We start from the raw sequence: 57,671 nt of genomic DNA, 5'->3' as shown, positions 1-57,671 counted from the left end.
CAACGTGTCTCATATGGGCACGTATGCACCATGGGTTTACGATAAATCGTTCGTGGACGTGGCTTCAACGCATTGGGCAAGTGAAGCAATCAAGTCTCTTTCGGCGAAACATGTGCTGACGGGTAAAACAGAGACTGCGTTTGATCCACAAGGTCAAACGACTCGTGCCGAATTCTCAGCATTAATCGTAAGAACCCTGGGCTTAGAGGCGAAAGATAACGAATTGCCATTCGGTGATGTGAGTAAGGATGCCTGGTACGCAGATAGCGTGGCTGCTGCATATCAAGCAGGTTTGGTACAGGGAATAGCGAATGATAAGTTTGCTCCGACCCAAACCATTTCTCGTGAAGAGATGGCAGTGCTCATGATGAGAGCATACGAATACCAAACCCAATCAAACCATACCAAGTTGGCTAAAGCCGGTTATACGGATGAAGCAAACATTGCATCTTGGGCAAAAGAAGCTGTCGTTAAAGCTTCCGAGCTCGGTGTAATGAAAGGTTCAACTGGAGGGGGATTTAAACCCAAAAATAGTGCTACTCGTGCCGAAACGGCCCAAACGGTTCACAATTTATTGTCGTTGCTCAAATAAGATATACAAGTATAAGGGGTTCCTCCAGCTTTGGGGGAGCCTCTTATTTTGTTATCATTGGACCTTGTCTTTCTATCCTGAAATTCTCTTCCCAAGTACGCCAGACTCCAATATATAACTGGTAGTGTCCACATTCGATCCCTATAATTATGAATAAAACGATGGATAAAAAGAGGTGTAGTGATGATTGAAGGGAAGATTATTAAATTTTACCGGGAGAAAAATAGACGAACTCAAGGGGAACTGGTGAAAGGGATCTGTTCGGTCACACATCTGAGCAAAATTGAGCGGGGAATGACAGAGTATTCACAGGAAATTATGGATATGCTCTGTGAGCGATTATACATTGATATGGCAAGGGAAGTAACAAGATATCATCAAATGAACAATGTCCTTGATTCATGGCAAGAGGCCATTATTATGCAGAGAACAGCGGAAGCTATTCGTCTCAAAGACAAGTTGGAAGAAGAACCGTTAAAAGGTATACCTGACTTGCGTTTATCTTATGACTTGCTGCAGATCCGATTTTACTTGTTTATGAATGATATGGATGAAGCAGAAAGGCTTATTGCCGAGATGGAAATTCCGGATGAATCGGAGCATTCATATGAGCATTATTTTTATCACCATGTGATGGGGATTTACTATTTCCTCACAGGGCATTATACGAAATCGATCCAGACCCTGACTTCAATAAATCAATCCAAATATACGAATCATGAGTACTTTTATCATTTGTCTCTGGCCTATCACTCGATATATTCGAATATTACGTCTTACTATTACGCTGAGAAAGCTATCCAGCATTTTCGGAAAACACTCAATATGGTGCGGATCATTGATACCGAAACCATTATGCTGGTTCAGCTCAATTCTCGTGAGTATCATGATTTTTCTGAGACGAAACGCAGATATGAGAATCTCATTCGGATTTGTGAGGATTGTGGTTTTATCGACCGAAAGGCCAAGCTGCTGAACAATCTGGGTTATGAATATAACCGGCGAAATCAATATGAGGATGCTGCCTACTGGTACAGACAAGCGCTTGATATTATACCGGAAAAACAACCGTTATACCTGATGGTGCTCAATAATTACATAGAAACGTGTAGACTGGGTAAGCTCATTCCTGCAAACACGCTATTGGATATGTCTCTGAAAGCCTTGCACAACTCTAAACTTGTTGCAGACGCAAGTTATATGGAATTGGAACTCCAGTCTGTCATTTTACAAGGGCAGGAGCAAGCGTATTATGAAATGATAGAAGAGCGAATTCTTCCTTATTATCGTGAACTTGGTTCCCAATATCTTGCTGAACGTTATGAAGAGATATTGTTTGAGTACTATTTGAATCATGGTGAACAGGATAAGGCACTCAGGCTCGCAAAAAATCGTTTCAAATCACAAGCGACGTTACTGATATAAGGGTAATAGAAGAGTAAGAGAAGTGTCGACGACATATGGGTGATTTGAAACGAACACCCTATCTCCGATACAATGTTCTCATAGAGTCTGAGAGAGTGGAGCAATATGGCTCAGAAATGGAGAAATACAATATGACTGAATTTATCAACGCTGACGATATTAATGACGTAATTTTGGCTGCGGCGGCTTCAGAGTTGGAGCAGATGGTGGGCAAAATATGTAAACTGATCGGTACGCCTTTGGAACAGACAACGGAACTGGAGCGTCAGGTGATTGCTGCTTTTGGATTTGGCGCTGTATATGGCATAACCCATCGGGATCAACTTGCGGAGCCACAGGCTCATGCATTGAGCATCCGTATGCTGATTAAACCGTTTAACTATAGTGAGCAGCAGGCGGTAGATTTTGCCGATGATCTGATCCGGGTGGCTTCCGATCGTGAGGTTCATCCGGTGATGAATACGATTATCCAACGTGGGATTGATGGACACCGCCAATTCAATCAGGAAGACGATGAAGGGTTGGCCCGCAACATTCAGGAGATTTTAGCCGCGGTACAACCAGAAAGAAACTAAGGAGCAGAGCATAATGGATCTGATGAAATTAAGCAAGGAACTTTCCTACGCCTTGCGTCACGCCCCTTGGGAGTATGAGCTGGAGCTGGACGAAGGGGGTTGGGTGGAGATTCCGCAATTGCTGGTGGCTTTACATGAGAGTCCACAGTGGAAGGACGTCACGGAAGCGGATCTGGAGCAGATGATTCAAGCTTCTGAGAAAAAGAGACATGAGATCAATTCTGGCCGCATCCGGGCATTATATGGTCATTCGACTCCGCAAAAGATATCCAAAACACCTGCCGATCCACCGGAGATACTCTATCATGGCACGCCACTGCGGTCGGTTGCTTCCATTATGGAGCAAGGTTTACAGCCTCGTCAGAGGCAGTATGTTCATCTATCTGCAGATATGGATACCGCCAATCAGGTGGGACGAAGACGTGATGACCAGCCAATAATACTGAAAATTAACGCGGCTCAAGCGGCCAAAGAAGGTATTTTCTTCTATCATGGAAACGAAAATATTTGGCTGGCCGATCACATTCCGGCACGATATATCGAGCAATGATCGATGTAACGTTGATGGAGACTACCGATATCTAAATCGAATGTAAGTCGCAATCGGACTGATTCAATGTACAGTTATCCGATCAACTGCTATATCTTTTTATAGATCGCTGTTACACCAAAAGGGACACATCCAACATTCGCTGGTGTGTCCCTTTATGATTCGCACTCTATTATCTTCTATTTAAACTTACTTGCCCAAAATGGCTTTTACACCCTCACTCAATGGTTGAGCCGGACGGCCAAGCAATTTCTCCAATGTATCGCTCTCTACAGCCAGTGCCCCTTCACGGATAGCACTTTGCATATCAACAAGCATGGAGACTACAAAGTCAGGCAGACCTGCACCTTTCATAATGTCTGCATACGCGGCATCATCCACGTTTTGCACGTTGATATCCTGTCCAAGCACTTCCCCAACGATGGCTGCAAGCTCAGCTTGAGTACGAAGTTTACCAGACAACTCATATACTGAATTTTCATGTCCCTCACCTGTCAGTACTGCAGCGGCAGCATGTGCATAATCACTGCGAGTAGCCCAGCCCACTTGGCTGGCGTTAGTTGCATGCACCCAAGGTGCGCCCTGGGAAGCTGCTTGAACGCTGCCTGCTTCATTTTCCAGGTACCAGTTGTTGCGAAGGAAGGAATAAGGAATGCCGGAATCACGGATAGCCTGTTCTGTGGCACGATGTACTTCAGCCAGTGAAAGGGTGTTTTTCTCCGCATTCACAACGCTGGTATAAGCGATGAATCCAACACCTGCTTTCTTGGCAGCGTGCACGGCAGCTTGATGTTGGCGAATACGCGTTTCATTGTCACCGTCTGTGGAGATCAGCAGAAGCCGATCCACGCCTGCAAATGCTTTTTCCAGCGTTTCCGGTTGATCGAAATCACCTTGACGAACGTCCACACCTTGAGTGCGCAATGCTTCCGCTTTCTCCGGGTTGCGTACACTTACAGCGAGCTCCCCAGCAGATACCGTTTGTAACAGTGCCTCTACGACCAGTGAACCCAAATGACCTGTTGCGCCAGTAACTAAAATTTTCATTGTATTTTCCTCCTATAAAGTATGTTTTGTGTCGACACAAAAGTGAAATGTCAACGACATGAAAAGATGTAATCGTATGTGTTATAACAGGTGTGATTACAACGAAAGGTTTAAAAAAAGCTCGTAATGAGCTTTTTTTATTCAGAGACGTGAACCTGATCCATCATCTGTTGTATCGTTACACGTTTCAAACGCTGTTCCATAGCTAGCTGAGCCTCAATAAGTTCGGCGCGCAAGGTTTGTTCGATCATGCTGCCAACCGGACAATTTGGGTTTGGATGTTTGTGGAAGTTAAACAACTCGCCATCCTCCACAACCTCAAGCGCACGATATATATCCAAAAGGGTAATGTCCGCGGGGTCCTTTAACAAAGAAGCACCTCCGACACCGGGTCTGACCTCAATCAAGCCGGCCTGTTTCAGCTTGGACATAATGCGCCGAATAATGACGGGATTGGTATTCACGCTTTTGGCGATAAAATCCCCCGTGCACTCATTGGGCACAACAGCGATCAAGGACAGCGTATGAACCGCAATGGAAAAGCGACTGCTGATTTGTTTCATGGATGATCACCACCGTTGTAACTATAATAGTTACAAATAAACACGATGTCAATGATAAATTTCGAAGTAGCCAGGTGTATTGAATTCTCATTTTGGATACATCTCAACCCTTAACCGCTCCGGAAGTCAGACCACCCACAATATATTTTTGCCCAATCAGGAACACAATCAATACAGGCAGGGACGTAAGCACGATATCGGCACTGACCAGATTCCACTGAGCACTGAACTGTCCGAAGAAGTTATAGACAGCGAGCGTCATCGGCCACATCTCGACGGTATTGAGCATGTAGAGTGGGGCGGTAAATTCATTCCAGACACTCAGGAAATTAAGAACAAATACCGTAACCAGTACAGAGGTTAACAAAGGCACAATAATTCTGAGAAATAGCTTGATCCCGTTGCATCCGTCCATGATCGCTGCTTCATCCAGTTCTTTTGGAATATTGGATACAAACGCATATGTGATGAATAGCGAGATCGGAATGCCCATCGCGGTATAGAGCAGAATCATGCCCACATGCGAATTAATCATGCCCAGCGACTTCATGACCTCCATTAATGGAATGTAGTTTAATGGCAGTGTAATGCCCAGAATGAGAAAGAAATATAGGAACTTGCTTAACTTAGAATAATTTCGTGATAACGTGAAGGCCGAGAACGCGACAACAAACACCAGCAGCAGGGAAGAAGCCGTTGAATGGAGCAGACTGTTGAAAAAGGAACCGCCCAAGTGTCCCTGCTCATAGACGATTTTATAATTTTCAAAGATGAACTTCTCGGGTAGAGTCAGTTTCAACACTTTGGCTTCGCCATCGGACTTGAATGAATTCAGCACAATGACGACAAAAGGAATCAGGACCACCAGGCTAAGCAGCCAGGCAAGTACATTTAATCCGATGGAAACCAGCCGTTTTTTCACTCGCATCTAGTATTCCACCTTTCGGTTCATCAAGCGGATGATGAAGAAGGAGATGATCGCCATAATGACAAACAGAATCGTGGATAATGCACTGCCGAGTCCCCAATAGCCTTTAGCAAAAGAGGAATACACCGCTGTGTTGATCACATCTGTTGCGTTGCCCGGTCCACCATTGGTCAGTACATATACCGCATCAAATACCCGCAGCCCATACGTAATATTGAGCACCGTAGCAATGGTGATCGTCGGCATCAGCATCGGAATGGTGATCCGAAACAGCTTCTGCCAGAAGCCGGCACCGTCAATCGATGCCGCTTCATAATAGTCACGAGGAATGGCGAGCAGTCCGGCAATGAACAATACCATAATGTACCCCATGCCTTTCCACGTATCCACTGCCATAATGGATGGCATCGCCCAGGTCAAGGAGCCCAGCCAGTTCTGGGCCAGAACGTCCAGCCCCAGCGAACGCAGCGTCACGTTAACGAAGCCGTTGTTGGGGTCGAGCAGGCTTTTGAAGACCAGGCCAACAATCAGGAACGAAAGGACTTGGGGTGAAAATATGATCATCCGGTGCAGATTGGCGGCCTTCACACCGCTAACAAGCAACAGAGCTAGGAATAGGCCCAGAACCGTCTTGGCGATCGAAGTAATCAGGGTGAAAAGGACTGTATTTTTAATAAAAAGTAAATACGTTGGATCACCCGCCAGAATGGTTCGGAAATGCTCCAGACCAATAAAGTTTTTCTCCGAACTGTAGCTGTTCCAATCGGTGAAGGAATAATAGATGCCCAGCAGGGCGGGAGCGACGATGAACAGCAGATACAACACAATCGCTCCGGATGAAAAATACCAGGGATAGATCTTGTTCACATTCATAATCTGTAACACCTGTCCTTCCTGCCAATATGCATGAGTGCATGGCGCCTCACCTCGCTGTATGTAATGGTGGTCAGCTACATGCCTCATGTGTTTACCGCGCTCTTATTGCCACGCATCATCTTTCAGCACTTTGGCTTGTTCAGCCCTGCGTTTATCAATATTTTGCAGAATTTGATCCGGGGTCATCGCTCCAGCGAACATGCCAGAAAGATCCTTGCCGATATCCATCCACTGCGGATCAATATACTTTACAGCGGCCTGCATGACCGTACCTTTCTCATGATTTTTCTCGTAGTCGATATAGTCCTGTGTCAGCTTCGGTTCGATTTCCGGCCAGCATATGGTCAGGTTGCCTTCACCCCCATCGAATACACGCTGCAGATGATCATGCTCCGTAATCCACCGGAAAAACTTTAGTACCTCTTCCGGGTGTTTGCTGTTTTTGTTGCCAAACATCGCAGCCGAACCGCCCGGATTCACACCAATCGTCTGATTATCGCCCCATGGCATCACGAAAAATCCCATATTGTCCTTCATGTCCGGATACGCCTCAGACACTTCCTTTTCGGTGCCCGGAACTCGAAGCAGCATCGCTGCCTTCTCCTGACCAAAGGCTTCAATGCCAGCCTCGACCGTGTTGGACAGAAAATCCTTGCCGAAGTAACCCAGATCCGCGAATTCCTTTAACTGTTCAATGACCGTTTTGAGCTGCGTCAAATCCGCGACTTTCATCTCATTGTTGTTCAACTTCTCGTACGTTCCCGGCGTAGATTGCTCATAGTTTGGACCGGTTTCAAATAAAGGCAGTACCTGATACCATCCGCTGGCAGGCGCCTGATAGAACGGAATGATGTCCTTGTCCTTGATTTTCTGGCTGATGGCCTTGAACTCGGCGTAGGACGTTGGTGGCTGGATGCCGAGCTCTTCAAAGATGCGTTTGTTATAGTACACATACCATATTTTCGATGGTGCAAAAGAAACCCCGTACACCTTATCTTTATAGCTAACCGTTGGTAAAATCTCTTCAGACATGCGTCCTGTAAATTCCTCATTGGTCAGATCAATTGCATTTTCCTCAGGTCTTACGTTAGCAGGCATGCTCAGCGGGTCCACATCCACATTGAAAATATCAGGAGCTTCACCGGAGGCAAGCTTCACCTTAATCAGGTCACGCCACTGGGCATCAGGGACCACCTGAAAGTCAATTTTCACACCCGTTTCCTGCTCATATTCTTTAGCCATCGTTTGCATAATACCCGTACGTGGAATGCCGCTCTGGCTTGTTCCGAACGTTAGCGTTACCTTCCCTGAACCTTCGGAACTGTCACCGGAGTTGCACCCGGCAAGAAGCAGGCTGGACAGCAGTAGCACGCCTGCGATGGATAATAGAAATCGTTTTCTCATTAATAAACCTCCCATGGAATAAAGAATAATGGCTCTTGCCGAAACGCTTCATGTAAGCGTATTCTTATGTGGATAACTTTACGCGGAACAAAGAATGTGCTCAATAGACAAAAGCGTTCTCTTGGGTGGACATTTTCGAGTAAGTTGCAATACATCATCCGATAACGAGGTGTGAGATGGTTAAGTACCGATTCAGAACGCTTCAGCAAAGCCTGTTTGCCTACTATTCTGCAGTATTTATTGTTTTTTCATTGATTGTGGCCAGCCTCTTGTATGTTTTTCTTGCCAATGACATTCGTAGTCGAAGTGCCGAACAGCAGAAACAGCTGGGGAACTCGATGGTGGGCAACCTGGATCAGGAAATCGTCAAAATGAATAATTTCTCCATGAACATCGTATATTCCAATCTGGTCAAGGAGCACTTCAGTCACTATTTATCTCCAGCGGAGGACAATGAACAGACGCTGACAAGTGACCCGGCGTTTTACAAGGATACAACAACGCTGATTGATGTCATTCTGGCGATCATTAGCAGCTCCAACACAGCCAAACAAGCCAATATTTATGATGTAAACGGTAAAATGCTGGGTGCCGGTGCGTTCAATGGCCAGCTGTCCGTAGATCTGACCCAAAGACCGTGGTACGAGGAAACGTGGGCGCGCAATGGCTGGCGTGTCATAAGTTTACTGGATGGTGGGGCTTTACCGATGCCAACAGGGCAGGGGGAATCAGACAAACCATATCTTTCTCTTACCCGGGTGTACAAGGATGGAAATTATGTCTCGCAAGGTGTAGTCGAAATCTTGCAGGATGCTGGAACCGTGTTCCAGCATTTGAATGATGTGCAAGCGGGGAACGAAGATCTGAGCTTCTATGTATTGAATGAACGTAATGAGCTTTTATATCCTTTATTGTCCAATGAAAACCCGTTAAACGCACTCCATTCTGACGTTGTTAACTTGATTCGTAACGACCGCTATCCACCAGGAACGATGCAAGAAGTGGTAGATCCCAAAGGGAATTCAAAGCAAATGATGACCTACACGACCTCGCAGGAGACCGGATGGACGGTTATCGTGATGCAGTCCAAACAATCCCTGTTTGCGAATCTGAATCGCATGGCTTTTCTGTTTATGGGGGCAACTTTAGCTACCTTGATTCTTATTCTGCTCCTCTCATACCTGATCTCCAAACGAGTGACTTTGCCGCTTCATCGTTTGCAGCGCATAATTCAGAAAACTGGCGTCCACGATCTGAGCACGGGTCAGGACTCTGGCCAGTTATTCAAGTTGGAATATCCGGGTTCCATCCGTGAGATGGATGAGTTGAATGATACGTTTATCCAATTGAATCAACAGCTTGTGCAGTCCTTTCAAGACATGCTGGCGATTAAATCTCAGGAAACGGATGCGAGGTTGCTGGCGTTGCAGTCCCAGATGAACCCTCACTTTCTGTATAACAACATTACGAACATCAGCATCATGGCGGAGGAGGGCATGAATGAACAGATCGTTGCGTTCTGTGGTCACATCGCATCCATGCTGCGTTACATCTCGGCTCCGAACAAAAGCGGTGTTCCATTGGAAAAAGAAATCGACTACTGTGAGCGATATTTGGAGTGTATGAAAATTCGGTTCGAAGATGATCTGCTTTATGAATTCCATGTCCCGGACTCGATGAAAAATCTTCAGGTGCCCATGCTGTTGATTCAGCCTTTGCTGGAAAATGTCATGAAATATGGACTGCGTGATACACCACCCTGGAAGCTGCGTATCATTGGAGAGCTGGATACCTTGCAGGAAACCTGGCTAATGACCGTCGAAGATAACGGACCTGGCATGGAACCCGAGGCGCTCAAGCTCATCCAGCAGTACATACAACAATCACAGGAATGGGAGCGTATGCCTGAACTTGAGATCAACGGGATGGGATTGAAAAACATCTGGATCAGGCTCAAATTATGGTATGGTTCCGCGGCACATATGCATATTTCAAATAAACCTTCTGGCGGCGTCAGCATTACGATTGGCGGTTCCATTCGAAAGGAGCACAGTTAAAACTCATGGTGATGACATATAGAACCATTATTGTGGAAGATGAGGCGTTAATTCGTCGCAACGTATCCCGGAAATTCAGCGAGTTGGGCACACGGTTCGAGGTTATCGGTGAGGCTAGGAATGGGCAGGAAGCATTGGAACTGATTGAACATACGGTGCCGGATCTGGTCGTTACCGATATTCAGATGCCCGTCATGAATGGGCTGGAACTGGCGAAACATCTGTATTTTGCTTATCCGCATGTCAAGATCGTGATCCTGAGCGGCCATCATGAGTTTGAGTTTGCACGTCAGGCGATCAGTTACAAAGTGGAGGATTATCTGCTTAAACCCCTCACGGAAGAACAGCTTCGGTCACTGTTGGATGCGATGGAATTAAAGCTGGGCAGTGCAGAGGACTCGCTGGCACATGTCAGTGCAATGCTGGATGAACAGGTGAAGCCGGAGGATATTGCAGAGGCCGTCAAGTTGTATTTGAAACAGAACTATATGCATGAAATTACGTTACAGGACATGGCAGGACAGATGCATTTTAGTGTGGATTACCTGGGGAAGTGTTTCAAAAAGGTGACAGGTGAAACCCCGCTCAAATACATGACAGGGCTTCGAATCAACGAAGCAAAACGCATGCTCGCGGCCTTTGAAGATATGGATATCAAGACGGTGGGTAAAGCGGTGGGGTATAGTGATTCTCATTATTTTAGCCGTATTTTCAAAAACAAGACAGGACTGTATCCCAGCGAGTATCGCCAAAGGTTACAATAACGCAAAAAAGCCCTGTCCATGGCTCTTGAAGAACCACGATGACCGGAGCTGATTATTGTGACAAAGCATCTTCCGTGATTTGGCGGATATCAAATGGGGAACGGTTGCCTTCCTCAATGATGTCGGGGAGAATCTGCTCGAGGAAATAGTGTACACAGTGGAGGTCAATATTTTTGATTTTGATCAGGGCATATCGGTACATCACGATAAATTCCTTTTCTGTATTGCCACGCTGCAGTTCAGCAAACGCTTCGTACACCTGATCCATTTTGTCGGCCACTTCAAGAATAAGTCCTTCGACAGAGTTATCTTTGCCTTCACGCAGCTGTCTGCGGAAAATCGGCTGCAATTCTTCAGGTATATTTTCGTTAATAAAATGCTCAACCATGCCTTCTTCTACCTGCTGCAGCATCGAACGAAGCTCCAGTGAATAATGTTTAACCGGCGTTTTGATGTCACCGATGAAGATTTCGCCATAATCATGACTGCTGGTGATCTCATAAAGCTTCTTCCAATCGATGGCGACCCCATGCTGTTCCTCAATATCGGCGAGTGTTTTGGCATACTGCACGACTTTCCAGGAGTGGGCAGATACGCTGTGCTCCTCGAACTTGAATTTTCCCGGGGTACGAATAATGCGTTCGAGATCGTTGAGTGATCTAAAGTACGTATGAATTCCCATATAAGTAATCATCCTTTGTTGGTTGGGTATGAACCGACTATATACCAGTGATGTTAACACAGGATTAACGTCGTATGAGGTTAAGGTAAAATCAGTTCGCATATTAGTCTGCCCATAGATCCGATCGTAATTACACGGCATGGAGTAAGTAAATTAAGAAATGCGAACTATTGTTCTTATATTGTTTTCGTTGTAAAATCTGGAGTGGGCAGTTTATGTTCCCTATTTCTTCGAAAGGAAGTTTTGGCACCATGATGGGAAGATCCCACCTGATTATCGGGACCACTGTATCCCTCTCTGTTCTGCAATTGGCCGGCATTCCCGTGACTGCACCGGCGGTTACCGTGGCCCTGATCGGTTCGCTGCTGCCAGACATTGACGAGCCCAATTCGCTATTGGTATCCAAGGCGTTGCCGAACAGCCTCATTCGGCTGTTACAGACAATCCTGCTGCCAGTCGCCGTATTTGTGTACTTCTATGTACAGGCAAAACCATGGAATCTGCTGCTCGCCATTTTGATTGCGATGGTATCTTTCCTGCCGTCACGTTCCCTACGCAAAGTGCTGATGTTTGCGATCGGATTGGGACTTGTATTTTATGGGCATGCCTTCGCACCATGGAATCTGATCGCGGGCAGTCTGTTAATGCTGTGTACCACGTTAACCCACAGGGGATTGACACACACATTATATGGAACCGCCGTATGGACTGGGTTGCTCTACAGTACAACTCATTTGCAGGGGCCAGAGATTTGGGTAGCCGGAGGTACAGCCTATGTCATGCATCTATTGGCAGATTCGTTGACGAATCGCGGCATTCGTCCACTGCCACCACTCAAGTGGCGTATAAGGATCAATCTTATGAGTACGGGCACGAAACATGGAGCCGTTGTGGAAAATGTGTGCATTGTGCTGGCTCTCATTTTGGCCTGGATTGCGTTCTCCCCTTTATTTCTGTGATATCTCAAAAATACCAGTCCTGCAATAGGACTGGTATTTCTTTGGTTCATATGCATGGCTGTAATCAAAATGGAGAGGTTCATGTGGTTGTGGGTGTACTCGACAAACCTTCAATATCTGTTGAACCAAATACAAACAGCATTACAAGGATAACTACAATGATCAGTTCGGCAAAGCCGGTTCCGTCAAAGTCAGACATCATATCAACCTCATTTCATAATATCTAGGAATTCATTCTTTTCTGGAAAGCTTGCATCACGTCATCCAAAGTCATATCTCCATTCTGGTTCATGAAATCGACCAGCTTATCCGTGTTAGTTGATGTTATATTTTGCAGCGTTTTATATTTTCCGGTCAACTCGACCACCAATGTTGCTTCTCTAAACAACGTAACGGCATCCACTCTTAATTTCCCGCTCACCAGCAAGGCTGCGACGATAATTTCCAGGTTCTTTCCTTTAAGGTTGCCATTGAGAAGGGTGTTGGCAGCATTTGTTTTGGTGGAACCTTTATTCGATTTTCCATTCCTTCTCATTGCCATAATAGGTCCCCCGTTGTTTTATGTTTAGTTCTTCTACCGTTGTTATATCTTATGATTCTTTTCTATATATGTTCTAGCTATTAAACTAGTTGAACAAAAAAAGAGATACCCTGATGTATCAGGATATCTCTTAAATTCATATATTCATTTCAATGAAGGTTAAGCAATGAAGTGCATGTAGCAAGCTTTACCCCTAGAATCCACAATTACGTGTTTTCGATAATCGTATTAAGTGTTGTCTGATCCAGACCCTTCACCAGCTTCACGAGCAACTCTTTAGCCGCATCATAGTCATCCGTGTGAATAATGGAAGAAGAGGTATGAATGTAGCGTGCGCAGATGCCAATTACCGTTGAAGGCACACCGATACCGCTCAAATGAACCGCTCCGGCGTCCGTACCACCAGGAGAGATGAAATATTGCATTTTGATCTGATTCGTTGAAGCTGTGTCCTGAACATATTCAACAATACCGCGATGGGTGAACATGCCCGGGTCGAAGATACGCAGCAAAGCGCCTTGTCCAATATGTCCGAAGGACTGTTTGTCTCCTGTCATATCATTCGCAGCACTGCAGTCCAGTGCAAAGAAAATATCCGGTTCAATCAGATTGGCAGCCGTGCGTGCACCGCGAAGTCCCAATTCCTCTTGAACAGTTGCACCGCAGTAGAGGGTATTTGGCAATTTTTCCTTATGCAATGCTTCGACCAGCTCTAGTGCAAGTCCTACGCCGTAACGGTTATCCCATGCCTTTGCCATAATTTTCTTCGGATTGGCCATCGGTGTGAATTCACAGATCGGAACGATCTGCATGCCCGGATGAATGCCCCAAGACTCTGCTTCTGCACGGTTATCTGCACCAATATCCAGGTACATATGGTTAAGATCAACCGGTTTATTACGCTGGGATTCATCGAGTAGATGAGTAGGTGTTGAACCGACAACTCCTGTAATCCGGCGATCCGGAGTGATGAGCTCCAGACGTTGAGACAGCACAGCCTGACTCCACCATCCACCGAGTGGGCGGAATTTGATCATGCCTGTTTCCGTAATGCCTGTGGTCATGAAGCCAACTTCGTCGAAGTGACCTGCAACCATAACTTTGGGTCCGGACGCCTCTCCTCGTAATACGCCAAAAAGGCTACCCAGGCGATCCTGGACAAATTCTTTCGTATAAGGAGACATTTGTTCCTTCATCCATCCGCGAAGCTCGCGTTCAAACCCGGAAACGGAAGGGAATTCCGTTAACGTGCGAAACATTTCCAACGTTTTTTGATTCATGTGTCGACAACTCCTCTGCTTGTATGTAGATCAGGTCTCAGCAGAACGGCTGCCGGACTGTTGTCCTTCGGAAGAGAAGAACCTTTTATTTAACCACTGGTCACACTACAGTATGAACCTTGCGCAAGTAATTGTCCATGGTTATGTCACGTATCTCAGGCATGAATGGTTGCTCCTTTGACGATGCATCGGGACATTAAATCCGCACCAAACACAGTCGCAAAGCAGCTGCATTGAATATGCATATAGTGAGGAACCGTTTTGCTTAACCAGTGTTCCATAAGGTATTCAAATAAGCCACTAATTTCATTTGCCTGACAACAGGAAGGAGCTGGGACAATAGATGACGCCACCCGATGAAGGCAATGAAACCATCCTTTGTATCGTCCTTTTTATTTTGCTCGTGATCATTCTGCTTTATTTATAAATTTCATCAGACCCTCTGATCCGGCGCTGAGCGACTCATCTGATTCGGCTGCTTCATCGTGCTGGAAACAAATGCTGTCTTTCGCCGGGTACATAACTTTCCCAACCTTAACAAACACTGAATACAGGATTACGCACAGTATATGCAGTCATGCAGTTACATCTGTTGACTCATTTTCATTTCAAGGGAGGTTCTGTATCTTGCCAGCTCAAACGAAGGATAATGGAAGAAAATCATCGTCATCCCTGTCCATCAGTGAACAGGAATATAAAAAAGTCGCCAAAAAACATGAGCCTGCCCGTCCAATTTGGGCGAACTGCATAAAGGCATTTTTCGTCGGCGGATTCATCTGCGTCATTGGACAGGCTATCCAGGAAGCGTTTATGGCCGGGTTTGACATGACTTCGAAGGAAGCAGCGAGTCCAACCGTTGCGGTCATGATCCTCATTTCAGTCATCCTGACTTGCCTTGGTGTCTACGATAAAATGGCGCAATGGGCTGGTGCCGGGACGGCTGTTCCTGTTACCGGGTTTGCCAACTCCATGTGTTCGGCAGCACTGGAGCATCGTGCAGAGGGACTGGTGCTGGGTGTAGGTGCGAACATGTTCAAACTGGCTGGTTCGGTCATCGTGTTTGGTGTAGTTGCCGCCTTTGTCGTGGGGATTGTATACGCCTTTCTTGGCTTCGGAGGTGGACATCTATGAAGCGCCTGGGACAACAAACCTGGCTATTTGAGAACCGTCCACGCATTATCGGCAGGTCAGCAGTCGTAGGGCCCGATGAAGGCCAAGGGCCTCTGGCATCTGATTTCGATTATATATATGACAATTTGGAGATTGGGGAGAAGACCTGGGAAAAGGCAGAGCGCAAGCTTCTTGAACAGGCCTCTCAAATGGCGTTGATCAATGCCAATATTACGAAGGAAGAGCTTCAGTTCTTTGTTGGCGGGGATCTGATGAACCAGATTATCAGCAGTTCCTTTTCTGCCCGCAAGTTGGGTGTACCCTATCTGGGGGTATTTGGTGCCTGTTCAACCTCAATGGAGACGTTGGCTCTGGCCTCGCTCATCGTGGATTCGGGCGCAGGGGATTATGTACTCGCGGGTACGGTAAGTCACAATTGTACGGTGGAAAAGCAATTTCGCTACCCAACAGAGTATGGTTCCCAGAAGCCGCCATATGCCCAGTATACCGTTACGGGTTCGGGGTGTAGTGTGATATCCCGTACAGGTCAGGGTCCGGTAGTCACCAAAGCGACCATTGGCCGAATTATGGATATGGGCATCAAAGATCCGTTTAACATGGGGGCTGCAATGGCTCCTGCGGCAGCGGATACCATTGTTTCGCATTTCCGGGATACAGGCCTGGAACCCGGTTATTATGATCTGATCGTTACAGGTGATTTGGCTTCGGTTGGGTTGCCCATCGTTAAGGAGCTTTTGCATAAAGAGGGTATTCCGATGGAACAAACGGTTTTCAATGATTGTGGCTTGATGATCTATAACCTGGAAAAGCAGCCGCAGGTTGTGGCTGGAGGCAGCGGCTGCGGATGTTCAGCGACCGTAACCTACGGTCATATTATGAACCGGATGCAAAAGGGTGAGCTCAATAAGGTATTGGTGGTCGCTACCGGTGCATTGTTGTCTCCACTTTCATACCAGCAGGGTGAGAGCATTCCTTGTATTGCACATGCCGTAGCCATAGAAAAGGAGGGATAAAGGATGCAGTTTTTATGGGCATTTATTGTTGGCGGGTTGATATGTGTTGTGGGACAGCTTCTGATGGATGGTGTCAAGCTGACTCCTGCCCATACGATGAGTACACTTGTAGTGGCCGGTGCGGTTGCGGATGCGTTCGGGCTGTATGATCCACTCGTCAAATTCGCCGGGGCGGGAGCATCCATTCCCATTACCAGCTTTGGTAACTCCCTCGTGCACGGGGCTTTGACGGAGCTGGAGAAAGAGGGATGGATCGGTGTCATTACGGGGATATTCGATTTGACCGCGGCGGGTATTTCCTCAGCGATTATCTTTTCTTTTCTCGCGGCATTGGTGGTTCGGCCCAAAGGATAACAGAGCATGGCAGACCTAGCCATATATATGGTTTCAACGGAGGCTTCGGATAACTTCTATCCGGGCCTCTTTTTGTCGGAATCATGCGATAACTGCGGCGAATCTGACGGCTGGAAACAAATTATGAGTTCCTTCGAGTGTACTCGCGCCGTTGGATCATGTACAATAAAAGGAAATCTGTATGCTTTTTTAGGAGGTTAGACCACATGCCTGTGCGCAAAGAGTCGATCCAAATCATATCAGCAGTTCGTTCTAATCTGGAATCATGCATAATGGGGAAATCCTTTGAAATTCAACTTTTGCTCACAGCTTTGCTTGCAGGCGGACACGTTCTGATTGAAGACGTACCGGGAACAGGTAAAACGCAGTTGGTTAAAGCGTTATCGAAATCCATGCGCGGAGAGTACCGCCGCATTCAATGTAATCCTGATATTTTGCCAAGTGACATCACGGGGGTATCCGTGTTCCATCCACGTGACGAGCGCTTTTACTTCCGTCCGGGTCCGGTTATGACCAACATTTTGCTGGCTGACGAGATTAACCGGGCCACAACAAAAACGCAGTCCGCGTTGCTGGAAGTCATGGAGGAGCGCAGTGTAACGGTAGATGGTGATACGTATGATCTGCCGCATCCATTTATGCTCTGTGCAACCCAGAATCCAATCGATTTTGAAGGAACGTACACATTGCCGGAAGCGCAGCTGGACCGGTTTATGTTGAAAATAAGTCTGGGTTATCCGGACAAGGATATCGAGAAAACGCTGCTGAAGCAGCATCAGTCGGGTCAGCCTGTTGACCGGCTTGAATCCGTAACCCATATGGATCAGATATCAGCCATTCAGCAGGAAATCAAGGACGTATTCATCGGTGATCCGGTCATGGATTATCTGCTTGATGTGGTTCGCAAAACTCGCTCCCACCCATCCGTATTGCTGGGCGCCAGCCCGAGGGCAGCCATTTCATTTATGATGGCCGTGAAGGCTTTTGCCTTTTTGCAGGAACGTGACTACGTGCTTCCGGATGACGTGAAAACGATGGCGCCTTATGTCATCTCCCATCGGATCGTGCTGCGTCCCGAATCGAGACTGGACAGTATGAGCTCCGAGGCTGTATTAAATTCCGTACTTCAGCAGGTTCGAGTGCCCGTCTCCATGGGGCAATAATTGATGAAGCCGCTTTTGAGTACAGTCAGAAGGGGAATACGCCACCCCCGCGTATGGAGCATCGCGGCGGTGTGGATGTGCTGTTTGGCTTATGTTTTGTTCCAGGGCGGGAAGACCTCCCTGATGCTGCTGTCCATGGTGACTTTGCTTTGTATTTACCTTGCGCTTGCTGGTTTTAGCGGTGTACGGCGTACTCACGGCGTGCGCAAGCTCTCTTCCGGTCAGGATCATGAAGAGCTGCTGCATGCCGGTGACCAGGTACAGGTGCAGTTAAGTCTGAACATCCCGGGATTTCTACCACTTCCTTATGTGGTTGTGCGCGAAATGCTGCATCGGCATAACGGTGAATCCTGGTCTTTCAAAGAAAGTCTCATTCCGAGCATGCGAGGGTATGGTGAATTGTCTTTTCAAACCCCGCCACTGGAGCGGGGAAAGTATGTCTTTTCAGAAACGGAATGTGCCAGCGAGGACATCTTTGGTCTGATCGAGCATCGGGGAACGTTCAAAGCCAAAGGGGAATTTCGGGTGCTGCCGCGCACGGTATTTATACCGTACTGGCAGCTGTATGATCGCAAATCACGGTTATCCGGTCCACAGACGGCCTTGACCCGCTCGCGCAGGGAAACGACCCAGATTAACGGTGTGCGTGACTACGTATATGGGGATCGCCTTTCGCGCATTCATTGGAATGCAACGGCAAAGACGGGAACGTGGAAGTCCAAGGAGTTTGAACATGAGTCGGTGCCGAAAACGATTCTGGTGCTGGATGCGCTGTCAGGCAGCTATGATCATGGTGAGTCCTTTGAACTGGCCGTGTCTACGGCTGCTTCCCTGCTGGAATATGGCACAAGAGAACGAATGGGTATGGGACTGCTGACATTGTCGGAGAAGACATCATTTTTTGCTCCCAGCGAAAGTACGCTGGAACGGCAGAAGATGATCCATCATTTGGTGGATATCCAATATAGCGGCCAGGAGAATCGGCTGCTGCCCGGTGTCGAGAAGATGTCGCGTCAGTTTCCTCAAGGCGCTTATTTTGTAGTGATTTCTCCCCAGAAAGATGAAAAAGTTCTCGAACTGCTCCGATGGGCTGACACACGAGGGATGACTCCTTGTCATATTCTGATTGAACCCAGCGACTCCCGCCGGAGTTCCGAGTGGAATGCGATGCTGCGCGGAAGAGGCACTAGATCCTTCACCGTTTCCCATTTGCAGGAGCTTCCAACGGTAATGGGGGGAGGTAGTGTATGAGTACTAAAGCCAAAGAGCTGACAGTGGGGAGAAGATCCTGGTATCATGCAGCTTCGTTGCTCTGGATTTTCCTGATTGGCATGCAGTGGATATCATTCACACAGGAATCCTGGTATACCGAGACCACTTCATTGGTGCTGTGGACGCTCGCAGCGGTCAGCATTCTGGAAGTGATTCTGCCTTTCAAAATATGGGTTCGAACCATAATCAAGGCAGTTGTCCTTGTATATATTTTGCATAAGACATTAATTGATTACACCGTTTATATTCCTTACGGCACGTTAATGGAGCGTACGGAGCAATTCATACTGCACCTGACACCTTACATCTGGTTCACCCTGTGCGCCTGGGTCATGCTTGAAGCAGCCCTTCGCCTGGTGACCACAACGCGCCGAATTCTCGTATTTCTGGGTATCAACATTATCTCGATGGGAATTCTTGATTCCTTCACCCAAATTCCACTCTGGATTGAAATCGCCTGGGTTATGTTTGCGGGAATGGGATGGCTGGTATGCCAGCACTTCCGTAATTTCCAACTGCAATATCCACAAGGCTGGAAGAGAATCATCCGGTATCCTTACAAAATTCTGGCCAACATTGCAATCATATTTTCTTTGATTATCGTAGCCAGTGTGAACATGCCGGAAGTTCCTCCTACCTTAACGGACCCGTATACCGCGTGGCGTAACTACACCGGAAGTTCGGCGAGTCAGACAGGCAACGGAACACTGGACATTCCGACAGCAACCGAGTCGGGATACAGCAGGGAAGACAACCAGCTTGGCGGAGGATTTAACTTCGACTATACACCTGTCATGTCTGTCACTACCAATGAGCGCAGCTACTGGCGTGGTGAGACGCGCGCAGAGTATACGGGAACAGGCTGGGATGATCGCGGACGAGGTGCGACAGAGGATGTTGAGGCGGGACAGGCTCTGGAGAATGATGAATCCGGAAATGTAACCACCAAGCAAGTCACTCAGAAAGTGACGATGTTGAATGACAACGTGTATCCGATTCTCTTCGGTGCTTATTCCATTTCGGAAGTTACATCTGTCAATGGTGAGGCGAATTCCGACCGGATGTTATGGAATTCGGCGCAGGCAGAGCTGCATGTCGTAACAGACCGCCAGCAACCGCAATATCCGAAGACGTATACGATTGTATCCGAGGCTCCGGTTATTGTGGAAGATGAGCTTCGCACCAAATCTTTTGATGATCTGTATACGAGCAATCCGGCAGATGATATGTACCTGCAGCTGCCATCCAGATTCCCTGATCGGGTGACGGATCTGGCCGCTGAAATTACAGCATCGGCAAATACGCCGTATGAAAAAGTGGCATTACTGCAAAACTATTTACAACTAAATTTTGATTACACCAACAATCCGGATTTATCCCGAAAAGTAAGCAGTGACTTTGTGGAAGGTTTTTTATTTGACATTCGTGAGGGGTATTGTGATTACTTCTCGACTGCGCTGGTTATGATGGCACGCTCCGAGGGGATTCCCGCTCGTTGGGTGAAAGGGTACGCGCCTGGACAACTGTCACTGAATTCTGACATGCAGGCTCCGCGCCAACCTGGGGCTGAGATCGAGACGACGTACACGGTAACGAATGCAGATGCGCACTCTTGGGCTGAAGTTTATTTTGGCGAGTATGGCTGGATTCCGGTTGAAGCGACGCCGGGCTTTGACATGCCGCTGCTCACGGAACAACCAGATGTACAGCCTGTAGATGAGCCTGAAGAACAACCTGAAGAGGAACCGGTAAAAGAGGAAGAACAGACGCCTGCGCCTGAACAGGCTTCATCCAGCATCCCTGGTTTTGTAATCTGGGCTGCGGGAGCCATTATCGTATTATGGGTGGCTTATATGTTCTGGCGAAATCGCCTCTCCCTTCGATTCTTCGTGCTTCGTCTGCGGACAGGTGGACCGCTAACGCCTGAACAAAAGGTAGTGGCAGAGACCGAGCGCTGGATACGTTATGCGAAGCGCAAAGGTTTGACTCGGAGCGGGGACGAGACACTTCGTGAATCGGTAACCCGCTGGAGCCAGGCGAAACCAGCTGCAGCAGCGACATTGCATGAACTTCTAGCGAAGTTTGAACAGACTCGCTATAGTCCAGCGTCTGTAACTGCAGACGACTGGAAGGCCGTCTATCAGACTGCTTCAAAGCTGCGTAAGGAACTCAAAGCGGAACGGGCGTAATGTCGCCCGTCCCGTTTTTCCTTTTTTCCTATACCATCAGGCGCTGTATGCATTTTCAGGAAAGACGGATTTGTGATATAGTGTGTCGTATGAAACTGAGGTGACTTCTTTGTTTGAAATGTTAATGCCCAAGCTGCGTGTAGACACGGTTTTTGACATTAATCTGGAAGAGCTATACGCTCAAGGCTACCGTGGAATTATAACTGATCTGGACAATACACTCGTTGGGGCCAAAGCTCCTGACGCCACACCCGAACTAATTGAATGGTTCGCACGTGTCAAAGAGGCTGGTTTCCAGCTCATGATTGTGTCCAATAACAATTTGAATCGTGTATCCCTGTTTGCGACGCCACTGGATATCCAGTTTGTGCATAGTGCACGCAAACCATCGAACGTTCCGTTTCGTAGAGCAATGAAGATGATGGAGTTAACTCCTGAAAAAACGATTGTCGTAGGCGATCAGATGCTTACAGATGTCTTTGGAGGTAATCGACTAGGACTCTATACGGTTCTGGTGTTGCCAATCTCCATCGGAGATGAAGGCTTCATGACCCGCTTCAATCGGCGCGTGGAACGGATTGCTCTAACGAGTTTGCGCAAGAAAGGCTTATGGCTTGAGGAGGAAAAGAAGAAATGACAGAACCGCATAACGGCAATATTGCCGTAAGGTGCAGCGGATGCGGAGTGCATCTGCAAACGGAAAACCCGGAATTACCTGGATTCATCCCCGAAAAAGCGTTGGATCGAGAACCCGTCATTTGCCAGCGTTGTTTCCGTATCAAAAATTACAATGAGTCATCATCCGTTACAGTGGATCAGGACGAGTTCCTGGCTCTGCTAAGCAAAATCGGGGATAAGGATGCACTTGTCATCCATATCGTTGATCTGTTTGACTTTGATGGCAGTATCATCTCTGGTTTGCAGCGTTTTGTAGGCAACAATCCAGTATTGCTTGCCGTGAACAAAACGGACCTGCTTCCAAAAGTAACCAACTGGAACAAGGTTCGCAACTGGGTGCAAAAACAGGCCAAAGAACAAGGTTTACGTACGGTAGATGTCGTTCTGTGCAGTGCGAAGCAAAATCAGGGCTTCGACCGACTGCTTGAGCTTGTGGGAACGTATCGCGGAGATCGTGACGTATATGTGGTTGGTGGTACCAATGTGGGCAAATCCACACTGATTAACCGTCTGATTCGTGACTACAGCGATCTCGAGCAGGAACTCACGACATCCCGTTATCCGGGCACGACGCTGGATATGGTTAATATTCCACTGGACGATGGAAAAGCTATTATTGATACGCCGGGAATTGTATACCCTTGGCGTTTCAGTGAGATTGTATCCCGTAAAGATTTGGCTGCCATTATGCCAGAAAAACCGCTTAAACCGGCGGTTTATCAGTTGAATTCTGGTCAGACGCTGTTCTTTGGCGGCATGGCTCGTTTTGACTTTGTAGAGGGAGATCGTCAGTCCTTCACTTGCTTTATCAGCACTGCGCTTGATATTCACCGTACGAAGCTGGAACGTGCAGACGACTTGTATCGTGACCATTTGGGTGAATTACTGTCTCCACCAACGCGTGAAGATGCAGCGGACATGCCTGAATGGACCAGACATGAGTTCCGTATCAAACGTGGCAGTCAGTCGGATGTATTCATTTCTGGACTGGGCTGGATTAAGGTTAACGGTGAGAATGGGGCACTTGTAGCTGTTCATGCTCCAAAAGGTGTGCGTGTACTGATCCGCCCATCCTTGATCTAATGTAATCACAGCAGCAGTTCATCAGATCGGAGGCGGAAGTATGACGGAACAGAAAAAAACAAATCCTTCACTCCCTGTCCTGCTTGGCGTTATGGGAGATCCCATTGGACATTCCAAATCGCCTGCCATGCATAATGCGGCTCTGCAGGCTGCTGGAGTGAATGGAATGTATATGCCACTGCATGTTCGTCCCGAGCAGCTGGAATCAGCCATTCGTGGTATAGTGGCGCTGGGGTATCGGGGTGTGAATGTAACCATTCCGCACAAAGAACAGGTCATGCAGTATCTTGATGTCATTGATGAAAGTGCACGCCTGATTGGCGCGGTGAACACCATTGTTAATGATGAGGGCAAGCTGACAGGTTATAATACGGATGGCATCGGTTATGTGCGTTCCTTGAAGGAGGAAGCTGTTCCGGAACTCACAGGTAAACGCATCGCTGTTCTGGGTGCTGGCGGAGCAGCAAGAGGTGTAATATACGCCCTCGCTTTGGAGAAGCCTGAACGGATTAGTATTCTTAATCGTACAGCCGATAGAGCCGTTGCCCTTGCTTCTGATCTCCGCGCTCATGGACTGGGTGACATCACAGGTAGTGGAATGGAAGAGGCTGCTGCGATACTGGCTTCGGCCGATATTGTAATTAACACGACAGCTGCGGGTATGCATCCGCATGTAGATGACGTGCCTGTTGATCCTGCACTCATTCGAGCAGGCGCAGCAGTCAGCGACCTTATCTACAATCCGCTGGAAACACGCTTGCTTCGCGAGTCAAGGGAGCGTGGATGTACTGTGCATGGTGGTCTTGGTATGTTTATATACCAAGGCGCGGTAGCATTCGAACACTGGCTTGGCATCCCGGCTCCCGTGGAGACGATGCGGCGAGCTGTGTTAGAGAGTTTTTAATATTGTAAAATGAAAACAAGATTACACGATGACAAAGAGTGCAGAACCAATCTGAAGAAACGAAGTGCTCGCCTCAAAGCTTTCTGTAGGAAAGCTGCTTCGGAAGCATAAGCTATCACCGGATTTCCCCCTTTATAAAATGAAATGAAGAAATCTGGGGATAACAGCGATCGTAAGATGGTACTGCAATCGTAGTCACACTGTGTAAACTTTGTTAGTTCGTTTTATGAATGTGAAAATATAATTGAACGGTCAAGCCCAGGGCAGACATTGTGCTGCTGCTGAGGTTTGCTCACCATAAGGAGTATGGAGTATTCATGTTAAACGGTAAACAAAAGCGCTTTTTGCGTTCACAGGCACATCATCTAACCCCTGTATTTCAAATTGGCAAAGGGGGAACGAATGAGCATCTGTTCCGTCACATCGAAGACGCGATTGAGAAGCGCGAATTGATGAAAGTGCAAGTGCTCAACAACAATGACGAGGACAGAAAAGAGATGGCCGAAGAAGTTGCCCGTGAAACGGGGAGTGAGCTTGTACAAGTCATCGGTAACACAATCATCCTGTACAAAGAATCGCGCGATAACAAACAAATCGAACTACCTAGGTAAGGGAGAGTGGCGCGAGTGAAGATCGGCATCATGGGTGGTACGTTTGATCCGATCCATATGGGGCACCTGCTGGCAGCCGAAGCGGCCAGGGATTCGCACGCACTGGATGAGATCTGGTTCATGCCTTCCCATGTTCCTCCTCACAAACGCGGAGCCGGAGCATCGGGACAGCAACGTCTCGAAATGACGGAAGCGGCAGTGAAAGATGTACAGCATTATGAGGTGCTCGGCATTGAGATGGAGCTTGGCGGTGTGTCCTATACCATCGATACGATGAAGGAGCTTTGGCGTCGCTATCCGCAGCATGAATTTTATTTCATTGTTGGAGCGGATATGGTGAATTATCTACCCAAGTGGGAACAGATCGAAGAACTCGCTGAACGCTTAACCTTCATCGGTGTGGGACGACCGGGATTCCAGTTACATCTGGATGACCTGCCGGATGCGTTACAGGATCGGGTACTGTTGGCTGAGATGCCCTTGGTGGACATATCATCGACAGCAGTACGCAGACGGTTCGCCAAAGGGCATTCCGTGCGCTTTATGATTCCTGATGCAGTCCATCAATATATTGTAAGGAGCGGTTTATATGGAACTAAGCCGTGACGAACTGATCCGCGCTGTCTCCGGTCAAATGCCGGAGAAGCGTTGGAAGCACACGCTGGGTGTTATGGAGTCGGCAGTGTTGTTGGCTCAAAAATATGGTGCTGATCCTGTAAAAGCGGACCTGGCAGCAATATTGCATGATGTAGCCAAGTATTGGCCCGTTTCCGAGATGGAAGCGGTCATCCGTGACAATGGATTGAACGAAGAACTTTTGCAGCATGACAAGCAGCTCTGGCATTCCGAAGTGGGAGCCTTTGTTGCGGAGCGTGACTACGGCATTGATGATAAAGAAATTATTAATGCTATTCGCTGGCATACCTCAGGTCGAGTGGGCATGAGCCTGCTGGATAAAGTGGTATGTCTTGCGGATTATATTGAACCGGGAAGAGACTTCCCGGGAGTAAATCATATTCGCGAACAGGCTGAGCACAGTCTGGAAGAAGGCTTAATTGCCGGTTTCGACTCGACGATCAGCTTGTTGATCTCGCAGCGCCGTGTCATTTACCCTTTGACCATGTTGTCGCGGAATGACTTGATTGCACATTTATAGATTAGATTATGGAGGTTGGTTCATGACAGTATCATCGAAAGAACTTATGAATATGGCGGTTGCTGCCGCTGACGATAAAAAGGCATCCAACATTGTAGCACTGGATCTGATTGGCATCTCGCTGGTAGCGGACTATTTTGTTATCTGTCACGGGAATTCCGATACTCAGGTACAGGCGATTGCAACAGAGATTCGCAAACAGGCGCATGCAGCCGGCGTGAATATCAAAGGCATCGAAGGTATGGATTCGGCACGTTGGGTATTGATGGATATGGGTGATGTGGTTGTTCATATCTTCCACCGCGACGAGCGTGAGTATTACAACATTGAACGACTGTGGTCTGATGCCAAAGTGGTGGAAACGGTATGAGTTTGATCGCAGGAACAGTCGTCAACTTGCCGGTTTCACGTGAAGTGTCTCCATTTGGCTACTTTTTGACGACAGGATCAGAAGATGTACTGCTTCACTATACGGAGCTTACAAGGGACGTTAAAATTGGAGAAACGCTGGAGGTCTTTCTGTTCTTTGATACGGAAGATCGCCTGGCGGCAACCATGAAAAAACCATATCTCACTCTTGGCGAAATGGCACGTCTGGTTGTGGCTGATATTCACCCACGCCTCGGCTGTTTCCTCGAGATGGGGCTTGGGCGGCAATTGCTGCTCCCGATTCGTGAATTGCCTGAGTTGGAAGAATTACGTCCTCATGTAGGCGATGAAGTTTTTGTTCTTATGGAACATGACAAGCAAGGACGTTTGCGGGCGAAATTGGCTGGGGAACGTGAGCTTGCACCATTGTCCTTCCATGCGCCAACCTCCTGGGTTAACGAATGGGTTGAAGCAACGGTGTACAAGCCACTTCAGATGGGTACTTTTGTGCTTGTTGACGGTGGAGTGCTGGGCTTTGGCGCTATTGGCATGATTCATTCCTCGGAACGAAATCGTATGCTGCGCCTAGGTGAAAAGGTGAAATGCCGGGTAACCATGGTACGTGAAGATGGACGTGTCAATCTGGCGATGTCTCCTCTCAAAGAGGTTGGTCGCAATGAAGATGCAGACAAACTGCTTGCTTTCATGAAAGAGCGCCCTACGGGCGGCATGCCGTATTCGGATGCAACCCCGCCGGACATCATCAAGCAGCGCTTTGGTATCAGTAAATCCGCGTTCAAGCGGGCATTGGGCAAACTGATGAAGGATGGTCTAGTAACGCAGAAGGAAAACTGGACCTATCTGACAGAGTCTGTACCTCAGGATCAGAACGAAGATAAGTAAGCAAACGCGTATCGTGGATCAAGCATGAGCTTGAAATCCATAAGTCAAGGCAGGGCAAGGCTGGGTGAACTCCGGACGCCCCTGCTTTTTCTTTTGTTCAAAAGAGATTTGAAAATGAAATTGAAAGTGCGGTGCCTGACATGTCTTACCGGAAATTTGCCTATGTGTACGATGAATTAATGGAGGATATGCCTTATCCGGACTGGATAAGGTTTGCGAGAACGGCTTGGGAACGACATGGCATGCCGAAAAGTGTGGCTGAACTGGGCTGTGGAACCGGCTCAATTACGATCCCACTGGTGAACTCCGGCTTCGAAGTTACAGGTATTGACCTGTCGGCGGACATGTTGTCTGTTGCGCGCAGTAAAATGGAGGCCACGCCTCAAGGTCACCGCTTATATCGGGAAGGCAGTGTCCGCTGGGTGCAGCAGGATATGCGGGACTGGAGAGTACCGGAGCCTGTGGACTCGGTGATATCGTTCTGTGATTGCGTGAATTATTTGCTTGAAAAAGAGGATGTCGTTCGTACCTTTCAGCGTACTTACGAGATGCTGAAGCCGGAGGGCACATTCCTGTTCGATGTACATCACCCGAATACCCTTATTCGATACGAAGAGGAGCAACCATTTGTGTTGGACGAGCGCTCTGTATCGTATATTTGGACCTGTGATATGGATCATGATCGGTGTGAGATTGAGCATCATCTAAGTATCTTTTCGCGTGTGGCCGAGAGCGGGAAGGATATGTACCAACGTTTTGAAGAGGTTCATGTTCAGCGTGCGTATGATCCGGACTGGATGAAGCTCGAGCTGACGAAGGCTGGCTTCAGAGATGTATGTGTATATGCTGATTTTGAGTGGAAAGAGGCGGGAGAAGGCGCACAGCGTCTATTCTACGTAGCCGTGAAATAGGATTAAGATATAGAACTGTCCTTATGATGTATAAGGGCAGTTCTTTTTCTATAAGAATGTTTTTTTATATGTAATAAGTTATTGCCAGTGAGGTTAAAGGAAGCCATAATAGTTGAATGGAAAACGTTTTCTAATTAGTGCAATCCTGAAAATTAAAATTCTGGGTGGGGTGCAACAATGGAAAGTACCTACAAAACAAGGCTGACTTCCGAGCAGTTAGACGGAATTGTGCAGCAGCATTTTAACACAGGTATCCAAGAATACAAAGAGATGATCGACGGCTGGGCAAACCATGCTTATTTTATCACCAAGAACGACGGACAGAAGGTAGTACTTAAAATAGCTCCTTCTAATGGCATTAAGCTGATGCGCTGTGAACAGCATGTCATGGTTGCTGAGGTTGAGGCATTGCGACTCGCGGCAGAACTTCAGGATGTACCCGTTCCCCGGGTATTGGCCTATGATCCATCGCTCACCCTAGTATCGGCAGAATATTTTATTATGGAGTACATGCCAGGAAAGCCATACAACAAAGTCAAAGATCAGTACAGTGCAGCAGAGCAGGAATCCATAGAGCAGCAGCTGGGTGCATACAATCGTCGGATCAATGAAATTAAAGGGGAGAAGTTTGGTTACTTTTCCTCAAAGAAACCGCATTATACGACGTGGAAAGAAGCTTTCCTGAGCCTGATGGATGATATGCTTGCAGATGGCAAAGCAGCGGGTGTGGAATTGTCAATTCGTTATGAGGAGCTGGAGCGTTTAATTCAACAGAAATCGGATGTGCTGGATGATGTCAAAGAGCCAGTGCTTGTGCATTGGGATTTGTGGGATGGGAATGTATTCGTGGAGGCTGGGCAAATCACGGCGATTATCGATTTTGAGCGTTCCCTTTGGGCAGATCCTCTGATGGAGCACTACTTCAGTCATTTTAATAATACGCCGGGATTCCTCAAAGGCTATGGAAGAGCAGTTACAACAGACAGTGAACGGAAAAGAAGAAGTTTATATGATCTGTACTTTGATCTGGCGCTGAGAATCGAGTGTCCGTATCGTCAATACGATAACAAGGAACACATTCAGTGGGCGATTGATAATCTAGAAGAAGGAATCCAGCGATTCCAGTCGTCTTAATGTGTATACTGATGCATAGCATTGCTTATAGTCAACAGACCGTGTAATATTGACTTTAATGCTGCTTTTTTATATAATATTTCCGATCATATCGTATACATATTTCGATGATAAGGATCAGTAGTGAGTCCTGTACATGACAGAGAGCCGGCGGTTGGTGCAAGTCGGTTGACAGTATTTCACGAACTCGCCTTGGAGAAATGCGGTGATTACACCATCTTGCAACCGACTGAAGTAATACTCGGGATCAGGAATGGAAATCCGCATCGGTTAACCGCCGTTACAGGTCCAAAGGGAGTGGATGACGAAGCACGATCGTCCGCTAACTAGGGTGGTACCACGGGAATTCAACCTCTCGTCCCTAGCGCTGCAAACGCTACGGGATGCTGAGGTTTTTTTGTTGCAATAAATGCGAATAACCAGAGGAGGAACAATAGATGAGTGAGAATCAACAGCCGAAACACGGCTACAAGCCACAAGTCATGGAGAAAAGCTGGCAGCAATACTGGGATGACAATAAAACGTTTAAAACGGGTGAGGACCCGGCTAAACCGAAGTTTTATGCCCTGGATATGTTTCCGTATCCATCTGGCTCAGGCCTGCACGTAGGTCACCCGGAAGGATACACGGCAACGGATATCGTATCCCGTTTCAAACGTATGCGCGGCTTCAATGTATTGCATCCAATGGGTTGGGACGCTTTCGGCCTGCCTGCTGAGCAGCATGCATTGGATACTGGTGAGCATCCACGACATATTACCTTCCGCAATATTGACAATTTCCGTCGCCAGATCAAATCACTCGGTTTCTCTTATGACTGGGATCGGGAGATCAGTACAACAGACCCTGACTACTACAAATGGACGCAATGGATCTTCATCCAATTGTACAATAAAGGCCTGGCTTACGTAGATGAAGTACCTGTGAACTGGTGCGAAGCTTTGGGTACGGTACTGGCGAACGAAGAAGTTATCGACGGTAAGAGTGAGCGTGGTGGACATCCGGTCGTTCGTAAACCGATGCGCCAATGGGTATTAAGAATTACGGAATATGCAGAGCGTTTGCTGGAAGACCTGGAAGAGCTGGACTGGTCGGAAAGTATCAAGGATATGCAGCGCAACTGGATCGGTAAATCAACCGGGGCGGAAGTTACTTTTGCCATTGAGGGTCATGAAGAAGTTATTAAAGTGTTTACGACACGTGCAGATACTTTGTTTGGCGCAAGTTATGCTGTATTGGCACCTGAGCATGAGCTGGTGGAAGTCATTACAACGGCTGAACAGCGTGAAGCAATCAAGGCATATCAGGAACAGGCTGCTCGTAAAAGCGATCTGGAACGCACCGATTTGGCTAAAGACAAAACGGGTGTGTTCACAGGAACTTATGCAATCAATCCGGTAAACGGAGCGAAGGTGCCTATCTGGATCGCCGATTATGTTCTGGCTGGATACGGCACAGGGGCGATCATGGCTGTTCCGGGACATGACGCTCGTGACTGGGAGTTTGCGAAACAGTTTGGTCTGGACATCATCGAGGTTGTACAGGGTGGCGACGTGACACAAGAAGCGTATTCCGGAGACGGACCACATGTGAACTCTGATTTCCTGAACGGATTGAACAACGAAGAAGCGATTGCGAAGATGATTGCCTGGTTGGAAGAGAACGGAAAGGGACAAGGCAAAACGACCTACCGTCTGCGTGACTGGTTGTTCAGCCGTCAGCGTTACTGGGGTGAGCCAATCCCGATTCTGCATCTGGAAGATGGGACGATGAAGACGGTGCCGGAAGATCAACTGCCTTTGCTGCTGCCGGATATTGACCAGATCAAACCTTCGGGCACGGGCGAATCACCACTGGCGAATGTTACAGAATGGGTGAACACGGTAGATCCGGAAACGGGAATGAAAGCTCGTCGCGAGACGAACACAATGCCACAATGGGCCGGTAGCTGCTGGTATTATCTGCGCTTTATCGATCCACACAATGACAAGGAACTGATCTCTCAAGAGAAACAGCAGCAGTGGCTGCCGGTTGATCTGTACATCGGGGGAGCAGAGCACGCGGTGCTTCACTTGCTGTACGCTCGTTTCTGGCATAAAGTGCTGTATGATCTGGGTGTGGTGCATACCAAAGAGCCGTTCCACAAACTGGTCAACCAAGGTATGATCCTGGGAACCAACAATGAGAAGATGAGTAAATCCCGTGGTAATGTTATTAACCCGGATGAGATCGTCAATGAATTCGGTGCGGATACATTGCGTCTGTACGAAATGTTCATGGGGCCTTTGGAGGCTACAAAACCGTGGAACGCTAACGGGGTTGAAGGTATGCACCGCTTCCTGTCACGTGTATGGCGTCTGTTCATCAATGAAGATACAGGTGCAATCAACGACAAGATCACAGCAGATGGTGGAACCGATGAGTTCAAGCGCACTGCACACAAGACAATCAAAAAAGTTACAGAGGATCTGGAACATCTGCGTTTCAACACAGCGATCAGCCAGTTGATGATTTTCATCAACGATGCATACAAAGCAGATACGCTGCCGCGTGAAGCCATGGAGAACTTTGTACAGCTGTTGTCACCGCTGGCACCGCATATGGCGGAGGAACTGTGGAGCCGTCTCGGTCATGAAGGTGGAATCTCTTATGTAGCTTGGCCGGAGTATGATGAGTCCATGACGGTGGACGCCGAAGTGGAAATTGTTGTTCAAGTGAACGGCAAAATTGTAACCCGTGCTACGATCGCGAAGGATCTGGACGCACAGGGCATGCAGGACTTTACAATGGAACTGGCACCTGTGAAACAGGCACTGGAAGGCAAGACCATTCGCAAGGTCATTGCCGTTCCAGGCAAACTCGTTAATATTGTTGCCGGTTAATCTCACCGGCTTTGAATAATTCATCCAGCTTCAACAAATCTTCATCATATTTGTCATGAGTCGTCTGGATCAGACTGTCAAAAACACCATTCAGATTCACCCTTAGCAGGGCAAGTGCCTGTGCGGTGATGCCGCCAGGTACAGCCACGCGAGCCTGAAGTTCTTGCGGGGTGTATCCTCCTTCGGTGAGCAGCTTGCCTGTTCCCAGGAGCATCTCGCCGGCAAGAGCGCAGGCGTCGGCTCGTTTGATATCAGTTAGCTTGACGGCACTCTCAATCCATTGCTCCAGAAAGAACGATATGAATGCAGGTCCGCAGCTGGAGAAGTCGGATGTGATCCGGGTACAGGCTTCATCCACTTGATAGGGTCTGCCGATATGACTGAGCAGCCCTTCCAGCACAGCGCGGTCTTCGTTAGTCATTCGCTCACCGTGAATACACAGGGACGCTCCGCTGCCGACCTGGTGCGTAACGCTGGGGATAACTTTGGAGACTTTGCAAGGAAGTGAAGATTCCAGATGGCGCAGCTGCACGGGACTGGTGATCGAGACGATTATATGATTGGGATTCACGACAGGCAGGATGTCGTCAATGACATGTTTGAATTCAAGTGGCTTCACGCACAAAAAGATGATATTGCTGCGGATGACGGTTTCCCGGTTGCTCTGTGATTCGTGCAGACCGGGGTAACGGAGGGATAACTGCCGTACTTTGGAAGGGGTTCTATTGCTGGCGGCGATCTGCCGTGGCTCAAGTGCACCGGATTGAATCAAGGCATAGATCAGCAGGCTGCCCATGCTGCCGGTTCCGATAAATCCAACCTTCATTGTTCAGGCCTCCTTTCATGCTTTACGGTAATGGCGCAGTTCTTTCCCTCTAGTGTATGCGTCAGGACCTGCTTCACATGACATGAAAATAGTACAGCTTGGTTTACCAGGCAAGTCCAACGGTTCGGAAGCACCGCCCGTGTTCAGAATAGATTTTTTTTGAATCCAGGGAGAGGTGTGGAAGAGATGAGATGGAACAAGGGGATGACCATTGCTGCTGCGGTGGTCGGATGTATACTAATATTATGGTCGGGCAAAAGTGAACAGCCGCCTTCTGGCTGGGAACCTATGCAGCTCGCCACCGAGAAGCCGACGATAGAGCAGGAAACCCCTGCTGTACAGTCGGCTACTTTGGTTCAGGAACAAACGAAGGCTTCCGATGCAGACCAGCGACCGTCAACAGCAGAGGCCCCTGTAGAGACTAATCGGGTTGATGACACAGGAGGGAAAGTGGCTGATCAGACAGCTGCTGGCAAGCAAACTGACGCTTCTACAGTTGGAACTCAAACGAAATCAGAGGCAACGGTGGTTTCACCTGACAATAACCAAGTGTTGGTGAGCAATGAAGCAGTCGACAATGGCAAAATTGATGTCAATACAGCTCCGGCAGCGAAGCTGATGGACCTTCCTGGAATCGGGGAGAAAAAGGCGCAAGCCATTATTGATTATCGTAATTCCCATGGTCCTTTTACCAAAGTCAGCGATCTGACCAAAGTGAAAGGAATCGGAATGAAGATGCTGGAGAAAATGGCTCCTTATGTGCAGATCAGGTAATCACGCAATATTAAAGATTAGGATATAAGTTGAATTGGAAATGACATAAGAACGAAGGATGGGTTCAACTTGTATCCGATGGGAGGGAAACGGTTATGAGCACAGCAGAAGTACGCAAAGACTGGGATACGTATTTCATGGACATCGCATATATGGTCTCTACCCGTTCCCGCTGTTCACGCCGTCATGTTGGCGCTGTACTTGTGCAGGGGAAGAAGCTGCTTGGGACAGCCTATAACGGTGCGCCTATGGGGGTTCCGGACTGCTCCGAAGCAGGATGCATGATCTCGGAAGAATACGAGCTGGTGGTAACCGACGGCCAGGAGGAAATGGTCAAAAAGCAACGCTGCATTCGTACCATTCATGCGGAGCAGAATTTGCTTTTGTTCACCGATCGGATTGACCGCGAAGGCTCTTCTGTATATGTCACGGATGAACCTTGCTGGACTTGCTCCAATATGCTTGCGAATAGCGGTATTACAGAAATCGTGTTTCATCGCCCGTATCCCAAGGATACAGGCAAGGTGACCAACATGATGAAGCAAAAAGGCATTACGTTTCGTCGGCTGGAAAACTACCAGCCTCCGCGGGAGACGATGATGACAGTAAGTGACTAGAACCAATATAAAATTCAAATTTGCGGGGAAGAACCTCCGGTTGCTGGATCAGCTGCCGGGGGTTTTTCTGCGTTCATACGGGTGATGCAAAGGAGGGGAAGAACATGAAAGGCAGACCTTTACTGGTATTTACCGTCTGCTGGATATGCGGTAGCGGGATGGCATGTGCCTTATCGGGTTGGTCCTTGATCGTGGGACTGATTGGGGCATTCGTTTGTCTACCACTTTTATTACGATGGATTGATTTACGTGGTTGGTCCATTTTGTTACTGATTGGAGCACTCGTTGGCGGTGCTGTGCACTGGGAATGGAATGATGCGCGGAATCGGAGCAGTCTGCCCGATATCACACATATGGCTGCCGAGGATTTGGACGGTTATGCAGCTACATTTGAAGGAACCCTTATGTCGGATGTACGCATAGATGGGGATCGGGCCGATTTTGAAATGCAGGTCACGTCGATGCATCCACTATCCGATGCATCACTGGCACCGGCGTCGGAAGCGCGAACTGCGCCTAACTTGAGAGAACGTCTAATGGTCCAAGTTCGCCTGGCTGAGGAAGAAGAACAGCAAGTAGCAGCGGGGTGGAAGCGAGGAGATTCGATCGCGTTAACGGGTGCGCTTGCGCTTCCTGGCGAAGCCAGAAATTTTGGTGGGTTTGACTATCGAAATTACTTAAGGACTCTTCATATCCATTGGTTGTTTAAAGTGAAAGGGGCCAGTTCAGTAACCACCGTTCCGCCTGAAGGGCTGGGGAAACTCAATATCCTTCGGTGGAATGACATCTTTAGGCATAAGCTTGGCGCAGCGGTAGAACAGATATTTCCCGAACCTCATGCGGGCTACATGAAGGGTCTGATTATCGGTATGGCTAATGATATCGATCCGGATACATATGGACAATTTTCACAGCTTGGTTTAACTCATATATTGGCGATCTCCGGAACACATGTTGCAGTGTATGTGGCATCGCTGCTGCTCCTTTTATCCTGGCTTAGGTTAACCCGAGAAACCTCGCTCACCATTGTGTTGCTGCTAATACCTGCATATGTACTGTTGTCTGGCGGTTCGCCATCGGTCATTCGTGCGGGTATCATGTCGATGATTGGTTTGTATATGGCGCGGCGCGGGCTTGCGAGGGATGGATTGCAGATGATCAGTGCAGCAGCGTTGTTGATGATGTGGTGGAACCCGTATTTTTTATTAAGCGTGAGCTTTCAGCTATCTTTTCTTGTAACAGCTGGACTGATGATTTACATGCCTCTGATTAATCGGATATTTAGCAGTTGGCCCAAGGGCCTTGCAGCAACAGTTTCTGTGACGGTAACAGCACAGCTCATTTCTTTTCCGGTCACGATTCTGTATTTCAACCAGTTTTCACTGCTTTCATTTGTCGCAAACTTCCTGCTTGTATCTTTGATCAGTGCCATTGTACTTCCTCTCGGAACGGTTGCCCTGATTTTATCGTTTATTTGGATGCCTCTGGCCAAACCATTGGCGTGGATTGCTATTATGCTGAACAAATTGACCTTTGTAAGTGTGGAGTGGATGAATAGTTTGCCTGGTTTTGTGCTGATCTGGGCTACCCCATCGCTACTGTGGATTGCAGCATATTATGTCGTTCTCTATGCACTTTTGCGGATTCTTTATCGCGGGCGAGGTGACCAGCCTGTAGTTCTGGGCACAGAAGAGGATACGGCTCCCCTGGATCGCCGATATGTTGGGGGAACGCCTAAAGCGGCTCTGGGGCTGTCTGGATTGTCTAATGTATCTTCACAAGGATTAAACAAAGGTGGACGTGAGGCTGGTCCTGGTTCGATGACAACATTAAGTGCAAGTATTGCCTGGCCGGAGTATACAAGTGCATTTGCTGCGCGAGGGGCGGGTTTTTACTCTGGTGAACGGATGAACGTTTTCCACAAATGGATGTGTGCGCTGCTGGCTCTCAGCTTTGTGGTGGGATTACGGTGGGCGTACCAGACACCGCAGCCTGCGGGGACCGGAGTGGTGCAGTTTTTGGATATCGGACAAGGGGACAGTACTCTAATTACAACACCTGAGGGTAAACATATTTTGGTCGATGGTGGAGGTACGGTCCAGTTCGGGAAGTCTGAACAATCCTGGAAGACACGGCGTGATCCATACGAAGTAGGGGCCAAGGTGGTCGTTCCTTTATTAAAAAAGCGGGGCATTCATCGGCTGGACGCCGTAATCGTAACCCATGCCGATCAGGATCATGCTGGGGGATTACAGGCCGTGCTCGAACAGATTCCGGTGGAACGATTCATGTTCAATGGGACAACCAGCGGTACAGCTAATTTCGAGAAATTGCTGGATACCGTTATAGACAAGCAGATTCCGATATATGCCATCCGGCAAGGGATGTCCTACGCTCCGGATGGAGAAACCAGACTGCATTTTATATATCCGGATCTGGAGAAAGCGATGGATACAGGAGAAAGATTGCCCGTCTCGGAACATCAGAATCATGATTCGGTTGTCTTTTTGCTGGAAATGGCAGGTGCCTCATTATTGTTCACGGGAGACATGGATGCTGCAGCCGAGCAGGATCTGCTCTTTATGATTCAGGATGGATCGCTTGCAGCCTCGTTTGGACAGTACGATGCAGATACTGCATTAGCAGATGTTTATGTTCAGGAGATGTTCACACGTCACTCGGGGTTGAATCATGAGGAGGTTCCTGTCACCATAGATGTATTAAAAGTTGCACACCACGGTAGCAAAACATCGTCAACGGAAGCTTGGTTACAGTACTGGAATGCATCAGCATCCGTGATATCTGCTGGGGCCAACAATACATATGGACATCCCAATCCTGGGGTGCTTGATCGTCTTGTAGATTCGGGTACAGAGATCTATCGAACAGATCAAATGGGGGAAATTCAGATGAAGATCAAGGATGGGGAGATTGATGTGCGCTATAAGTTGGTTAGGGATGATTCATGAGTTATCGTACCATGCAGTGGTCGCCACCACTTCTCTAACTTCTATTGGTTTTTAATATATGATAGATTGTAATAAGAATTACGAAACTTTCCAACCGTTCTACGCGCTAAAATAGTTTGGGAAAACAGGATTAGCATAAGCGCGTTAGGATGGAGTCCAATACGTTGATATCCAGCCAAAACTGTAAAAGCTATTAGAAAGCGGGTAGATATTATATATGATTCCGTTAGTGTATGACCAAATTAACCATTGGGGAAGAGACGATGAATTCTTCTTAGCTTTGCTAAAGAAATTAAATGTAGAATTTATAGCTGACCTAGGCTGTGGAACAGGAAGGTGGACTATTCATCTTGCTGAGAACGGTTATAAAATTACAGCTATAGATCCTAATGAAGAAGCAATCAATGTGGCAAGAAGTAAAGGCACTCCAGGGAATGTGAAATGGATGGTAGGTGACAGTGCTGATTTACAATCGAATACTTATGACGTGGTAATCATGACAGCCAATGTGGCACAGGTATTTCTTACAGATGACAGTTGGAAGCAAACAATTTCAGATGTATTTCGATCCCTGAAAGTCGGAGGTCACTTTATTTTTGATACAAGAAACCCTTTGGCAAAAGTATGGAAAGAGTGGGAGATGGACAAAACTCCTGACTTAGCTAAAGATAGGCTAAGCGGAGATTCTCTAGAAATTTATACGGAATATGACGGGTTTGAGGGAGACGTGTACACTTTCTATGAAATTGTAAAACATACAAAAAAAGATAAAATTCTGATTCGTGAAAAAATGCAGCTTAGGTTTAGAAATCAAGAAGAATTCAATACATCGCTAAAATCAACAGGTTTTACACAAATTGAAACGTATGGTGATTGGGAGTTTAAACAAGCCAATTCAAAAAATAAGTCGTTTATTTTTCACTGTGTTAAATAGAAATTGTTTGAAACTGAAATAGACCACTTGGTTAAAATCAAGTTTATTGAGGTTTATTCATTCCTGTATGTAGTACATCATTTGCTCGTAGAATGAAACCAAAAGCCCGCTTTCCGGATACTCCTCGGGGAGAATACCGGAAAGCGGGCTGATTTTGGAATGACTTATAACAACGAATTATTCGACGCCATCTTTGAAGTGTTTACTCCAGTGTTTGTCGCCTTTGTGCAACAGATCTTCTACAGTTTTCTCAAGCGTCAGCAAGAGCTGTGCTCGTACATCAAGCACGGTTTCTCTGTACAAGCGTTCTTCCGATCCGACGATTTTATCGCCGTATAATGCCTGTGCAGCGGTGTATTTCCGGTGTTCCTCAACCAGGGTATCAATAGACTGCAACGCATGTTCCACAAAATGGGATATGCTTTGATATTCTTTGGGCATTTGTTCTTTTAACGCTTGAATTTTTGCAAGAGCTGGCATGCTCATCACCTCGTGTTATGAATGTAAATTTACAATACACTGTTTTCATGAAAATTACATTAAAATGAGCTTAAATTTGTACAAAATTTGAACTTTTTCATTTTCAATGCTATAAGTGTTGTTAGCTATAATGTATGCCATTGTCATTAAATTGAGTCGTGTAAGTACTGGAATGACTTTTGAGCAGGCTTGATGACTCGTTATGCAATTTCTGTTATTCTAAGAGAAGATTTCAGCGGCCCCAAATACATAAGCCGTTATTTTGTTATGGCAATAAAAAAAATACTTAACTTTGCAACAATTTTATTGATGGTCACGTCTGTAAGGTTGCAGGGAGAGGGGGATCCTTTGTGGTAGAGCCGGAACTCATCAGAGCCGCTCAATCGGGCGATCGCGACGCTCTAATTACCCTATTGCGGGACATTGAACAGCATGTTTATCGGACCGCATATTACATTCTAAATAATGAACAGGACGCTTTGGATGCTGCTCAGGAAGCGTTGATCCGAATTTACACCAAGATTAATTCATATGAGGAAAAGGCCCAGTTTAAGACATGGGTTCAGCGCATCGTCACGAATATCTGTATTGACAAATTCAGAAGAACCAAGCCCTCCGTCTCCATTGACGAGCATGATATGGTTTTTCAGGACAATCAAGATGTAGAATTCGAAGTGATGTCCACATATGTGGCAAAGGATATTCAGGATGCCATTAACAAACTGCCTGAGCATCATCGTACCGTTATTGTTCTAAGATATTTGCAGGACTTATCCTATAACGAAATTGCGGATTGCCTCGATCTTCCGTTGAATACGGTTAAATCTTATTTATTTAGAGCCAGACAGCAATTACAGAATCTACTACAGGAGTATCAGAAAGGTGGTGTGACAGGATGAAATGCGAAGAGGTGGTGGAATGGATGCACCGGTATCTGGATCATGATCTGGGTGAGGCGGAAACTGCGCAGATGCTACAGCATGTGGCCCAATGCGCGGAGTGCGCCGAAAATTTTAGTTTGCTCAGAGCTCTCTCCAGAGAACTGGAAGATTTGCCGCAGGTGACCCCAAGATTCAGTCTGGTTGATGCCATTATGCCGCAGCTGGATGCAATCGACGAAGCGAAAAGAGAACAAAGCAGTACAATACAGGAAATGAGTCCTGTCCCTGCTGCATTTGAGAATTTACAGCGTTCAAGTGAGCGGAAACCGAAGCAAAAATGGTTGAATTCCATGGCAGGCCGGATGTCCATGGGCGCAGCAGCAGCCGCTGTTGTATTGGGCGTTGCCATTTTCGGATATCAGCCAGAGAAGGTTGAAAATGCAGAAATGATAATGAGCACAGGCAGTACTCAAGAAGGCGGGAATGAGGATCAAAATCCACTGAGCAGAGAGATCAACAATGAAGATTCTTCCTCCTCTCTACAGAGCGATAACAGTGTGTGGGTTGACAATTCGGAAAGTCAGCCATCCGCCCAAGATGAACCGACTCAAGAGGTTGGTCCTGAAGAAAACGGTTCAGAGAAGGTGCAGGAACCTGAACTGAAGGAAGGCCAAACTCCTAAACAGCCGGATACGGGATCAGAATTGAACAAGAGTGATGCAACGAAAAACGCTCCTTCCAGTTCCAATCCTGCTGATAGTACGAAGAGTGCCGATCAGCAAAAAAGTCAGGATTCAGAAACTGCTACTGGACCTTCGACTACTGGACCTTCGGCAGGTTCTACTGAGAGCGGAGCAACGGATTCTGAAAATCAGGAGTCGCAATTATTCACTTCTCAGGATATGCCTGATGTTAAGGTAGAAGAGCCGACAGAGGGCGTAACGAGTCCTGATTCCGAGACGGGTATGAATGCATCGGGAGGAAATAAGGGATTGGCTGCCACGGATTCAGGTAACCTTGCCAACACAACTCCAAAAGAATGGAAGTCACCCGATGGCTCCTATCTGGTCATGCTGCTCGGCGATCAGATCAGCATCTACTCTAAGCCTGCCGCTGACCCGGATGTGCTTAATCTGGTGGAGCAACGTAATGTGGAGGGTACACTAAAATCTGCGAGTTGGTCTCAGGATAGCACCGTATTTAATTACGAAACAGATCAAGATGGGACAACAGTGAAGAAATCGTTTAATGTGTCCACTGCCCCAAGCGGAAATTCTACTAAATAGGCTGTAAATTATACATTTGACCTCAAGACTTGCCGAACATTTCTGTTGTATCAAGAATATATTGAAATTAACAACAACGTCCTATCTCAGTTGGCATAACTGACGTCGTATGACCGCGCACCAGCCTTTTCTAGAATTGTTGGTGTCAGCGTTTATATAGATGTAGGACAGGGGGCCTTCATCCGTTAACCGGATGTAAGGCCCCTTTGTTGTCTGTCACGTTTTCTGGTAGGATAAGAGGGATAAGGGGGCACCGTGATGGATGTAAAGAGTGCGACAAAGGCAATACGTAATGGAGAAACGGCTCCGGTATATGTGCTGTACGGAACGGAGAAGTACCAGATACAGCAATTTACGGATATGTTAAAACAACAGGTTATTGAAGAAGAGCACCGAGAATTTGCGATCATTCCATATGACCTCTCTGAGACACCTGTGGAAGTGGTCATTGAAGAAGCAGAGACGGTTCCTTTTCTTGTTCCACGTAAACTCATTATCGTTCGTGATGCAAATTTGTTTACAGCAGGCAAGGATTCCAAAATTGATCACCAGATTGATCGACTGCTTACATATATGGACAATCCGGCAGATTATAGTACGATTGTGTTTCTGGCCCAAGGCGATAAGCTGGATGAGCGTAAAAAACTAGTCAAGGCAGCCAAGAAACAAGCCGTTGTCCTTGCGTTCGCTCCGCTAAGTAGTGAGGAACTGCTGAGTTGGATTGTCAAGCTGGCGAAGCAGCGGGATGTATCTTTTGAGGCCGGAGCGGCTGACACGCTTGTGAGTTATGCTGGAACAGGGTTGCAGACGTTATCTGCGGAAGTGGACAAGTTGTGTTTGTTTGCTGGTAACGGAGGCACAATCAAACGCGCGGATATCGAATCACTGGTGGCGCGAAGTACCGAGCAGAATGTGTTCGCGTTGGTGGAGGAGCTTGCTAACTTAAGGCTGGAGAAGGCTTTGAGTCTTTTTTATGAATTGCTGAAGCAGCGCGAAGAACCGATCAAAATTGCAGCGTTGATCGCCCGTCAATTCCGAATTATGATCCAGGTAAAAGAGTTAGGACAGCAGAGTTACTCCCAACAGCAGATTGCTAGCCAGCTTGGTCTGCATCCGTATGCTGTCAAAATTGCTGGTGAACAGGCGCGTAAGTTTCAGGCAGATCGTTTGAGGCTAATTCTGAGTCATCTCAGCGAACTAGATTATCAGATGAAGACGGGGGCAGTGGATAAGGTCCTCGGACTGGAGCTTTTCTTGTTAAGGCTTGGTGCGTAACTTAGATATAACTGTAAAAAGCGGCCTCAATTCCGTTGATGGTGAGATCATCGGAATTGAGGCCGCTTCGTTTAAATGAGTGCTTATAGAATCAGATACTAAAAAATCCTGAAAGCTCGTGCTGTTCAGGATTTTTCCATTAGATCGTATAAGTAACGCTTCTTACGCTTGTGCGGAAAGAGCGTTCAGTTTTTTCGCCAAGCGAGACTTTTTGCGGGCTGCAGCATTTTTATGAACCAGACCTTTAGTTACAGCCTTGTCCAGCTTTTTGGAAGCAGCTTGAATCGCAGCTTTTGCAGTATCAACTTCGTTACTTACCAGAGCAGCATCAGCAGCTTTAACAGCTGTACGGAGTGCAGATTTCTGGGAAGCGTTGAGTGCGCGGCGCTTGTCGCTCGTTTTTACGCGTTTAACAGCGGATTTGATGTTTGGCATTACATTCACCTCCTGTAAGGCATTTGCATGAATACAAACGTTTCACAACTTAAAATATTCTAGCACGCTGGCATGCAAATTGCAACAGATTTTCCTATGATGTTCGATAGCGCTGCATAAAGCTCACCATTTTCCCACACAATATGCTCAAATGCGGTAAGGGAGGCAGGGACAGATGACACTGGATTTGCAAAATTATGCAGTTCGTACCGACTTGGCAATTGACTCCAAGGAGATGGCTCAGGGCGGGCAGAAACAGACGATTCCCGGGCTGCGGGAAGATGTGGAAGAGAAAGACGGAATCACCATCACACGTATTGATGTACTTAATGATGCAGCCGCTACAGCGATTGGACGTGTGAAGGGGCACTATGTCACCTTGGAGGTTCCATCGCTTCGTAACGGGGATACCGATCTTCAAGAACGGGTGGCGGCAGAATTCACGCGGGAGATGGAAGATTTTTTGGCCAAGGCGGGAATTAACAAGACATCCAAGGTGCTGATCGTCGGTTTGGGCAACCTGAACGTCACGCCTGATTCACTTGGGCCACTTGTCGTGGAGAATCTGATGGTTACCCGTCAGTATTTTGAGCTGGTACCGGATCAGGTTGCACCCGGTTATCGGGAAGTCAGTGCCATTGCGCCAGGAGTGCTGGGTACAACGGGCATAGAATCCAGTGACATCGTACAAGCGATTGTGGATCGGACGAAGCCGGATGCAATTATTGCGATTGATGCGCTAGCTTCACGCTCCCTCGAACGAGTTAATACAACGATTCAGGTGGCAGACATCGGCATTCATCCTGGCTCAGGCATTGGAAACAAGCGACGAGGACTGACACGTGAAATATTGGGTGTTCCCTGCATTGCCATCGGTGTGCCTACTGTATGTTATGCGTCGACCATCGTGAATAACGTTATTGAAATGATGCGTACTCATTTTCGGCAAGAGACTGATCAAACGAAGCAGATTATGGGCATGCTGGACGATATCGGCGAAAATGACCGTCTCAGTTTGGTAAAAGAGGTACTGGAGCCGCTAGGACATGATCTGATTGTTACCCCCAAAGAAATCGATGAATTTGTCGAAGATATTGCCAATATTATTGCAACAGGTCTAAATGCCGCGCTCCATGATGCGGTAAATGCTGAGAATGTAGCTGCTTACACCCATTAATTAACTTTTGAAATTTAAATGCTTAAGACTTCTTTGAAGAAGGTCCGAATCTATCGGACTTTCTTTTTTTGTGCAATCTTCTTTTTCCTGTTCTATCAAATCTGGCAGGCTCATAGAGTTGAAGTATAAGCGTTGTCCAGCAGGGAAGGAGACAGAAGCAATGAACAAAATATTGGCCTGGAATATTGGTAAATGGAAAAAGAGATGTTTGCACGTGCTGGCTATGGGCCGTACGTTGTTGTTGCTTATGATCATATCTGCCTTATTTTTTGTTGTACTCGGTCTAGGGGGCATGGCAGAGAAGCGTTTGAATAGCTCACCCGTTTCTTCTATGAAAGGATTTGCGGGAGCCGTATCAAGCAGCTTTTTTGTGGACATGCTCGGCATGGAAATGCCGCATCTAACTCAGAAGGAACAAGCATCTGCATTTTCTGGTGAAAATCTGACTTCGTTTGTATTTCAACTGCTGACGAATGTGAATCCGCAAGACCCGAAAAGCCTGATCGCTAGAGAAATGCCTGGCATGGGTTCCAATCAACCCGTACTGCTGCGACCGGGGTCGGGAAATGAAAAAGCTGAAGCTCCAGAAGATTATCAGCCGGGTCCTGGACTCATTGATATGGCCTCGGCAGGCGGAGGGAAATCAGGTGGTGAGCAGCATATCCCACCAGGTCAGGATGATACCGATCCATCCGATCCGCAGGATTCGGGTGTTGGCGAAGTAAAGGGTGATCCCCCACCGAAGAGTGGCGGTAAAGATGAACCTAGCAAACCAACGACAGGGAAAAAAGCGATTCTTGTTTACCATTCCCATCCACGTGAAGGATACAATCCTCTCTTGGGCACGAAGAGTGACAATCCTTCCTCTGGGAAATCGACTGGTAATGTTTTTCAAGTGGGAACCTACTTGTCCGACAGTTTGGAGAAGCTGGGGATTGGGGTGGAACATGCGCAAGAAGATTATCCAACCAAGGTCAAGGATTATAACTGGAATTATTCCTATAAATACTCCCGTCAGACGGTGAAAGCTGCACTTGCTCAAAATGACGATCTTACGTATCTCATCGATATCCACCGTGACTCTCAGCGTCATAACAAAACAACGACAACCATTAATAATCTGGGTTATGCCAAAGTATATTTTATTATAGGACATGAAAATCCAAACTGGCAGCAGAATGAAGCCTTTGCAGCCAAAATTCATAAAAAGCTGGAAGCGAAATATCCAGGAGTATCTCGGGGCGTCTGGGGCAAGGACGGCGGCGGGGCCAACAATGGCGAATACAACCAGACGCTTTCTCCCAACAGCATATTGATTGAGATTGGCGGCATCGACAATACGGCTGCTGAACTGGAGCGGACATCCAAAGTACTCGCTGACATGATTGCAGAGGTGTATTGGGATGATCAGAAGGTGGACAAAGCGAGTGCGGAAAAAACATCACAAGGTGGCTAATGGCTAGTATTCCTGGTATGGAAGAATCGAAGATATAACAGGAGGCGAGGAATGTGTCCAGATTCGGCAAAAGATTGTTTTCCATCTGTGTATTAATGTTGCTGGGTGTTCTGTTTGGAATGCAGCTAGCAGGCAGCAGCTTTAATAGGGGCGATTCGACCGGCAACCCTGCAGTGGTGAAAACGGAGCCGGTGTCACCGGCTGCCGAGTCTGTTCAGGCGGCGCCTGTACAACAGGAGGTTAAAGAACCTCCAGCGGTACCTGTTCTGTCACCGAGTCAGGTGCTTGGCGCAGAGCAGAGCAAAGCGCCGGTCGACGTGCTGGCTGACAAAACGGCAGGTCTTCTTCAAAATCTGTCCCATAACGGAATGAAGTGGGTAGTATCCTTATTTAGCGGAGTCGCTGAATAAAAGGCTATGAAATATAGGCAAAATATACCCTTGGGAGTTCGCAATTGTGACGATAATTATAAAGTTGAGGCAACGCGGGATTGATGCACCCTGCATCAACTGTTATAATGAAGTGATTGACACTAGGCTGTTTCTGGGGGTAAGGAATGACTGACATTCGGGCAAGACAACGTAAAATTCGTAACTTTTCAATTATTGCACATATAGATCACGGCAAATCAACACTTGCGGACCGGATCTTGGAGTACACAGGTGCGCTAACTACACGTGAAATGCAAGAACAAGTATTGGACCAAATGGAACTTGAACGCGAACGTGGAATTACGATCAAGCTGCAGGCGGTAGCGCTGACTTACAAAGCCGATGACGGCGAAGAGTATCTGTTGAATCTGATTGATACGCCTGGACACGTAGACTTCACGTATGAAGTATCACGCAGCCTTGCTGCATGCGAAGGTGCTTTGCTGGTTGTGGATGCGGCTCAGGGTATTGAAGCCCAGACGCTGGCTAACGTGTACCTGGCATTAGATAATGATCTTGAAATTTTACCGGTAATTAACAAGATTGACCTTCCAAGTGCTGACCCGGATCGGGTTAAACAGGAAGTGGAAGATGTCATTGGATTGGATACAAGTAATGCGGTATTGGCTTCAGCCAAAGCGGGAATTGGTATCAAAGAAATTCTCGAGCAAGTGGTGCTAAGTGTTCCAGCTCCACAAGGTGATCCTGACCAGCCTTTGAAAGCGCTGATTTTTGACTCTCACTATGACCCGTACAAAGGCGTAATTGTTTACGTACGTGTTGTAGACGGCAAGATTAAATCAGGTTCCAAAATCAAAATGATGGCAACAGGCAAAACGTTTGAAGTCATTGAAGTTGGAGCGTTCAAACCTCGCATGACCATCGTGGACGAGCTGAACGTCGGTGATGTTGGATTTATCGTAGCAGGTATCCGGCATGTAGGTGATACACAAGTCGGGGATACGGTGACAGATGCCAAAAATCCAACACCTGAACCTTTGCCTGGCTACCGCAAAATTAATCCAATGGTATACTGCGGTCTCTATCCGATTGAAACATCGGATTATGTTGATCTGCGTGAAGCGTTGGAGAAATTGCAGTTGAACGATGCATCGCTCAGCTTTGAGCCAGAGACTTCCAGTGCACTCGGTTTTGGATTCCGTTGCGGATTCCTTGGGTTGCTTCACATGGATGTTATCCAGGAACGGATTGAGCGTGAGTTCAACATTCCATTGATCACAACGGCACCAAGCGTAATTTACCACGTGACGTTGACCAATGGTGAAGTTATGCAAATTGATAACCCATCCAACTATCCTGAGGTGGGCAGAATTGATTTTGTTGAGGAACCGTATGTTAAAGCTTCAATTATCGTACCGAATGATTATGTGGGTACTATTATGGAGCTTTGTCAGAATAAACGCGGTGAATATGTGAATATGGAATATTTGGACACAACTCGGGTTACCATTACGTATGAGATCCCGTTGTCCGAGATTGTATATGACTTCTTCGACCAGTTGAAATCAAGCACCAAAGGATATGCATCCTTTGACTACGAGCTGTCCGGTTATCGTCAGTCCAATCTGGCGAAAATGGATATCTTGCTTAATGGTGAGCAAGTCGATGCCTTGTCCTTCATCGTTCACCGTGATCGTGCGTATAACCGCGGCCGCATTATCTGTGAGAAGCTGCGTGAGCTGATTCCACGGCAAATGTTCGAGGTGCCGATCCAGGCATCTGTGGGTACCAAAGTTGTAGCTCGTGAAACGGTAAAAGCAATGCGTAAAAACGTACTTGCCAAGTGTTATGGCGGTGACATCTCGCGTAAACGGAAGCTGCTTGAGAAGCAGAAGGAAGGTAAGAAGCGGATGAAGCAGGTTGGTAACGTAGAGGTGCCGCAGGAAGCGTTCATGGCGGTGCTGAAAATTGATGATTAAGAACGCAATCTCCTAATACATCAAATTTTGTGTATCGGAGAATGCGTTTAAAAAGACGTTTGCTTGCAAACGTCAAGTGAGGCCTTTCGGTACATCAATAATTTGTGTATGAAAGGATGAACGATTTTTTGAGGTACAGCACAGAATGTGTGTATTCAAACTAGATTAAAGACGTTTGCTTTGCAAACTAGGTACAACACAGAATAACCAATAAACCAAGCTGAAAGGGAAGCCGGATGGCTTTCCTTTTTTCAAATAGAGGGGGACCTTGCCATGACATTGGCAGCACACAGCCGGAAAACAGGTGCACCCCAAGCGGTGTATCTTCACATTCCCTTTTGTACAAATAAATGTTTCTACTGCGATTTTAACTCCTACGTATTGAAGGACCAGCCGGTTATGCAGTACCTTGAAGCGCTGGAACGGGAGATGGAACATACAGTTAAAGCGAATCCGCCGGGAGAAATCAAAACCATATTTGTGGGCGGCGGCACGCCGACTGCACTGAAACCGGACGAAATGGCCGTATTCCTGAAGTCCGTTAAGACCTATTTCCCGAATTGGGCAGACGATATTGAGTTTTCAATGGAAGCTAACCCGGGCACAACAGATGCGGAGAAGCTCGCCGTTATGAAAGAAGGCGGAGTGAACCGCGTCAGCTTTGGTGTACAGGCTTTTCAAAATGATCTGCTAACAGGTATTGGCCGGATTCATAATACAGATGATGTATACCGCAGTTTGGAAAATGCACGAGCAGCTGGATTGCATAACTTGTCCATAGACCTGATGTTTGGTTTGCCAAACCAGACTGTCGAGATGCTGAACGAGAGTATCGACAAAGCGCTGGAACTGGATTTGCCTCATTACTCCATATACAGCCTGAAGGTGGAAGAGAATACGCTTTTCCATACGTTGTATCAGAAGAACCAGCTACCACTTCCTCATGAAGACGACGAGTTGCAAATGTATCTTCTATTAATGAAGCGAATGAAAGAAGCAGGTTACGGACAATACGAGATCAGTAACTTTGCCAAACCCGGCTTCGAGAGCCGTCACAATATCACGTACTGGCGCAATGAGGACTACTACGGTCTGGGTGCAGGTGCTCATGGATATGTAGGCCGCGAACGCCATATGAATATAAAAGGTATAAACCCGTATGTTGAAGCTTCCAAAGGAGGTCTGCCGCGTCTCGATCATTTTGAGATCAGCCGCGCCGAGGCCATGGAAGATTATCTGATGGTTGGGTTGAGAATGTTGGAAGGTGCTTCATCCTCACGGTTTAGCGATCAGTTCGGGGAGCCTATGGAGGAAGTGTTTGCGAAGCCTTTGGGCAAAATGCTGAATGCAGGACTGCTGGAGAAGACGCCAGACGGCTTCCGGCTTAGTGAACAGGGCATCCTGTTCGGAAATGACGTTTTTGCCGAGTTTATCGGGTCTATATCGCTGAATTCGTAGCTTGAAATTCTATACGCTCTGTTGTATATTTATTCATATTGATTTTACAGAGCGTGTGATTTATACAACTACGAAGTCGGCTTTCCTCTGGAAAGCTTCTTATAGGGGGAGAGCTGGATGTCGGCCATATGCAGAAAAGCCGTACCGGAAGATGTTGAACCATTATTTGAAATGATTAAGGGCTATGCAGAGCGTGGGATCATGCTTCCGCGTTCAAGGGAAGTACTGCAACGGCAGCTGGAGCACTTTGTTGTAGCGGAAGTGAATGGTCAGGTTGTAGGCTGTGGATCTCTCTGCCGTCTGGGGAATGATCTGGTGGAAGTCAGATCGCTTGGTATCTCCGAAGGTCACAAAGGCATGGGGATTGGCTCACTGCTGCTGGATCGGTTGGTAGAGGAAGCGGAGAAACAGCAAATTCCCAAGGTCATGGCGTTGACCTATGAAGTCTCTTTTTTCTTGAAAAATGGCTTCGCTGTTGTGGATAAGGATATTTTCCCGGAAAAGGTATGGACGGATTGTATTCATTGCAGCAAGCAGGATTGCTGTGATGAGATTGCTGTATTGAAAGAGTTGAATATTTCAGCCTGATAAATGAATGAACCGTATGGATTGAGCCGAGTATACTCTATCTCACCTGCGGTTCTTTTTAATTCATGAGATGTACAGTAAAGTTGTTATGTCTTGGAGACATTGGTCTATACTATAAATAGATGAGCGTACTCATCAAACTGACTTGACAATGATCACGTCATTTTGGTATTTTTGTATTACCGCTTAGCACTCATCTAACCGGAGTGCTAACGACATGGGACAGTACAGTCAGAAGGAGGGAATACTCACCATGTTAACAGAGCGTCAACGAATGATTCTGAACGCTATAGTGGATGACTATATCCGTTCAGCTGAGCCCGTAGGGTCCCGGAGCATTTCCAAAAGGGGAGATGTTGGATACAGTCCGGCGACGATCCGTAATGAAATGGCGGACCTCGAAGATATGGGCTTTCTGGAACAGCCGCATACTTCGGCAGGACGCATTCCTTCACACAAAGGCTATCGATATTATGTCGATCATTTGGTTCCCTGGAATCAGGTTGAGCCGCAAGAGCTGGACGATCTGAAGTCATTTTTCGCAGAAAAGCTGAACGTGATGGAACAAGTTATTCAACATGCCTCAGTCATTTTATCTCATATGACAAATTATACTTCGATCCTGCTTGGGCCGGAAGTTTTTCACACGTCACTTCGTCATTTTCAACTGCTTCCGCTTAATGAAAACGAGGCTGTGGCCATCATCGTAACGAACACGGGTCAGGTGGAGAACAAGACAGTTCAGATTCCACCCGAAATTTCGGTAGCGGAGATGGAGAATGTAGTTCGTTTATTAAACAGCAAGCTGGTCGGCGTGCCGATTTACAAATTAAAATCTCGTCTCTACACCGAGCTTGGGCAAGAGATGGAACGGCATATTACACGTTATGAGGAAGTCATGCAGGTGCTGAACAGTGCCTTTGACAACGAGCATGACAATCGTCTGTTCCTTAGTGGTGCCACCAATATGTTGACCCAGCCAGAGTTTAGAGATATTGAAAAGGTAAAAGATATTCTTGACCTGCTGGATGAGACACCAACACTCATGAAATTGATGATGCCCGTGCAGGGTGGATCTGGTATTCAGGTGCGAATAGGCACCGAGAATGATCATGAAGCCTTCGCCAATTGCAGCCTGATAACGGCATCCTACTCACTGGATGGAGAGGCTTTGGGCTCCATCGGAATTTTGGGACCTACGCGAATGGATTACGCACGTGTCATTCATATTTTAAATACATTATCCCGTGATTTGACGGCCATGCTAACGCATCGCTTTAAATAAGGATACGGGAATGAATCCAAGAGCATTTCATTCTTATAAGGAGGTGAACATCTTGAAAGAGGAGCAATCATTCGCAGCAGAAGAACAGGAACAGCAATCCACTACAGCAGCGGAGCAGGAGCCTGTCAACGAAGCCGGAGCTGCAGAAGCACAGGCGGAAGAGATGACAGATCAGGAGCAAGATGAGATCGCACGTTTGAAGGCGGAAGCTGAGGAACATCAGCAACGTTTTGTCCGTGCGCAAGCTGATTTTGATAACTTCCGTCGTCGTACACAGAAAGAAAAAGAAGAACTGGCGAAATACGCTTCGATGAAGCTGGTCACCGAATTGGTGCCGGTTATTGATAACTTCGAGCGTGCCATGGCTACTGTACCGGAAGGTACAGAGGTCGAGTCCTTCTCCAAAGGCATCGAAATGATCTTCCGTCAGCTGGAAACTGTGCTGAACAATGAAGGGCTGACGTCAATGGATACGGTAGGACAACCGTTTAACCCTGAATTCCACCAGGCGATTATGTCTGTGGAGAGCGACGAGTATGAAGAGGGTACCGTTGTCGAGGAAGTCCAAAAAGGCTACATGCTGAAGGATAAAGTACTTCGTCCGGCTATGGTCAAAGTTAGCTCATAATTTCGATTACAGAATGAATTGAGTTCACTCTTGATTGTACGATGCCACCGAAGTTTAATATAAAGGTTAGTACACACATAGAGCACGATTAGGAACAACAAATACAAAATAAGGATCAATCTGATCCATTTAAATTGTCGAGGGAGGAAATTTTCCGATGAGCAAAGTAATCGGTATTGACTTAGGAACAACAAACTCATGCGTAGCGGTTATGGAAGGCGGCGAGGCTGTCGTTATTCCAAATCCGGAAGGTGCACGTACAACCCCATCCGTAGTGGGTTTCAAAAAAGATGGAGAACGCGTTGTCGGTGAAACGGCTAAACGTCAAGCGATCACAAATCCGGATCGTACGATCATCTCAATCAAACGTCATATGGGTACATCCCACAAAGAAACAATCGATAGCAAAGACTACTCTCCACAAGAGATCTCTGCAATCATCCTGCAAAAACTGAAATCCGATGCTGAAGCTTATCTGGGACAAACGGTAACTCAAGCGGTTATCACAGTACCAGCCTACTTCAATGACAGCCAGCGTCAAGCAACAAAGGATGCAGGTAAAATCGCAGGTCTGGAAGTTCTGCGTATCGTCAACGAGCCAACAGCAGCAGCTTTGGCATACGGTATGGAGAAATCCGAAGACCAAACGATTCTCGTATATGACTTGGGTGGCGGTACATTCGACGTATCCATCCTTGAACTGGGTGACGGCTTCTTCGAAGTTAAAGCAACGAGTGGTGATAACCAACTGGGTGGCGATGACTTCGACCAAGTAATTATTGATTATCTCGTAAGTGAGTTCAAAAAAGATCAAGGCATTGACCTGAGCAAAGATAAAGCAGCGGTTCAACGTTTGAAAGATGCAGCGGAAAAAGCGAAAAAAGAACTTTCCGGCGTATTGACCACAACTATTTCCCTGCCGTTTATTACTGTGGCTGATGGCGTTCCTCAACATTTGGAGTTGAACCTTAGCCGTGCGAAATTCGAAGAGATCTCTGCTGGTCTGGTTGAGCGTACGCTTGAACCAACTCGTCGTGCACTGAGCGATGCTGGAATGACAGCTAACGATATCGACAAGATCGTCTTGGTTGGTGGTTCCACACGTATTCCTGCAGTACAGGAAGCCATCAAAAAACTGACAGGTAAAGAGCCTCACAAAGGTGTTAACCCGGATGAAGTTGTAGCTTTGGGTGCTGCTGTACAAGCGGGCGTACTGACAGGTGATGTGAAAGACGTTGTATTACTTGACGTAACTCCATTGTCCTTGGGTATTGAAACTGCGGGTGGCGTATTCACTAAGATGATCGAGCGCAACACAACGATCCCTACAAGCAAATCCCAAGTATTCTCCACTTATGCAGACAACCAACCAAGCGTTGAGATTCACGTTCTGCAAGGTGAGCGCGAGATGGCAGCGGGTAACAAGTCCCTCGGTCGCTTCATGCTGGGAGATATTCCTCCAGCTCCACGTGGCGTGCCACAAATCGAAGTTAGCTTCGATATTGATGCCAACGGTATCGTTAATGTATCTGCAACAGACAAAGGTACAAACAAAACTCAAAAAATCACCATCACTTCTTCCAGCGGTCTGAGCGATGCTGAAGTTGAACAAATGATGAAAGATGCTGAGTTGCATGCGGAAGAAGATAAAAAACGCAAAGAACTCGTTGAAGCGAAAAACAGCGCAGATCAACTGATCTACTCTGTTGACAAAACGATCAAAGATCTTGGCGAAAAAGCAGACGCTGGTGAAGTTGAAAAAGCGAATGCTGCAAAAGAAAAACTGCAAGGCGTTCTGGCTTCCGACAATCTGGAAGACATCAAAGCCGCTACAGAAGAACTGACAGAGATCGTTCAACAACTGTCCGTAAAACTGTATGAGCAAGCACAAGCGCAAGAGCAAGCAGCTCAAGGTGCTGAAGAGCAACAAGGTTCTGCAAAACGTGACAACGTCGTAGACGCTGATTACGAAGTTGTGGATGAAGATAAAAAACAAAACTAATTCACGATTTTTAGTGAATTAAACATCGGTGACGTTCGGATTGAAGGGAAAGTCATAGCCGGGGCTCCCGCGCTTTGGCTTTCCTTTTGTCACGATGTGCGATAAGGTGAATGATATGGGGGTGGAAGAGTGGCTGAAAAACGTGATTATTATGAGGTACTTGGCGTCGGCAAAAATGCCAGCGACGAGGAAATCAAAAAGGCATACCGCAAGCTTGCCCGTCAGTATCACCCTGACGTAAACAAGGCTGCTGACGCGGAAGCCAAGTTTAAGGAAGTTAAAGAAGCTTATGATGTGGTCAGTGATAGCCAGAAGCGGGCACAGTATGATCAATACGGTCATATTGATCCAAATCAGGGCGGATTCGGCGGCGGTGGCGATTTTGGCGGCGGCGGCTTTGGCGACATCTTCGATATGTTCTTTGGCGGTGGTGGTGGACGACGTGATCCAAATGCTCCGCAACGGGGGAACGATCTGCAATACACCATGACGATTGAGTTCAAGGAAGCAGTATTTGGTAAGGAAACCGACATTACCATTCCACGTACCGAAGGCTGTGATACTTGTCATGGCTCAGGTGCGAAACCCGGAACCAAACCGGAGACCTGTTCCGTCTGCCAAGGTAGCGGTCAACAGGAAGTGGTTCAAAATACACCGTTTGGCCGTATGGTCAACCGTCGTGCTTGTTCGAACTGTAACGGTTCGGGACAAATTATCAAGGAAAAATGTACAACATGCAGCGGCAGCGGTAAAGTACGCAAACAACGCAAAATTCATGTTCGCATTCCAGCGGGTGTAGATGACGGCGCTCAACTGCGTATGACTGGTGAAGGTGAAGGTGGTCTGCGCGGAGGACCAGCAGGAGATCTGTATATTGTCATTCGTGTGAAATCACATGATTTCTTCGAGCGTGAAGGCGATGATATCTATTGCGAAATTCCGCTTACCTTCGCTCAGGCCGCATTGGGAGATGAGATTGAAATTCCAACGCTATCCGAGAAAGTGAAGCTGAAAGTACCTGCCGGTACACAAACAGGAACGTACTTCCGTCTCAAAGGCAAAGGCGTACCACGCCTGCGCGGTATGGGGCAAGGGGATCAGCATGTGAAAGTCGTTGTCGTTACGCCTAGCAAGCTGAATGACGAGCAGAAAGATCTGCTTCGCCAAATCGCTGCGCTGGATGGAGAACAAACTCATGAGCATGAGCAATCCTTCTTTGACCGGGTGAAACGGGCCTTCCGTGGAGACTGAGTCGTAATCATTTATTTAAAAAGGACACCACAGCGGTTTTTCCGCAGGGTGTCCTTTTTTGCATAATATGGGCACGGTTGCGGAAAGATACCAGACATGAGCATTCAGTGGTTTGCTGATGTGCCGAAACTAGGGAAGCAGGTGAATCGGATGACCGAAAAAAATATTTTGGCGTATTTCCATAGCCCGGAGCAAGCGGAAGGAGCAGCCAAAAAACTGGAGGCATTGCGAGTGGAAGACCTGTCTATCAATCGATTCAGTCGTTATGCGGGTGTCGGGCCAAGTGGAGCATCCTATACACCAGGCGTATCAGGCAGCTTTTCTTCCTGGGTACCAGGTGCTCTAGGCACAAATGCCAGCGCGGGCATCATGGCCGCAGCAGATCCTTCTGCGAGCGGTATGAGCGATGGCGGACAAGAGGGTCCGACAGGCAGAGATGTATTACTGACCGTTGTTGTTGACGAGGCAGTACATCATCGCGCTCTATCCATTATCGAACAAGCCGGCGGTATGATCTAGTTTCACCAAATCTATATAAGATGGACAGAGAATTACACTTTAACGGAGAGTGTAGAACCAATCTGAAGAAGCGAAGCGTTCGCCTGAAAGCTTTCGTAAGAAAGCTACTTCGGAAGCATACGCTATCACCGGATTTCTCCCTTTAAGAAAGGGAGATGAAGAAATCTGGGGATAACTGCGATCGGAGGATGGTACTACAATCGGAGTGGTATAGTGTAACAAGTATTAGTTCATTTTATATAGATACCTATTTTGAAGGAGGAGCATAACGATGGCAGAACATGAACGTCCAGGCAAGATTTTGACGAAAACGGAAAAGATGAAGCGAATGCAGTCCGCCAAAAATGAGGACGTGGAATTCAGTGCCGAAGCTGCAGATCATGAAGATATAGAGGCTTTGCGCCGAAGCGAAGCCGCCGATCGTCGTCAGGGTCGGGAGATTCATGACTGATGATCGCTCTGCAGTAATTATCGAAGCGGTATTTACGAGTTGGTCCGAGGCTGAATCTGCACGCAGAGCGCTGGAATTGCTGCACCCAAACCAATTGAGTATTGAGAGTTTGAATAACTCATCGTCTTCAGTGGAATCGGGAGCACCTGAGGGCACGGATAACTCGGCCACGGCTCTGATTGGGGGATTCAGTGGTGAGCTGAATGTCCTTTCTCTCATTAGCGATGAGACCGAGGTGTTGTCGGGTGGACAAGTCTATGACGATCCGGATGCTGGCTCTGAAGGCAAGCCCAAGCAAGAAATCTTGCTGACCGTATCCGTATCCAGTGACTCTCTCCCGCAAGCTGCAGAGATGATTACGCAGAACGGTGGACGCTTTTGCTAACAAGTTAATCGAGTGTAGTCATAATGAAAACAGGGTATTCGAGCAGTCAGGCTGCGGGTATCCTGTTTTTGCTGTTTCTTTTACTGCCGCGGTTTTGTACTCCTGCTCGCTTGTGTAGTACAATGGTTGGGATGTTTGAAAAATGAGGAGGAAAAACGAAGTATGTTATGGCATGAACTAACAATACATACCACAGAAGAAGCTGTGGAGATGATTTCGAATTTTTTACATGAAGCGGGTGCTGGAGGGGTCTCGATTGAAGAGTCCGGTACTTTAAATAAAAAACGGGATACGACGTATGGGGAGTTATACGAGTTTCCTTTGAATGATATTCCTGAAGGCTTTGCAGTCATTAAAGGATACTTCTCTGAAGGTACGGACATGGATGCATTGCAAGCTGAAGTAAGTCCACGCATCGAGCAACTTTCCGAATTCGATATCCAAACGGGTGAGGTTCGTTTTGAGACGCGAACAGTGGACGAAAATGACTGGGCGAACGCCTGGAAACAATATTTCAAGCCAGTACGTGTCTCGGAACGTCTAACCATTAAACCGACATGGGAAGAGTATACGCCGGAAAGCCCGAATGAGAAAATTATTGAGCTCGATCCAGGCATGGCGTTTGGTACGGGAACACATCCAACCACCTCGCTTTGTCTGCGTACACTGGAATCAGTCATTCAGGGTGGCGAGGAAGTGATTGACGTAGGTACAGGTTCTGGCATCTTGGCCATAGGAGCTGTCCTTCTCGGTGCAAAACATGTGCTGGCGCTGGACCTCGATCCGGTTGCGGTGGCAAGTGCTAAAGAAAATGTGGAATTGAACGGGCTGGGACAACAAATTACGGTGAAAGAGAGTGATCTGTTGTCTGTTCTGGGCAGTCAGGACCCTGCGCTGGGTGTGAAGCTCCCGGTGAAAGTTATCGTTGCCAACATTTTGGCCGAAATTATTATGCTGTTTGTGGATGATGTCTATCATGCGCTTGAGTCTGGCGGCGTTTATATTACTTCAGGCATTTGGAAAAATAAAGAGCAGCTTGTCCATGATGCGCTCGTTGCTTCCGGCTTCGAAATCAGTTCGGTGCATCGCGATGAGGACTGGATCGCGTTTGTGGCGAGAAAGAGGTAACCGATGGACTTAAACTCGTTCTTTCGTTATCCGCTGGATCAGCTGCCGTTCTTCCTGCTGACCATCCTGATTGCTTTTACGGTCCATGAATTTTCTCATGCGTATTTTGCCAACAAATTCGGTGATCCGACGGCCAAGCTGCTGGGCCGGGTTACTCTCAATCCAGTCGTACACTTTGACTTGTTTGGGGTGCTATTGCTCGTTATTGCTGGATTCGGTTGGGCACGACCTGTTCCAGTGAATCGGGCGAACTTTGACAAACCAAGATTGATGGGTGTTATCGTCTCTGCAGCAGGGCCACTAAGCAATCTGCTGCTCGCGATCATCGGTACGATCATCTATGCGTCCCTGGTTGGTTCGGGGGCATTGGGTGGCATTGAGAATGAACGGTTGCTTACGGCAATCTCCATGTTTTTCTCCATATTTAACTTGACGAACTTTTTCCTTTTTCTCTTTAATCTTATTCCGTTGCCTCCATTGGACGGATATCGAATTCTGG

Annotated in this window: 58 protein-coding genes and 1 other annotated feature (2 of these 59 only partly in view); of the genes, 46 read left to right on the top strand and 12 right to left on the bottom strand. The window is 47.2% G+C overall.

Annotated features, from left to right (window positions below):
* The 4 genes from BMY78_RS33635 to BMY78_RS18850 all read left to right on the top strand — a co-directional run.
* A protein-coding gene (locus tag BMY78_RS33635) for a S8 family serine peptidase (protein ID WP_090901778.1) crosses the window boundary here: on the top strand, nt 1–592 show its 3' portion. Its footprint begins 5,120 nt before the window's first position; 592 of the gene's 5,712 nt are visible here — the last part of the coding sequence; its start codon lies beyond the left edge, outside the window; its stop codon occupies nt 590–592.
* Between the two features lie 183 nt (nt 593–775).
* Nucleotides 776–2,017, top strand: coding sequence for a hypothetical protein (locus tag BMY78_RS18860; protein ID WP_090901776.1), 1,242 nt, complete (start codon nt 776–778; stop codon nt 2,015–2,017).
* A gap of 131 nt (nt 2,018–2,148) precedes the next feature.
* On the top strand, nt 2,149–2,592 hold the full coding sequence (gene imm48, locus BMY78_RS18855; RefSeq protein ID WP_090901774.1) for an Imm48 family immunity protein: 444 nt from the start codon (nt 2,149–2,151) through the stop codon (nt 2,590–2,592).
* 13 nt (nt 2,593–2,605) lie between these two features.
* Nucleotides 2,606–3,142, top strand: coding sequence for an RNA 2'-phosphotransferase (locus BMY78_RS18850; RefSeq protein WP_090901767.1), 537 nt, complete (start codon nt 2,606–2,608; stop codon nt 3,140–3,142).
* A gap of 189 nt (nt 3,143–3,331) precedes the next feature.
* Here the strand turns inward: BMY78_RS18850 and BMY78_RS18845 are convergent, their stop codons facing one another.
* From BMY78_RS18845 to BMY78_RS18825, 5 genes are all read right to left on the bottom strand, one after another.
* Nucleotides 3,332–4,189: an SDR family oxidoreductase gene (locus BMY78_RS18845; protein WP_090901764.1), complete on the bottom strand. Its 858-nt coding sequence runs from the start codon at nt 4,187–4,189 to the stop codon at nt 3,332–3,334.
* Nucleotides 4,190–4,326: 137 nt separating this feature from the next.
* Nucleotides 4,327–4,752, bottom strand: a complete 426-nt coding sequence (locus BMY78_RS18840) for an Rrf2 family transcriptional regulator (protein ID WP_090901761.1) — start codon at nt 4,750–4,752, stop codon at nt 4,327–4,329.
* 103 nt (nt 4,753–4,855) lie between these two features.
* Nucleotides 4,856–5,680 (bottom strand): carbohydrate ABC transporter permease, encoded by an 825-nt coding sequence (locus BMY78_RS18835; RefSeq protein ID WP_090901759.1) that lies wholly within the window; start codon nt 5,678–5,680, stop codon nt 4,856–4,858.
* Complete coding sequence (locus tag BMY78_RS18830; protein WP_072734531.1) at nt 5,681–6,553, bottom strand: carbohydrate ABC transporter permease; 873 nt, start codon at nt 6,551–6,553, stop codon at nt 5,681–5,683. It lies immediately after the preceding gene.
* A 105-nt stretch (nt 6,554–6,658) separates the two neighbouring features.
* Nucleotides 6,659–7,960, bottom strand: coding sequence for an ABC transporter substrate-binding protein (locus BMY78_RS18825; RefSeq protein ID WP_090901757.1), 1,302 nt, complete (start codon nt 7,958–7,960; stop codon nt 6,659–6,661).
* A 176-nt stretch (nt 7,961–8,136) separates the two neighbouring features.
* On the opposite strand from BMY78_RS18825, the gene BMY78_RS18820 reads away from it, so the two are divergent.
* Nucleotides 8,137–10,017, top strand: coding sequence for a cache domain-containing sensor histidine kinase (locus tag BMY78_RS18820; protein WP_090901754.1), 1,881 nt, complete (start codon nt 8,137–8,139; stop codon nt 10,015–10,017).
* 5 nt (nt 10,018–10,022) lie between these two features.
* Nucleotides 10,023–10,781, top strand: a complete 759-nt coding sequence (locus tag BMY78_RS18815; protein ID WP_072734528.1) for a response regulator transcription factor — start codon at nt 10,023–10,025, stop codon at nt 10,779–10,781.
* 52 nt (nt 10,782–10,833) lie between these two features.
* Here the strand turns inward: BMY78_RS18815 and BMY78_RS18810 are convergent, their stop codons facing one another.
* A complete protein-coding gene (locus BMY78_RS18810; protein ID WP_090901751.1) occupies nt 10,834–11,463 on the bottom strand; it encodes a YfbR-like 5'-deoxynucleotidase in 630 nt (209 codons plus the stop codon).
* A 251-nt stretch (nt 11,464–11,714) separates the two neighbouring features.
* Between BMY78_RS18810 and BMY78_RS18805 the strand changes: the two genes are divergently transcribed.
* Nucleotides 11,715–12,422, top strand: a complete 708-nt coding sequence (locus BMY78_RS18805) for a metal-dependent hydrolase (protein ID WP_090902606.1) — start codon at nt 11,715–11,717, stop codon at nt 12,420–12,422.
* A gap of 79 nt (nt 12,423–12,501) precedes the next feature.
* On the opposite strand, the gene BMY78_RS33380 is transcribed toward BMY78_RS18805, so the two are convergent.
* The 3 genes from BMY78_RS33380 to BMY78_RS18795 all read right to left on the bottom strand — a co-directional run bounded on the left by BMY78_RS33380 (nt 12,502) and on the right by BMY78_RS18795 (nt 14,243).
* A complete protein-coding gene (locus BMY78_RS33380; RefSeq protein ID WP_256222184.1) occupies nt 12,502–12,624 on the bottom strand; it encodes a hypothetical protein in 123 nt (40 codons plus the stop codon).
* Nucleotides 12,625–12,645: 21 nt separating this feature from the next.
* Nucleotides 12,646–12,963, bottom strand: a complete 318-nt coding sequence (locus tag BMY78_RS18800; RefSeq protein ID WP_090901747.1) for a hypothetical protein — start codon at nt 12,961–12,963, stop codon at nt 12,646–12,648.
* Nucleotides 12,964–13,169: 206 nt separating this feature from the next.
* A complete protein-coding gene (locus BMY78_RS18795; RefSeq protein ID WP_090901744.1) occupies nt 13,170–14,243 on the bottom strand; it encodes a M42 family metallopeptidase in 1,074 nt (357 codons plus the stop codon).
* Between the two features lie 627 nt (nt 14,244–14,870).
* Here BMY78_RS18795 and spoVAC point away from each other — a divergent pair.
* From spoVAC to leuS, 17 genes are all read left to right on the top strand, one after another.
* Nucleotides 14,871–15,374 (top strand): stage V sporulation protein AC, encoded by a 504-nt coding sequence (spoVAC, locus tag BMY78_RS18790; RefSeq protein ID WP_256222183.1) that lies wholly within the window; start codon nt 14,871–14,873, stop codon nt 15,372–15,374.
* On the top strand, nt 15,371–16,387 hold the full coding sequence (gene spoVAD / locus BMY78_RS18785; RefSeq protein ID WP_090901741.1) for a stage V sporulation protein AD: 1,017 nt from the start codon (nt 15,371–15,373) through the stop codon (nt 16,385–16,387). Before spoVAC ends, spoVAD begins: the two co-directional genes overlap by 4 nt.
* A gap of 3 nt (nt 16,388–16,390) precedes the next feature.
* A complete protein-coding gene (gene spoVAE / locus BMY78_RS18780; RefSeq protein WP_053781314.1) occupies nt 16,391–16,741 on the top strand; it encodes a stage V sporulation protein AE in 351 nt (116 codons plus the stop codon).
* Between the two features lie 206 nt (nt 16,742–16,947).
* Entirely contained in the window at nt 16,948–17,904 is a 957-nt protein-coding gene (locus BMY78_RS18775; protein ID WP_090901738.1) for an AAA family ATPase, read from the top strand.
* Nucleotides 17,905–17,907: 3 nt separating this feature from the next.
* The gene (locus tag BMY78_RS18770) at nt 17,908–19,155 is read left to right on the top strand and encodes a DUF58 domain-containing protein (RefSeq protein ID WP_090901735.1); all 1,248 of its coding nucleotides are present in this window, start codon (nt 17,908–17,910) and stop codon (nt 19,153–19,155) included.
* Nucleotides 19,152–21,365: a DUF4129 domain-containing transglutaminase family protein gene (locus BMY78_RS18765; RefSeq protein ID WP_090901732.1), complete on the top strand. Its 2,214-nt coding sequence runs from the start codon at nt 19,152–19,154 to the stop codon at nt 21,363–21,365. Before BMY78_RS18770 ends, BMY78_RS18765 begins: the two co-directional genes overlap by 4 nt.
* A gap of 109 nt (nt 21,366–21,474) precedes the next feature.
* Entirely contained in the window at nt 21,475–22,002 is a 528-nt protein-coding gene (locus BMY78_RS18760; protein WP_076288052.1) for a YqeG family HAD IIIA-type phosphatase, read from the top strand.
* Nucleotides 21,999–23,126: a ribosome biogenesis GTPase YqeH gene (yqeH, locus tag BMY78_RS18755; protein WP_090901729.1), complete on the top strand. Its 1,128-nt coding sequence runs from the start codon at nt 21,999–22,001 to the stop codon at nt 23,124–23,126. The genes BMY78_RS18760 and yqeH overlap by 4 nt, the downstream gene beginning before the upstream one ends.
* A 40-nt stretch (nt 23,127–23,166) precedes the next feature.
* Complete coding sequence (gene aroE / locus BMY78_RS18750; protein ID WP_090901728.1) at nt 23,167–24,030, top strand: shikimate dehydrogenase; 864 nt, start codon at nt 23,167–23,169, stop codon at nt 24,028–24,030.
* A 317-nt stretch (nt 24,031–24,347) separates the two neighbouring features.
* Entirely contained in the window at nt 24,348–24,641 is a 294-nt protein-coding gene (gene yhbY, locus BMY78_RS18745; RefSeq protein WP_063567269.1) for a ribosome assembly RNA-binding protein YhbY, read from the top strand.
* A 15-nt stretch (nt 24,642–24,656) separates the two neighbouring features.
* Nucleotides 24,657–25,247 (top strand): nicotinate-nucleotide adenylyltransferase, encoded by a 591-nt coding sequence (locus BMY78_RS18740; RefSeq protein ID WP_090901726.1) that lies wholly within the window; start codon nt 24,657–24,659, stop codon nt 25,245–25,247.
* A complete protein-coding gene (gene yqeK / locus BMY78_RS18735) occupies nt 25,231–25,797 on the top strand; it encodes a bis(5'-nucleosyl)-tetraphosphatase (symmetrical) YqeK (protein ID WP_090901723.1) in 567 nt (188 codons plus the stop codon). The genes BMY78_RS18740 and yqeK overlap by 17 nt, the downstream gene beginning before the upstream one ends.
* Nucleotides 25,798–25,819: 22 nt before the next feature.
* The gene (rsfS, locus tag BMY78_RS18730; protein ID WP_072734522.1) at nt 25,820–26,167 is read left to right on the top strand and encodes a ribosome silencing factor; all 348 of its coding nucleotides are present in this window, start codon (nt 25,820–25,822) and stop codon (nt 26,165–26,167) included.
* On the top strand, nt 26,164–27,069 hold the full coding sequence (locus BMY78_RS18725; protein ID WP_090901720.1) for a CvfB family protein: 906 nt from the start codon (nt 26,164–26,166) through the stop codon (nt 27,067–27,069). The genes rsfS and BMY78_RS18725 overlap by 4 nt, the downstream gene beginning before the upstream one ends.
* A gap of 140 nt (nt 27,070–27,209) precedes the next feature.
* Complete coding sequence (locus BMY78_RS18720; RefSeq protein ID WP_090901717.1) at nt 27,210–27,980, top strand: class I SAM-dependent DNA methyltransferase; 771 nt, start codon at nt 27,210–27,212, stop codon at nt 27,978–27,980.
* 177 nt (nt 27,981–28,157) lie between these two features.
* Complete coding sequence (locus tag BMY78_RS18715; protein ID WP_090901714.1) at nt 28,158–29,114, top strand: phosphotransferase family protein; 957 nt, start codon at nt 28,158–28,160, stop codon at nt 29,112–29,114.
* 98 nt (nt 29,115–29,212) lie between these two features.
* Nucleotides 29,213–29,480 (top strand) — a binding site (T-box leader).
* Nucleotides 29,481–29,551: 71 nt separating this feature from the next.
* Nucleotides 29,552–31,996, top strand: a complete 2,445-nt coding sequence (gene leuS, locus BMY78_RS18710; protein WP_090901710.1) for a leucine--tRNA ligase — start codon at nt 29,552–29,554, stop codon at nt 31,994–31,996.
* Here the strand turns inward: leuS and comER are convergent.
* Complete coding sequence (gene comER / locus BMY78_RS18705; protein WP_090901707.1) at nt 31,977–32,822, bottom strand: late competence protein ComER; 846 nt, start codon at nt 32,820–32,822, stop codon at nt 31,977–31,979. The genes leuS and comER overlap by 20 nt on opposite strands.
* A 186-nt stretch (nt 32,823–33,008) precedes the next feature.
* Between comER and BMY78_RS18700 the strand changes: the two genes are divergently transcribed.
* The 4 genes from BMY78_RS18700 (at nt 33,009) to BMY78_RS18685 (ending at nt 38,116) form a co-directional block, all read left to right on the top strand.
* The gene (locus BMY78_RS18700; RefSeq protein ID WP_244192761.1) at nt 33,009–33,596 is read left to right on the top strand and encodes a ComEA family DNA-binding protein; all 588 of its coding nucleotides are present in this window, start codon (nt 33,009–33,011) and stop codon (nt 33,594–33,596) included.
* Nucleotides 33,597–33,691: 95 nt separating this feature from the next.
* On the top strand, nt 33,692–34,213 hold the full coding sequence (locus BMY78_RS18695) for a deoxycytidylate deaminase (protein WP_090901703.1): 522 nt from the start codon (nt 33,692–33,694) through the stop codon (nt 34,211–34,213).
* Nucleotides 34,214–34,317: 104 nt separating this feature from the next.
* Nucleotides 34,318–37,182: a ComEC/Rec2 family competence protein gene (locus tag BMY78_RS18690; protein ID WP_256222182.1), complete on the top strand. Its 2,865-nt coding sequence runs from the start codon at nt 34,318–34,320 to the stop codon at nt 37,180–37,182.
* A gap of 217 nt (nt 37,183–37,399) precedes the next feature.
* The gene (locus tag BMY78_RS18685; RefSeq protein ID WP_090901700.1) at nt 37,400–38,116 is read left to right on the top strand and encodes a class I SAM-dependent methyltransferase; all 717 of its coding nucleotides are present in this window, start codon (nt 37,400–37,402) and stop codon (nt 38,114–38,116) included.
* 177 nt (nt 38,117–38,293) lie between these two features.
* On the opposite strand, the gene BMY78_RS18680 is transcribed toward BMY78_RS18685, so the two are convergent.
* A complete protein-coding gene (locus tag BMY78_RS18680; RefSeq protein ID WP_053781298.1) occupies nt 38,294–38,596 on the bottom strand; it encodes a hypothetical protein in 303 nt (100 codons plus the stop codon).
* A 350-nt stretch (nt 38,597–38,946) separates the two neighbouring features.
* Here BMY78_RS18680 and BMY78_RS18675 point away from each other — a divergent pair, with 350 nt between their 5' ends.
* The 3 genes from BMY78_RS18675 (at nt 38,947) to holA (ending at nt 42,038) form a co-directional block, all read left to right on the top strand.
* Complete coding sequence (locus tag BMY78_RS18675; RefSeq protein WP_024628507.1) at nt 38,947–39,495, top strand: RNA polymerase sigma factor; 549 nt, start codon at nt 38,947–38,949, stop codon at nt 39,493–39,495.
* On the top strand, nt 39,492–40,763 hold the full coding sequence (locus BMY78_RS18670) for an anti-sigma factor family protein (RefSeq protein ID WP_090901697.1): 1,272 nt from the start codon (nt 39,492–39,494) through the stop codon (nt 40,761–40,763). Before BMY78_RS18675 ends, BMY78_RS18670 begins: the two co-directional genes overlap by 4 nt.
* Nucleotides 40,764–41,021: 258 nt before the next feature.
* Nucleotides 41,022–42,038 carry a DNA polymerase III subunit delta gene (gene holA / locus BMY78_RS18665; RefSeq protein WP_090901694.1) on the top strand — a complete coding sequence of 339 codons (1,017 nt, stop codon included), beginning with the start codon at nt 41,022–41,024 and terminating at the stop codon, nt 42,036–42,038.
* A 162-nt stretch (nt 42,039–42,200) separates the two neighbouring features.
* Here the strand turns inward: holA and rpsT are convergent, their stop codons facing one another.
* Nucleotides 42,201–42,473, bottom strand: a complete 273-nt coding sequence (gene rpsT, locus BMY78_RS18660) for a 30S ribosomal protein S20 (protein WP_024628504.1) — start codon at nt 42,471–42,473, stop codon at nt 42,201–42,203.
* 175 nt (nt 42,474–42,648) lie between these two features.
* Here rpsT and gpr point away from each other — a divergent pair, with 175 nt between their 5' ends.
* The 15 genes from gpr to BMY78_RS18585 all read left to right on the top strand — a co-directional run.
* Entirely contained in the window at nt 42,649–43,650 is a 1,002-nt protein-coding gene (gpr, locus tag BMY78_RS18655) for a GPR endopeptidase (RefSeq protein ID WP_090901691.1), read from the top strand.
* A gap of 160 nt (nt 43,651–43,810) precedes the next feature.
* Entirely contained in the window at nt 43,811–45,106 is a 1,296-nt protein-coding gene (locus BMY78_RS18650; RefSeq protein ID WP_090901688.1) for a stage II sporulation protein P, read from the top strand.
* A 53-nt stretch (nt 45,107–45,159) separates the two neighbouring features.
* Complete coding sequence (locus BMY78_RS18645; RefSeq protein WP_090901684.1) at nt 45,160–45,516, top strand: DUF3679 domain-containing protein; 357 nt, start codon at nt 45,160–45,162, stop codon at nt 45,514–45,516.
* Nucleotides 45,517–45,662: 146 nt separating this feature from the next.
* On the top strand, nt 45,663–47,477 hold the full coding sequence (gene lepA / locus BMY78_RS18640; protein ID WP_090901681.1) for a translation elongation factor 4: 1,815 nt from the start codon (nt 45,663–45,665) through the stop codon (nt 47,475–47,477).
* 273 nt (nt 47,478–47,750) lie between these two features.
* On the top strand, nt 47,751–48,935 hold the full coding sequence (gene hemW, locus BMY78_RS18635; RefSeq protein WP_024628499.1) for a radical SAM family heme chaperone HemW: 1,185 nt from the start codon (nt 47,751–47,753) through the stop codon (nt 48,933–48,935).
* A gap of 117 nt (nt 48,936–49,052) precedes the next feature.
* Nucleotides 49,053–49,523, top strand: coding sequence for an N-acetyltransferase (locus BMY78_RS18630; protein ID WP_090901678.1), 471 nt, complete (start codon nt 49,053–49,055; stop codon nt 49,521–49,523).
* 253 nt (nt 49,524–49,776) lie between these two features.
* Nucleotides 49,777–50,808: a heat-inducible transcriptional repressor HrcA gene (hrcA, locus tag BMY78_RS18625; protein ID WP_090901675.1), complete on the top strand. Its 1,032-nt coding sequence runs from the start codon at nt 49,777–49,779 to the stop codon at nt 50,806–50,808.
* Nucleotides 50,809–50,860: 52 nt separating this feature from the next.
* On the top strand, nt 50,861–51,436 hold the full coding sequence (grpE, locus tag BMY78_RS18620; protein WP_090901672.1) for a nucleotide exchange factor GrpE: 576 nt from the start codon (nt 50,861–50,863) through the stop codon (nt 51,434–51,436).
* A 157-nt stretch (nt 51,437–51,593) separates the two neighbouring features.
* Entirely contained in the window at nt 51,594–53,438 is a 1,845-nt protein-coding gene (gene dnaK, locus BMY78_RS18615) for a molecular chaperone DnaK (protein WP_079349668.1), read from the top strand.
* 129 nt (nt 53,439–53,567) lie between these two features.
* On the top strand, nt 53,568–54,689 hold the full coding sequence (dnaJ, locus tag BMY78_RS18610) for a molecular chaperone DnaJ (protein ID WP_090901669.1): 1,122 nt from the start codon (nt 53,568–53,570) through the stop codon (nt 54,687–54,689).
* A 150-nt stretch (nt 54,690–54,839) separates the two neighbouring features.
* Nucleotides 54,840–55,208 carry a hypothetical protein gene (locus tag BMY78_RS18605; protein ID WP_063567301.1) on the top strand — a complete coding sequence of 123 codons (369 nt, stop codon included), beginning with the start codon at nt 54,840–54,842 and terminating at the stop codon, nt 55,206–55,208.
* A 271-nt stretch (nt 55,209–55,479) separates the two neighbouring features.
* Entirely contained in the window at nt 55,480–55,659 is a 180-nt protein-coding gene (locus tag BMY78_RS18600; RefSeq protein ID WP_024628492.1) for a YfhD family protein, read from the top strand.
* Nucleotides 55,652–56,044 (top strand): hypothetical protein, encoded by a 393-nt coding sequence (locus BMY78_RS18595; protein ID WP_090901667.1) that lies wholly within the window; start codon nt 55,652–55,654, stop codon nt 56,042–56,044. The genes BMY78_RS18600 and BMY78_RS18595 overlap by 8 nt, the downstream gene beginning before the upstream one ends.
* A gap of 162 nt (nt 56,045–56,206) precedes the next feature.
* The gene (gene prmA / locus BMY78_RS18590) at nt 56,207–57,172 is read left to right on the top strand and encodes a 50S ribosomal protein L11 methyltransferase (RefSeq protein WP_090901664.1); all 966 of its coding nucleotides are present in this window, start codon (nt 56,207–56,209) and stop codon (nt 57,170–57,172) included.
* A gap of 3 nt (nt 57,173–57,175) precedes the next feature.
* Nucleotides 57,176–57,671, top strand: the 5' portion of a protein-coding gene (locus tag BMY78_RS18585) for a site-2 protease family protein (RefSeq protein WP_090901661.1). The gene runs 182 nt beyond the window's last position; the window shows 496 of its 678 coding nt (coding positions 1–496); it begins with the start codon at nt 57,176–57,178; the stop codon falls past the right edge of the window.

It is taken from the genome of Paenibacillus sp. OK076 (assembly GCF_900110055.1).
Taxonomy (GTDB): Bacteria; Bacillota; Bacilli; order Paenibacillales; family Paenibacillaceae; genus Paenibacillus.
The sequence above is the reverse complement of the archived record's forward strand: the minus strand, read 5'-3'. Positions and strand labels throughout refer to the sequence as shown.

Coding starts and splice junctions, on each gene's coding strand:
- BMY78_RS18860 (WP_090901776.1), top strand. CDS start 776: ATGATTGAAGGGAAGATTATTAAATTTTACCGGGAGAAAAATAGACGA.
- imm48 (WP_090901774.1), top strand. CDS start 2,149: ATGACTGAATTTATCAACGCTGACGATATTAATGACGTAATTTTGGCT.
- BMY78_RS18850 (WP_090901767.1), top strand. CDS start 2,606: ATGGATCTGATGAAATTAAGCAAGGAACTTTCCTACGCCTTGCGTCAC.
- BMY78_RS18845 (WP_090901764.1), bottom strand. CDS start 4,189: ATGAAAATTTTAGTTACTGGCGCAACAGGTCATTTGGGTTCACTGGTC.
- BMY78_RS18840 (WP_090901761.1), bottom strand. CDS start 4,752: ATGAAACAAATCAGCAGTCGCTTTTCCATTGCGGTTCATACGCTGTCC.
- BMY78_RS18835 (WP_090901759.1), bottom strand. CDS start 5,680: ATGCGAGTGAAAAAACGGCTGGTTTCCATCGGATTAAATGTACTTGCC.
- BMY78_RS18830 (WP_072734531.1), bottom strand. CDS start 6,553: ATGAATGTGAACAAGATCTATCCCTGGTATTTTTCATCCGGAGCGATT.
- BMY78_RS18825 (WP_090901757.1), bottom strand. CDS start 7,960: ATGAGAAAACGATTTCTATTATCCATCGCAGGCGTGCTACTGCTGTCC.
- BMY78_RS18820 (WP_090901754.1), top strand. CDS start 8,137: ATGGTTAAGTACCGATTCAGAACGCTTCAGCAAAGCCTGTTTGCCTAC.
- BMY78_RS18815 (WP_072734528.1), top strand. CDS start 10,023: ATGGTGATGACATATAGAACCATTATTGTGGAAGATGAGGCGTTAATT.
- BMY78_RS18810 (WP_090901751.1), bottom strand. CDS start 11,463: ATGGGAATTCATACGTACTTTAGATCACTCAACGATCTCGAACGCATT.
- BMY78_RS18805 (WP_090902606.1), top strand. CDS start 11,715: ATGATGGGAAGATCCCACCTGATTATCGGGACCACTGTATCCCTCTCT.
- BMY78_RS33380 (WP_256222184.1), bottom strand. CDS start 12,624: ATGATGTCTGACTTTGACGGAACCGGCTTTGCCGAACTGATCATTGTA.
- BMY78_RS18800 (WP_090901747.1), bottom strand. CDS start 12,963: ATGGCAATGAGAAGGAATGGAAAATCGAATAAAGGTTCCACCAAAACA.
- BMY78_RS18795 (WP_090901744.1), bottom strand. CDS start 14,243: ATGAATCAAAAAACGTTGGAAATGTTTCGCACGTTAACGGAATTCCCT.
- spoVAD (WP_090901741.1), top strand. CDS start 15,371: ATGAAGCGCCTGGGACAACAAACCTGGCTATTTGAGAACCGTCCACGC.
- spoVAE (WP_053781314.1), top strand. CDS start 16,391: ATGCAGTTTTTATGGGCATTTATTGTTGGCGGGTTGATATGTGTTGTG.
- BMY78_RS18775 (WP_090901738.1), top strand. CDS start 16,948: ATGCCTGTGCGCAAAGAGTCGATCCAAATCATATCAGCAGTTCGTTCT.
- BMY78_RS18770 (WP_090901735.1), top strand. CDS start 17,908: ATGAAGCCGCTTTTGAGTACAGTCAGAAGGGGAATACGCCACCCCCGC.
- BMY78_RS18765 (WP_090901732.1), top strand. CDS start 19,152: ATGAGTACTAAAGCCAAAGAGCTGACAGTGGGGAGAAGATCCTGGTAT.
- yqeH (WP_090901729.1), top strand. CDS start 21,999: ATGACAGAACCGCATAACGGCAATATTGCCGTAAGGTGCAGCGGATGC.
- aroE (WP_090901728.1), top strand. CDS start 23,167: ATGACGGAACAGAAAAAAACAAATCCTTCACTCCCTGTCCTGCTTGGC.
- yhbY (WP_063567269.1), top strand. CDS start 24,348: ATGTTAAACGGTAAACAAAAGCGCTTTTTGCGTTCACAGGCACATCAT.
- yqeK (WP_090901723.1), top strand. CDS start 25,231: ATGGAACTAAGCCGTGACGAACTGATCCGCGCTGTCTCCGGTCAAATG.
- rsfS (WP_072734522.1), top strand. CDS start 25,820: ATGACAGTATCATCGAAAGAACTTATGAATATGGCGGTTGCTGCCGCT.
- BMY78_RS18725 (WP_090901720.1), top strand. CDS start 26,164: ATGAGTTTGATCGCAGGAACAGTCGTCAACTTGCCGGTTTCACGTGAA.
- BMY78_RS18720 (WP_090901717.1), top strand. CDS start 27,210: ATGTCTTACCGGAAATTTGCCTATGTGTACGATGAATTAATGGAGGAT.
- BMY78_RS18715 (WP_090901714.1), top strand. CDS start 28,158: ATGGAAAGTACCTACAAAACAAGGCTGACTTCCGAGCAGTTAGACGGA.
- leuS (WP_090901710.1), top strand. CDS start 29,552: ATGAGTGAGAATCAACAGCCGAAACACGGCTACAAGCCACAAGTCATG.
- comER (WP_090901707.1), bottom strand. CDS start 32,822: ATGAAGGTTGGATTTATCGGAACCGGCAGCATGGGCAGCCTGCTGATC.
- BMY78_RS18700 (WP_244192761.1), top strand. CDS start 33,009: ATGAGATGGAACAAGGGGATGACCATTGCTGCTGCGGTGGTCGGATGT.
- BMY78_RS18695 (WP_090901703.1), top strand. CDS start 33,692: ATGAGCACAGCAGAAGTACGCAAAGACTGGGATACGTATTTCATGGAC.
- BMY78_RS18690 (WP_256222182.1), top strand. CDS start 34,318: ATGAAAGGCAGACCTTTACTGGTATTTACCGTCTGCTGGATATGCGGT.
- BMY78_RS18685 (WP_090901700.1), top strand. CDS start 37,400: ATGATTCCGTTAGTGTATGACCAAATTAACCATTGGGGAAGAGACGAT.
- BMY78_RS18680 (WP_053781298.1), bottom strand. CDS start 38,596: ATGCCAGCTCTTGCAAAAATTCAAGCGTTAAAAGAACAAATGCCCAAA.
- BMY78_RS18670 (WP_090901697.1), top strand. CDS start 39,492: ATGAAATGCGAAGAGGTGGTGGAATGGATGCACCGGTATCTGGATCAT.
- holA (WP_090901694.1), top strand. CDS start 41,022: ATGGATGTAAAGAGTGCGACAAAGGCAATACGTAATGGAGAAACGGCT.
- rpsT (WP_024628504.1), bottom strand. CDS start 42,473: ATGCCAAACATCAAATCCGCTGTTAAACGCGTAAAAACGAGCGACAAG.
- gpr (WP_090901691.1), top strand. CDS start 42,649: ATGACACTGGATTTGCAAAATTATGCAGTTCGTACCGACTTGGCAATT.
- BMY78_RS18650 (WP_090901688.1), top strand. CDS start 43,811: ATGAACAAAATATTGGCCTGGAATATTGGTAAATGGAAAAAGAGATGT.
- lepA (WP_090901681.1), top strand. CDS start 45,663: ATGACTGACATTCGGGCAAGACAACGTAAAATTCGTAACTTTTCAATT.
- hemW (WP_024628499.1), top strand. CDS start 47,751: ATGACATTGGCAGCACACAGCCGGAAAACAGGTGCACCCCAAGCGGTG.
- BMY78_RS18630 (WP_090901678.1), top strand. CDS start 49,053: ATGTCGGCCATATGCAGAAAAGCCGTACCGGAAGATGTTGAACCATTA.
- hrcA (WP_090901675.1), top strand. CDS start 49,777: ATGTTAACAGAGCGTCAACGAATGATTCTGAACGCTATAGTGGATGAC.
- dnaK (WP_079349668.1), top strand. CDS start 51,594: ATGAGCAAAGTAATCGGTATTGACTTAGGAACAACAAACTCATGCGTA.
- BMY78_RS18605 (WP_063567301.1), top strand. CDS start 54,840: ATGACCGAAAAAAATATTTTGGCGTATTTCCATAGCCCGGAGCAAGCG.
- BMY78_RS18600 (WP_024628492.1), top strand. CDS start 55,480: ATGGCAGAACATGAACGTCCAGGCAAGATTTTGACGAAAACGGAAAAG.
- BMY78_RS18595 (WP_090901667.1), top strand. CDS start 55,652: ATGACTGATGATCGCTCTGCAGTAATTATCGAAGCGGTATTTACGAGT.
- prmA (WP_090901664.1), top strand. CDS start 56,207: ATGTTATGGCATGAACTAACAATACATACCACAGAAGAAGCTGTGGAG.